Below are 57,671 nucleotides of genomic sequence, written 5' to 3'. Positions count from 1 at the left end.
GATCATTATCGCTGCGCGCCTTGCTCATCAATAGGCCCAGCGTGGATACAAAGTGCAAAGGTTTGCGTCGTCCGGCCGCGGCAAAGCGCAGCATTTCGATCGTACCGGAGACATTGCTGGCGCGCAGGTCGCTATAAGGCAAGGTAAAATCCACATGAGCCCCGGCGCTGAGCACCGCATCGACTTCCAGCGTCAACTGCCGATAAACCGCCTCATCCAATCCCATCAACGGCTGCGCAATATCGCCGACCAGAAGCCGTATGCGCTCGATTGGCAATGCGGTAGACAAACCGTAATAGCCGGCATTAGCGCGCAGCCGTTCAAACGCAGCGTCCGTATTTTCCGCGCGCACCAGGCAATAAATTTCACAGTCGGTGCGCTCAAGCAGTTCCGCCAGCAAATAAGCGCCGAGATAACCGGTGGCTCCGGTAAACAAAATATGACGAGGCGGCCAACAGTCGGCGATTTCATCGGCCGGACACCAGTTTTCCGGCAGTTTTACATCGTCCGCCAGCTTGAGAACAGCTTCTTCGACTATTGGTTGGCTTTGTTGTTGCAGGCGCGACATCAAACCGGCAGCGAGTTCTTGCGGGCTGGACGACCGGGTCAGGAAATCCGCGCTCAAGCGCAGCCCGAAGTCGCGTTCGATCCGATTCACCACTTCAACCGACATCAGCGAATCCAGGCCAAGCAACTCAAGACTCGCATCCGTCGATACCTCCGCGGCAGGCAAACTCAAAGACTGGCCTAATTGCCGACGTAAATAATCCAGCAGGAACGGATAGCGTTCGGCGTCGGGCAGGCGGCTAAAATCCTCATCAAGACGTTGCCGGACCGGTGCCTGATGATTGCCGATGCTGCGCAGTTGCTCGGCCAACAGCGGGCGTAATGCCGACGGTGCCGCCTGTCTTAGATAATTTTCCGCCCGTGACGGCAATACCGCCAAAGCCGCTGGCACATCGCGCGACTCAAGTAGCGCGGCCAAAGCTGCAATGCCCTGTTCAGGCGCTATCGTGCCCATGTCGTTGCCATCCTGGTTACGACCTGCAACCAGCCGGGCATGCATACCCGCTTCCGCCCACGGCCCCCAGGCAATACTCAAGGCAGGCAGGCCATGCATTCTGCGCCAGGCCGCGAAGCTGTCGAGCCAGGTATTGGCCGCGGCATAATTAGCTTGGCCGGGATTACCCAGCCAGCCGGAAGCCGAGGAGCAGAGCGCGAAAAAGTCCAGCGGAAGGCCGGCACTAAGCCGGTGCAGATTCCAGGCGCCGCTGACTTTCGAGGCCAACACATTTGCAAAATGCGGCCAGTCCAGATGATGCAACGGCGCATCGTCCGCAACCCCGGCCGCATGGATAATGCCGCGCAACGGCAATGACTTATGCCGGTCCAGCGCTTGTGCCAAGGCTTCAAAGTCGCTGACGTCTACCGCAACATAAGCCGATTTACAGCCCAGCGCTTCAAGTTCCGCTAAAAATGTGGCTCCTTCGTTATCCAGCGGCCTGCGTCCGGTCAGCAACACCGCTCCTGCACCTTGACTTGCCAACCAGTATGCGAAAAACCGCCCCAGACCTCCCAAGCCGCCGGTGACCAGATAAGTGGCGTCCGCTCGCACATTAAAAGCCGGATTCTGCGGCGAACTCAGCCGCAGCAGCACTTTTCCGCGATGTCGGGCCTGGGCCATATAGCGGAATGCATCCGCTGTGTCAGCCCTGGAAAACAAGCGATACGGAAGAGGATGTAAACGCCCGGCAGCCAAGTCGCCGAGTATCGCGGCGATGCCGTCGGCAATCGCGGCCGGTCGGCTGCGCTGCAATTCCACCAAATCAAAATGGTGGTAGCTTATGCCGGGATAGTTCAGGCTCAAGCGTTCTTCATCCCAAATATCCGCCTTGCCGACTTCGACAAAGCGTCCGTTGGGTGCGAGCGCATCCATGCTCGCGGTAATCATGTCTCCGGCCAACGCATTCAGGACGACATCAACGCCGCGCCCGCCGGTCGCAACACGCACCGTATCGGCAAACGCAGTGGAGCGGGAATCGCCGACATGGACAATACCCAAGCTACGCAGATATTCGCGTTTTTCTTCGGAGCCTGCGGTGGCAATGATATGCGCGCCGACGCTGTTGGCGATTTGTATTGCGGCCATGCCGACGCCGCCGGTTCCGGCATGAATCAGCACCCATTCGCCCGAGCGCAAACCGGCCAGCACCCGCAAGCCATGGTAAGCGGTAAGAAAAGCCACCGGCATGCCCGCCGCCTCGTCAAACGACAACTCAGGCGGAAGCTTGAACACCCGATCATCAGAAGTCCGTACGAAGTCGCGCAAACAGCCTTCTTCGGCAAGCAGGCAAAATACCGGATCGCCGACCGCAACAGTTCGCACATTTGCACCGACGCGCACCACTTGCCCTGCGCATTCACCGCCTAAGGCAGTCGCTTCGCCGGGATACATAGCCAAAGCCTGAAGCACGTCGCGAAAATTCAGCGCCGAGGAAACCACGCGGATTTCCACTTCATCGGCGGCAAGTTCGCCGCGCACCGCCTCTTCCCAGACCAAGGCATCCAGCACGCCCCGCGAACGGCTATCGAGTGCTTGGCAACGTTCGCCAGCCGACGCGGGCTTCCAGGGTTGCAGCCGACAGGCAAACGCCGCGCCGTTACGGATGGCTAAGCGGTTCTCCCGGAATTGCGACAGCCATCGGGCAAGTTCTTTGTAGTCGCCAACGTCGTTGTCCAGGTCCAGATCGACGATGCCGACGAATAAATTGGCATATTCGTTGGACAACACCGCATGAATACCGCTGAACAGCCCGGAGTCGAGCCCATTGATAGCATGCCGGTCCACCGGTTGGGCGCCGCGGGTTACCAGCCATACCGCTTTTAAAGATGGCGAGGAAATAGCATCCCGCAATTGACGCAGCAGATGTTCCAATGGCGATTCAAAAGCGCTGTGACGCGGCGCCGGGCTATTGGATTGCGGCGCAAAAATCAGCTTCGTGCAGCACAATACCAGCACCTCGGCATCATGCTCGGGGATTCGATCGTACCAGCTAAACGCTTTACAGCTTTGCCCTACATTCTCCAGGGCACCGGCGATAGCATTGCGCTCAGCCTCTTCTCCAACCAGGCACCATGACAGGTTGGCGGGTTCCGGCTGCGGCGGGTCCAAACGCTGCCACATCAGTCCGTAATTAACCGGCGCGGCCAAGTTGGCGCCGACCAAACGATGACGCGGCACGGCTTTGACCGAGAACCCGGAAATCTCTCCGGCCAAGCGGCCTTGCGCATCGAACAGCCGCAAATTGGCGGTCAGCAGGTCTCGCTCTTGGCTTTCCAGCAGCACCGCATGGCACCAGTGCACCGTTTCCAGGCCGCTGTAAAAATAAACTCGATCGATTGCAACGGGAATGAATAGAGATGCTCCGCTCAGCAACGCTTTGTATTCCTCCGGAATGCAGCGGGTCAAGGTCTGAAAGCAGGAATCTATCAAACCGGGGTGGCCGGATTCGTTTTCTCCGAGCGATTCCGGGTGCGGGCAGAGCCGCGACAATACTTCGCCGGAGCCTGACCAGACCGTGTCTATCCAACGATAGATCGGGCCCAGGTGGTAACCCAACTGCCAAAAACCGTCATAAAAATCGTTGCCCGTCATCTGTTCGCCGCAACGGCTTTGCACGCCGGACAAATCGAGGGTGTCGGCGCTAACAACAGGGGCTATCGAACTTAGCAGGCCTTTGGCGTGTTCGTGGTGGGCATCGTTTTCCAGGCTGACCACTTCGAACGCAAATTGACCTTCCTGGGCCGGGCGCAACATGAATTGCAAGGTGCGTGATTCGTCGTCGGCCAAGGTTAAGGCGCGCAGTAAACGCACGTTTTCCAGTACGACGGTATTGCCCGGAAACAGGCGGCGGCCGATATGAGCCGCCATCGCCACATAAGTGGCGGCGGCGACAACCACGCTTTCAAATAACCGGTGATCGCCGATATGGGGCAAGCTTCGCGCATCCAGTTCCAGCTCAAACCATTGCTCAGGCAACAGCGGGGAGCGCACATGCCGCCCTAACAACAGTTCCGCGCCTTGGCTTTTCCGTGACGAAGCCTTGCCGACGGCCGGGGCGGGTGCAGCCCAATGGCGGCTACGCTGGAAAGGATAAGTCGGCAGCAACGGCGCGGCCTGTTTATGATGGCCGCAGATCGAAGGCCAATCCGGATTGGCGCCGGAAACATAAAGGCGGGCCAGCGTATCGGCCAAAGCCTTGCCGATATTTTCGCCAACCGGCAGCGCGGCCAAGTGTTGACAGGTTTCTGCCTCTGCGGGAATCGCTTCGTATGCAAAATGCAGCAGCCATTGGCAATCCGGCTTAAGAGGCAAGCCGGAACCGGAACAGAACACTTCAAAAGCGGGTTTTGCGATAATTTCCGTTCCGGCAGCATAGTGCAATGGAATTTTCGTAGCGTTCCACGTGCAGCGTTGCCATGCTTCGGAAAATTTAGCGATGTCACCGCTTGCAAGTAGTCGTGCCAACGAACCTCCGGAAGCCGGTGAAATGGCGCCTGTGGCGCAAGCGCCGGCAAGCAGTCCGGCACCGTCGCCGCAAATCAAGACCGGATCGATACCCCAATCCATCCACAAGGCGGACAGGGAATATTGAAAAGCAAATTGCGCAAACGCAGTGCCATCGTTTTGCAGCGATTTCCAGCAATCGTATTCAGAACTGTCGTCCAATAGTGCGGCACAAGCCTTCAAATGCAGCGCGAATGCTTCGGGAATATCGCGCATATCCAGTTCGGTCGGCAACAACGCCTGACCCGAGAAATAAAAAGCCACCCGGGGCGGCTTGCCGCCAGCTTGTCCAAGATGCAGATCGTTAGGAACGGTTCCATCGGCATAAGCGCTAAGCGCTTTTGATAGCGTTGCGGAATCGTTCGCCGGAACCGCCAAACGGAAATTCCAGTCGCCGCGCGTCGAATTGGCGGCCGCGCAAATCGTCGCGCTGTCCGGGTTCTCAGCAAACAGTTCTGCATATCGGCGGGCAAGCGACTGCAATGCACCGGCGCTATGCGCGGACAGTTTCAGCAGAGGCAACGTCCAGGCTTCCTTAGCCTGATAATCGGTATCTTCGACATACTGCTGAACGATAATGTGGGCGTTGGTTCCGCTTAAACCAAAACCGCTGACACCGGCATTACGCAATTCGTTTGAGTCCCAATCCTGCAAACGCTTGACGACTTCCAACGGCGTTGCATCGCGGCGAATATGCGGGTTCCAGCGCCGGAAATGAAGACTCGCGGGCAACCGGCCTTTACCGACTGCAAGCACGGCTTTGATAAGACCCGCCATGCCCGCCGCTGCTTCCAGGTGGCCGATATTCGATTTTACGGTTCCCAGATATAAAGGATTATCCGCACTGCGATTGTCGCCGAACACTTCCTGCACAGCGTGAATCTCGATCGGATCGCCCAACGCGGTACCGGTTCCGTGGGCTTCCAGGTAGCCAATCGATGATGCAGGCAATCCTGCATTGGACAAAGCGGCGCGCAGCAATTCGGTCTGGGCCTGCTGATTCGGTACGGTCAGCCCGCTGCTGGCGCCATCGTGGTTGACTGCCGACCCGGCCAGAACCGCCAGAACCGGATTGCCGTCGCGCAACGCATCGTCCAGGCGTTTTAATACAAGAGCGCCGGAGCCTTCGCCTCGGCCGTAGCCGTCCGCGTAGGCATCGAAGCTTTTACAGCGTCCGTCCGGAGCTAAGGCCCTGGCACGCGACAGGTAAACTTGCGCCAACGGCGACAGCATCAGGCTGACGCCGACAGCGACCGCGCAATCGGCTTCGCCTTTTTCCAGTGCTTGCCGGGCCAGATGCACGGCAACCAATGACGACGAACATGCAGTATCGACTGCCATCGCAGGCCCGCGCACGCCCAGCAAATGAGCGATGCGTCCGGCGGCGAAAGCCATCGTGTTGCCGGTGCCGGTGTAGATCTCGATACTTTCGGGCGGCGCGCCGTCCAGCAATAATTGCTGGTAATCCTGGCTGCCGATACCGACAAAAACACCGGTGTTGGAATCGCGTAGTGCCGACGCGTTTTCCCCTGCACGCTCCAGAGCTTCCCAAGCTACTTCCAGTGCAAGACGCTGCTGCGGGTCGAGCAATGCGGCTTCCCTTGGCGACAGGCGGAAAAACTCATGGTCGAAGCGGTCGACTCCGGTAATAAAACCGCCTTCACGGGTATAAAACTTGCCCAATTCGTTCGGATCGGCGCTCCACCAATCGTCCAGCCGCCAGCGCTCGGTCGGCATCGGGCCGATTGCGTCGACGCCGTTGCTGAGCAGTTCCCAGAACTGTTCCGGCGAATCGGCGCCGCCGGGAAAGCGGCAGGCCATGCCTACGATAGCGATAGGGCTGGCCGTACTTGTTGCGGTTTTTACGGCTGCTTTTTGCGGCCGGTTGCCCTGGATCAGCTGCCACAGATAATCTTCCAGACACCGTAAATTAGGATGGTCGAAGGCCAAAGTGTCGGCCAGAGGCAGCCCTAGTGCCTTTGTGAGGCGATTTTTGAAATCCACGGCCATCAACGAATCCATGCCTTGCTCGTTAAAGCCCAGCTCGGCATCGAACGCAGCGGGATCGGACAATTCCATGATCTGCGCCAGCTCTAAACGCAATAAACCGTCGAGCTCGTCGCGCCGCCAGTTGCGGACAACGGCGGGCGATTCGGCAACGGGATCTATAACGGTATAAGTACCGGGCAATCGGTTCAACAACGGGCGGACGCGGCGGCTTTCCAGCAGCGAGCGAAGACGAGCCCAATCCACTTGGGCGCAGATACGGTAAACGGGGCGTTCCAATAACACTCGGTCGAGGCACGCGAATCCGGCCGTATCACTGATGGCTGTTATGCCGGACTGGACCAGCCGCTCGCGGTGCTGTTCCTCGGCCATGCCTCCGCCTGCCCAAGGTCCCCAGGCGATACTGGTCACAGGCAAGTTGTTATGTCGGCGCAACGCGGCGAACGCATCCAGGTAGTGGTTGGCCGCGGCGTAATGCGCTAGGGCCACGCTGCCCCAAGCGGCGGCGATCGATGAATAGCAAATGAAGAAATCCAGCGGCTGTCCGCTAACCGCCAGTCCTAACTGCTCTACCGCCAGCTTGGGAGCTAAAACCGGCTGCATGTTTTCGGCCGTTAATTCGCCGACAGGCAGTAAAGACACTGTTCCGGCCGTGTGAATCACGCCGCGTAACGGAGGTCGGGTAACGCCGAAACTGCCGATCAGCGACGCTAAAGCCTCGGCGTCATCCAAATTGCAGGTTACGCTTTCAATGGCTGCGCTTGTCGGCCAATCGATTTGCTCGGGCTCGGCCTGCCGGGTTGTGACCACGACATGGCCTGCGCCGCGTTCGACAAGATAGCGAACCGTCCGGCGGCCGAGACTGCCCAAGCCGCCGGTAATCAAATAAGCGCCTTGCGGATCGGCCTTATAGCGCTGCGCTGTCCAGTTGGCGGATTCTGCGACGATACGAGGCGCATAGCTCGCGCCATCGCGCCACGCGAGTTGATCTTCTTTGTTTTGCAACAGCGCTACGGTCAGCCAATTTGCTTCTTGATCGGCGTCGCCGGATGCGGGCAAGTCGTAGATGCCTCCGGCAAGTGAAGGACATTCAACTGCCAACGACCTCATCATTCCCCAAAGCAGCGCGTGGCCGGGCCGGACTGCGTCATTAAGGGCTTTGACTTGCTGTGCGCAACGGGATATCAGACTCAAACGTGTTCCGGCTACCCAGTCTTTTTCTAAATCGCGCACTAATTCCGCTAGGCGGACAAGGCTTGGCTCGCCGCCGTCGTTTTCGATCCACACGACCGATAACGGCCGGTCAACGGTTTTCGGTTTTTCGTCCGATACCTGCACTTCCTCGCCGCCAGCCCGAAGCTGTCGGGCCAATGCTTTCGCCAGTGCGAGGTCGCCGGGAATCAGCCACCAGAAACTGTCGTCGGCTTGTTGTTCCGAAGCAGAAAAGGCGCGCACGGCGCGTCCTACGGGAGCGGCGGAAGATTGATATTCCAAGGATATATCCACGGGTTCCCAATCGATGCGATAGTGCAAAGCATCACCAGCTTCCGGCAGGAGATCCGCCGTAGGACCCGCCGCGTGCGCCTCGGGAGCCAAGGCGCGTACCGTGCACCCAACGTTGGCAGGATAAGACTTGGCTGGATACCAATAAGATTGGCTGTGGTCGAAAGGATAGGAGGGCAATCCGGGCAACAGCTTGACGCCGGGATACACTTGCTCCCAAAGGATAAGAACTCCGGCGCAATGCAGCGCTCCCAACGCTTCCGCGATGCATTCGCCGTCGTCCCGGCCCGGACGCAAGGATGCGGCCAGCGTCGGCGCACGATTTCCGGCAATGCTACGCGCCAATGGCAATAAGTGGGGAGTGGCGCCGATTTCGACGAACACCAACGGCTGTTCCTTAGGCAGCTCTGCCAAGGCTCCGGCAAAGTCCACGGTATGACGCAACTGCGCTACCCAGTAATCGGGCTGATCAGGCGAGCCCATCCCGTGGCGGCATGAGGTCAACATGGCTATGGTTGGAGAATCGAGATGCAATGAATCGACGATAGCGGTGAACGGCTGCAATACCGAATCCAAGGCTTCCGAATGGTAGGCGTAGCGGGTCGACAGGCGGCTGACACGGATGTCCGCAGCTTCCAGCCTGTCCAACAGCGGCGCGACTTTATCCGCGCGGCCGGATACGGTGACCAGGTCCGGGCGGTTGATAGCCGCGAGCGATAAAGCTTGCGCGTCTTCACCGAGTTCCCGGTAGATGCGCTCCCAGTGGCAATAAACCGCGGCCATCGCGCCGTCCGCAGCCAGTTGTTGGCACAGGCGGCCCCGCTCCAGGGCCAGCTTCATGCCGTCCTCCAGCGAAAATATGCCCGCCGCACAAGCTGCGGCCAACTCGCCGAGGCTGTGGCCTATGACGTAATCGGGCCGGACGCCCCAATGCGTCCAGACGCGGAATAATGAAACTTGCAGCGCGAACAATGCCGGTTGGGTCGTGCGGGCTTGCCTGAGTTTGTCTTCATCGGCTTCCCATGCTTCAGCCAGCAGGTCGTCTCCACTGAGTTCGATGATGATTTTGCGGCAGGCTTCCCAGGTCTGGCGAAATACCGGTTGTTGCCGGTATAGCGATTGCCCCATGCCCAGATATTCCGAACCTTGGCCGGTAAACAAAAACACCACCGGCGGAGGTTGGGACGGGCTTCGGCCTGCCTGCACCTGAGGCGTGGTTTCACCGGCCGCCAACGCATCCAGCGCTATTATAAATTCTTGCCGGTTATGGCCTAAAACAGCCCCGCGCTCGGCGAACTTTGCGCGCCCGGTTGCTGCGGTATAAGCATAACGCACGAGGTCAATTTCGGCATGTGAGCGTAGATAGTCTGCGTGTCGACCGGCTAATTTTTTCAATTCAGCCGGGTTCGTTGCGGTCAACGGCAATACTACCGAATCGCGCGGCGAAACCTTTGCGTCGTCCGATAACTTCGGGTCACCGACGCCAACCACGACATGGGCATTGGTACCGCCGAAACCGAACGAGCTGACCGCGGCATAGGATTGTCCTGAGTCCGGCCATCGCGTCAACCGATCCGGAATAAAAAACCGGCTGGAATCGAGATTGATGCTCGGATTCAGGCGCTTGAAATTGCGATGCGGCGGAATGCCGCCATGATGCAGGCTGAGCACGGCTTTGATCAAACCGGCAATGCCTGCCGCCGCTTCCAGATGGCCGATATTGGTTTTGACCGAAGCCAACGCGCACGGCGGCGTGGCGGGCTGATCGTAAACCCGCTGCAAGGCTTGAAATTCTATTGGGTCGCCCAGCACCGTGCCGGTGCCGTGGGCTTCGACATAGGCGACCTGACCTGGCTCTATCCCGGCCTGGTTCAGAGCCATCCGGATCACGGCTTCTTGCGCGGGGCCGTTCGGTGCGGTCAGGCCGTTGCTGCGGCCGTCCTGGTTGACCGCCGAGCCGTGGATAACCGCCAATACGTTATCGCCGTCGCGGCGGGCATCCGACAGGCGTTTGAGTAAAACCAGGCCGCAACCTTCGCCGCGCACGTAGCCGTCGGCTGCCGCGTCGAAAGTTTTGCAAAGGCCGTCTTCGGCCAGCATGTTGGCTTCGGCGAAGACTTTGCTCCAGTGCGGAATCAGCAGCATATTGACGCCGCCCGCCAAGGCCAAGTCGCAATCGCCCGTCCGTATCGACTGACAGGCTTGATGTAGCGCGACCAGCGACGAGGAACAGGCCGAATCGACCGCATGGCTCGGGCCGCGCCAATCGAACACGTAAGACAGCCGGTTGGCCGCGATGCAAAGCGCGTTGCCCGTCGCCGAATAGGCGTTCAGGTCGTCGTAGGCTGCTAGTTGCGCCAACGAATAATCGGTGCTGCTGATACCGACGAATACGCCGGTCGAACTGCCGCGCAAGTTGTCGGCGGAAAATCCGGCATGTTCCAGCGTTTCCCAGGCGACTTCTAACAGCAAGCGCTGCTGCGGGTCCATGCGCATGGCTTCTTTCGGCGAAATGCCGAAAAACGCCGCGTCGAAACGGTCGATATTTTCCAGAAAACCGCCCCAGCGCTCGCGCGTACCGGACACCGGCCAGCGTCCTTCGGGAACTTCGCGAATCGCCGACAAGCCTTGAGACAACAATTCCCAGTAAGCGTCCGGGCCGTCGGCTCCGGGAAAGCGGCAGCCGAGGCCGACAATGGCTATCGCATCGTCTTTATCGCCCGACGTGATCGTTGTTGCCCTGCCGGTTTGCGGCGCGGCGGCGACAAATTCGGCCATGCGCGCCGGAGTCGGGTAGTCGAACGCCAGCGAATTATCCAGCTCTTTGCCCAGCCATAAGCCCAATTGCTCGGACAGTTCCACCGCTGCGAGCGAGTCCAAACCGTAAGCGGCGAAAGGTGTGTTAACGTCGATAGCGTGTGCCGAGCCGCCGGTTTTTTGTGCCAGATAATGTCGTAGCCATTTTTGAACCGTGGCTGCATCGTGCGAAACGGCAACGGTAGTCGCAACCGGTGGTTCGATTGGCGTTTCGCGCCGCGATCTTGCTATAACCGGCAGCTCGCCGGCCGCCAGTGCTTCCTGGCAGGCGCTGCGACGCACCTTGCCGCTGGTGGTCTTGGGCACGCTGCCCGGCTTGACCAGAACCAGCTCATCGGCCTGAACCTGGAACGCATCCCAGTACGCCTCGCGTATTGCAGCAAATACTTGAGCAACGTCGAGCCCGCGCATTTGCGAGCGCTCGACCTCTTGCACCAATACCAGCGCTTCGCCGTCTTCCGCTTCCCGCGCGAAAGCCCCCCCGCCATCGAGCCTTAGCGCGCTATGCGCGTTCTGGGCGGCCAGCTCAAGATCCTGCGGATAAAGGTTACGGCCGCGTAAAATGATCAGGTCTTTGAGTCGGCCGGTGACATAAATCTCACCCTGGTCCATAAACCCCAGATCGCCGGTGCGCAAATAGGGAGCGCCGCCGTGTTCGAGCTGCGCCTGAAAATACAGTGCGGTCTGTTCCGGCTGGTTCCAATAGCCTTGCGCGACATGGCTACCGGTTAGCCACAGCTCCCCGGTAACGCCGTCCGGCACCGGCCGACGCGTGTTTGGATCGACTGCCAGCACTTCGCAATCGCCCCAGCTTTTGCCGGAGGACACATGGGTCTTGCCTTCATGCTGCTTAAACACCGGAGCCGACCTGCGGCCGCTGATAAACAGCGTGGCTTCCGCCATGCCGTAGCATGGCAACCAAGCGGACGGTGAAAAGCCGTAGGGCGCAAACGTCTGTTGAAAACGGCGTAAGGTATCGGCCCTGATCGGCTCGGCTCCGTTAAACGCCACCTGCAAACAACTTAAATCCAGTTCGGAGCAGTTTTCCGGCGTCGCTTTTCTTGCGCAAAGATCGTAGGCAAAGTTAGGGCCTCCGGTAGTCGATGCCCGGAATTTTGAAATGCCACGCAGCCATTGCATCGGATCGCGGATGAACGCTTGCGGCGGAATATAGTAGCTGCAAACGCCGACATAAAGGGCGTTAAACAAGGGGCCGATAAGGCCCATATCGTGATAAAAAGGCAGCCAGCTGAAAATGCGGGTTTCTTCGTTGTGGTTAAAGCAACGATTCAGCATGGCTTCATTCGCGATCAGGTTGGCATGGCTGACAACGACGCCTTTGGGTTTGCCTGTAGATCCGGAGGTATATTGTAAAAAAGCCGGTTGCGCCGGATCGATGCGATGGCTGCGCCAGTCGACCGCTTCGCTGTCAGGCACGCTGTCGGTATCCAGCCACTCCAGCCCCGCTGCTATGCCTTCTTCCTGAAACCAGGGCACGACTTTAGCCATAAGATCGCTTGAGGAAAGCACATGCGTTGCCGCGCAGTCGCGCAAAATCGCATCGATACGGGCCATGCCGCGCCTGGACTGTGGCGGGAACACAGGAATCGGCGTTATCCCGGCATACCAGCAGGCCATGAAGGCCAGGAAAAACGACGGCCCATGCGGGTAGACCAACAGTACGCGCCGGGCATCGATCGCTTGCAAGCGCGCGGCGATAGCACGCGCCCGTCGGTCGATGTCGCCATAAGTCAGCGGGTGTTGATCGGCATCGATATGATCCATGAACACATGCGACAAACGGTCGGGTTGCAGCTGGGCGCGTTGTATAAGAACGTCGGCAAGGCTTGGCGCTTGGATAATCGGCATAGTATCGATAGAGTCAATGATGTGGCGGTCAGTGTAGGGAAGAGACCTTTTTATAGAGGAGATGGCAAAGCCAGCGTTTGCCATTGTTGGCGTTGCGCTAACTGCGCCAAGCGCCGGTCAGGGTTGACGGCGACAGGGTGGCCGACGGCGCCGAGCATGTGCCGGTCTTCCCAGTGATCTCCATAGGCATGGCACTGGGTTAAATCCAGGCTGTGCCGGTCGGCGTAATTTTTTACAATCGATGCCTTGGCTTGTCCGTAGGGGATTGGGCCGAGCACTTCACCGGAAAACAAATGGCCGGTGACTTCCAACTGGATCGCAAACCAATCGTCGGCTTCCAGCATTACGGCGACCGGGGCTACGATGAAATCCAGCGCCGCGGAAACAATGACGATTTTATCTCCGGCGCTTTGATGGCTTTTCACGCAATCAAGCATCTTCGGAAATAGCGATTGGGATAACTGCCGGTGAAAATGCGCGTTGTAGACTTCAATGCAGGGCGCAACCGCTTCACCGGCAAAAAGGGTGCGTAATACGCGTCTTTTCAGCGTGTCTATATCGTCGATCAGGCCCAGTTCATAACGAAGATACTGGTAAACGACACCGCCCAGTTGGGTGATGCCTAATTTCCCCCGGCGAAATTGATGACCGGCAAAAGCCTTTTCTCCGGAACAGGCCCAGAGCGTTTTATCCAAGTCGAAAAAAGCGGCAGAAGACATCGGTTAATTCGTTTCCGCCAGCAATTGCGTCAAGTTGTTCATCAGTTTTTGGGTAAATTGACTTCTATCCATAGCGGTTGATTCGATAATCGGCCTGCCTATCCTGATCGTGCAGCGTGCGATGCCGGGAAGGCGCTGATGGCGCGGCCAGGCCTCGTAAAATCCCTGCAACGCTATCGGAATGATGGGAACGCCCGCTTGAAGGGCTAGCCAGGCAACGCCTTCTTGCGGGCTTTGCAAACGGCCGTCGGCAGAGCGTGTGCCTTCAGGAAAAATGCCGACGACATGACCGGCGAGCAGATGTGCGCGCATTTCGCCAAGCGCTTTACGAATGGAGTGTTTTTGTTCGTAATCGACGACGATGGCCTGGCCGTGACGAATACAGCCGCGCCATAACGGATTGGCGTTCAATTTGGATTTAGCCAGAAAAAAAACCGGAATGCCGTAATGACGATTGAACAGGTGATAGACCAGCAGCCAGTCCAGGTAGCTGCTGTGATTGAACGCAAGGATGCAAGGCTCTTTGCCTAAATGATCGGCTCCGATGATCTTGCCTTGCAGGAGCCGGAAAAAATAAAAGTCCAAAAGCAGGGTTGCCAAAGGCTCCGCAAATAAACGCCAGGACCATTTTTTGATAAAAGCCCCGATTAAAAACATTGGGCAACCCGGCAAGTTAAACAGCAATTTTGTTTATGCATAATTATAAAAATTCTTAATCATAACGGTGCTTTGAATTGCCTTTTAATATGACCTCCATTGAGGAATCGACTTTCGGTGAGCATTCATCATTCGCCCGATGATGATTTCAAATTGATGCCGGGAAGTTTCGATGCCGATCTGTAGTCGCCGCGATAAGGGTTAACTTGAGGTGATTGTCATCAGATTTTAACAATTATTCAGGGTTGAAATTTGCACCAGCGTCTATGGCTAACCGATTTTATTTATAGCTCGGCTGGAGTCAGACAAGAAAAGCGCTTGTGAATATGACGTTAAAGCAAAGCTTCAGGCTGTCAGCGCAAATTCAGTAGCCATTTTTTAAAACGCCGATCGATGAGGATATTGTCTTCTTCGTTAGCGTTGTCGTTACACGCAGCGTTTCGTACATCGGAAGGGGTCATGCCGAAACAACGATGAAAGCTGCGGCTAAAATGGCTTTCGCTGTTAAAGCCAAGGTCATAAGCAACCTGGCCGATGCGCAGTTTGCGATTGGCGGGATTGCTCAATTGGTTGAATGCCCTGAGCAGCCGTTGCTCCAGAATGAAGTGATGTATGCCGTTTTCGGTGTCAAACAGGCGGTAAAGATAGGCTCGGGATATTTTGAAATGCATCGCAATGCTTGCCGCGGTTAAATCGTAATCGGTCAGGTTATTCATAATGTAGCGGCGTATGGTTTCGCGAGTGGCGACCTGGACGTTCGGGCTGCTTTCGTCGGCCGGGGTGTGGCTAAAGTAGGAGCCGGTCAAGCTTAGCAGGCCTTCCGCAATCGAACTGGATTCATCGTTAAGCATTTGCGATGAAAAGTGCAGGGTTTTAAGGTGTTCACCGAGCAGTTTTGCCAGCGTGGTTTCTCTTGGTAACGCTCTGCCATGGTGCCGTTCCGGTTTAGGCAGCTTCGCCGACAGCATATCTCGCGGTACGATCAGCGATAAACAGCTGAAATCACTGGCCAATGATTTTATCGGCTGGTTTAAATCCAGCAGGAAAATATCGCCGCTACGCGCGTTTAAATGATTGTTTTTACCCCATTGGACCGAGCTTGAGCCTTGGGTATACATTTTTATAAGAAAATGATCCAGATTGTCTTTGGCAATCAGCTTGCGTTCCCGGTTGAGATGTTGTTGCACGCTGCTCACAGAAGTCAGCAGCATCGACGATAAATGACAGGTCGTTAATGTCGCGTTGAATGGCTTATGTTGATCTTCCGGTTTTAATACCGAGTCGAATAATGATGAAATGCTTTCTTTCCAGATAGAATGGCGTTCTTCCATATTTATATCGGAGAGGTCTATCTTGGAAACAGGAATGACTTTATTATCCATAAAACAGTCTTTATGTAAGGTTAGCCTATAAATCACAAGTAGTCCGGTAGAGCACTTGCAATGGTGGGGTAATAATGAAGAGGCTTGTTAAGCGGTAATAAGGTTTTTCCTGATTTATCGAACATAAGCAATTTTAAAGACAATTGCTGAAGGGATGATCGAGATCTGTGGCTCAAATAGGAACCGGTTGGTATCGTTAGGTTCAAATATAGCATAAATGTAGTCATATGCTTATACCATGTAAGCCGTTTTGACAATCGTTGGAAATCAGATTCCTGGCAAGACACTTTTGCGAGCGCCGCTTCATGGAGATAGCCTGCGCATTCTTTATTGCCATTGCTTGAATAATGGGTAGCAGGCAATCAATACCTCGTAGACGCTGATGCAAATTTTACGAATAGACGTGATGTAAAATACGGCAGCAAAAAATAAGCCCGAATGATGCACGGCGCTGGATATTGTGATTTATCGTGAAAATGTCGCCGATAACCGACATATCGTTTTCAGAAAATCAGATCGCCGCGGCTGGCTGAACGAATGATACGCAAGCATCGGTCGAGCCGATTATTTAAAACAACAAGGAATATCCCGTGCCTCAGTCTGCGATAAATGCCAATAAACCATCGTCGGGCAACCGTGATATTGTCGACAGATTGCTTTATCCGCTGCTGTCAAAGTGGGTCGCCTATATACCTCAATTTATACATCCGAATGTACTGACTTTGGGCGCAATCATTTCAGCATGGGGCGCGGCTGGGATATTTGCGTTTTGTCCTGCTCCTTCCGCCTATTTATATTGCGCTGTTTTACTCTTGTCCTGGATCGTACTGGATTCGTGCGACGGCATACACGCCAGAAATACCGGGCAATGCAGCGACTTCGGAGCCTTCCTCGACCATGTCGGCGATGCCTTTGGCATATTTATGCTGCATCTGGCATTCGTGTACAGGCTGGATATTCATGAGCCGATTCTTGTCGGCGCCTTGCTGTTGCGTCAAGCCATGAATGGCTGGGTTTATTTGATTCAAGTTCATACCGGAAAACTTTATATACCGAGCGCCGGTTGGAGTTTCGAAATTTATACGCTGTCGGCATTGATGATTGCCAAGTTTTTCTTCCCCGATACGATTTTTAGCCTGGGCCCCTTACCGGAACTCGATATTATCGGGAATGCGTTACTGTTTTATTATATTGCCGTGCCGGTCAGTTTGGCCGAAATTGGTATCGTGGTTTATTTTTCCCGCATCAGGAAAGCAATATAACTCAGCAAGCCAAACCGGTTTGGACAGGAATAATTGTCCAATTAACAAAAGGTTAATATTATGTGTTGGAGCGGTGAGGCTTCTTTTGTTCTTTCAGCCGCAGGTTTGGGATCAACCGTTTATTTAATCAAGAATAAAGAAGAAAAGGTCTTGTGGATCCCTTTGTTATATTTCACCGCGATGGAGTTATTGCAGGGCTTTAATTATATGTGGATAGGGGAATGCGGCGTACCGCAGAACCAGCTGTTCGCACTGCTGGGCTATGTGCACATCATGTTTCAGCCGTTCTTTTGCAATGCGGTGGCGATGTATTTCATCCCTAAAGAAGTTAAAGAAAAAATAGCCGCTTACGTGTATGCAGTCTGTTTCCTGGTTCCGTTTGTGTGGATATACAAATTGTACCCATTCGATTGGGCGGGAGCCTGTCCGGTTGGAAAAGAACCGTTGTGCGGCGTCAGTCTTTGCGGGCTGAGAGGAGAGTGGCATATTGCCTGGGAGTTCCCTCTGAACGGCATTTTGTCGGACAGGTTTCCGGATATGACGGGAAACGTCGCGACCCGTTTCGGTCTTCCTATCATTTTTGGGGGGATACACTCGGTTGCCTATTCGTTGGCTGTATTTTTCATGCCGATTCTTTACGGGTCATGGCGGGCGGCGGTTTTGGCCTATTTAAGCGGCCCTGTTTTTGCCAGCCTGTTGACCGGCAACATTAACGAAATACCTGCTGTTTGGTGCCTGTTTTCTATCGGTATCTGTTTTTCGGCGATCAAATCCCCGCTCAGAAAACATCTGCACGCTAAAGACTGGTTTTTTTATCCTAAAAATGAGCCGCTATAAAACGAATAACCTTGCAGGCTTAACTTAATTTGTTGAGCGGTAGGACTTTAACAGAGTCGTTTTAAACGAAGTTTTTAAATGAGCATGTCGATAATGGATATCAAGCAACAGCATCAGCCGGATAGTCACCCTCCGGTCCAGGATTTTTCAACCCGCACACAGCAACCGCCAACACTGGGCTATTGGGTGGGTAATCGGGATGACGTGAACTTCAAGCCGGTGGATTCGGGGACCATACTGGAAACGATGCGCCGCCCTGTCAGCCTGATCTATGAGCCTCGGCTCCGGGCTGTCGGTATCGTTCAGGGCGGAACGGTCACCGATTTGAACGATGAAGCGGCTTTGCCGCTGCTGTCCACGCTCGGCCCTTTGTATCCTGAATGGCTTGGCGACCGGACATTCCTGCAAACGCATGGCTTGCGCTTCGCCTATCTGGGCGGATCGATGGCGCGAGGAATCGCCACGACCGATATGGCGATAACGCTGGCCGAAATCGGCGCGATGGGAATGTTCGGGGCGGCCGGGCTGGCGTTGCGAGAAGTGGATGCGGCGATTGGACGGATGAGCGCGGCGCTTGATTCGCGCGGGCTGCCTTGGGGCTGTAACCTGATCCATTCGCCTAATGAACCGGCACTGGAAGACAAGCTGGTCGAGCTTTACTTACGCCGCGATGTGCGTTGGGTTGAAGCTTCGGCTTTCATGCGCCTGACCAAAGCCGTGGTGCGTTACGCCTGTACCGGACTGCGCCGCGGCGATAGCGGTGAAGTCGTCCGCAGCCGTCATCTGTTCGCAAAAGTTTCGCGCCAAGAAGTCGCCCGGCATTTTCTTTCGCCGGCGCCTGATGATTTGCTGACGCAGCTGGTCGCCGAAGGCTGTCTCAACGAGCAGGAAGCACAACTGGCCCGCGAAGTGCCGCTGGCTGAGCAACTGATCGTCGAATCCGACTCAGGCGGGCATACCGATAATCGGCCGCTCAATGCCTTATTCCCGGTCATTGCCGGGCTGCGCGACCGGCTCAGCCGCCAGTTCGGTTACCGTCGGCCCATCCATCTCGGCGCTGCGGGCGGTCTGGGTACGCCGGAAGCATTAGCGGCGGCCTATGCGCTCGGTGCCGCCTTCGTGCTGATCGGCTCGGTGCATCAGTCCGCGTTGGAATCCGGCATCAGCGCGGACAGCCGGGAACTGCTGGCTCAAGCCGGGCCTGCCGACATTGCGATGACCGCCTCGGCGGATATGTTCGAGATGGGCGTCAAAGTGCAGGTGCTCTCGCGCGGCACCCTGATGGCGGTGCGCGGGAACCAATTGTATGAGCTTTATAAACGCTACAACGCCCTTGAAGACATCCCTGCCGACACCCGCGCGGCGCTGGAAAAAAACACTTTCCGGATGTCGTTGAATGACGTCTGGAAAGACACCCAGTCTTTTTTCTCCGGCATCGATATCGCCCAGCTTGAGCGTGCCGAGCGCGATCCAAAGCACAAACTGGCGCTGATCTTTCGCTGGTATATTGGCAATTCAAGCCGCTGGCCGCTTATCGGCGAGCTGGCCAGGCAGGCCGATTATCAGCTCTGGTGCGGCCCGGCCATGGGTGCTTTCAACGGCTGGGTCTCCGGAAGTTTTCTGGAGCCTGCGGAGAACCGCAGCGTCCAACAAATCGCGCTCAACCTGCTTGAAGGCGCGGCAGCAGTTACTCGAGCACATCAATACCGGACTTACGGACTTGCAGTGCCGGCAACGGCATTTCAATACCGGCCAACCAAGTTACGCGTCTAAGAAACACTTTCAGGAAATAAAATATGAGCTTCAAGACTAATCGCGATACCGATATCGCCGTGGTCGGCGCCAGTGCGTTGTATCCCGGCTCGATTGGCGGGGCTTCGTTTTGGAACAATATTCTCGCCGGGCGCGATTTCATGTCCGATATTCCGGCGGATCACTGGCTGATTGACGATTATTACGATCCCGATCCGAAAGCGCCCGGAAAAATTTATGCAAAACGCGGCGCTTTCCTGCCGAAAATCGATTTCGACCCGATCGAGTACGGCTTGCCGCCCAAACAGCTGACCACCACCGATACCGCGCAACTGCTTGGCCTGCTGGTCGCGCAAAAAGTGTTGGACGATGCGGCCAGCGTGCAGTTCAACAAAGTCGATAAGCGTAACATCAGCGTGATTCTTGGCGTTGCCTCGGCGACTGAAATGGTCGGACAAATGGCGGCGCGCATCCAACGGCCGCACTGGGTTAAAGCATTGCGCGACGCAGGTCTGCCCGAAAGCCAGGTTCAGGAGATTTGCGGACGTATCGAAGACACCTATCCCGAATGGGACGAAAGCACTTTTCCCGGCTTGCTCGGCAACGTGGTTGCAGGGCGCATTGCCAACCGTCTCAACCTTGGCGGCACCAACTGCGTGATTGACGCGGCCTGCGCCAGCAGTCTCGGCGCCGTGGCGATGGCCGTGCAGGAATTGCAACTGGGCCATGCGGACCTGGTGATCACCGGCGGCGCCGATGCGTTGAACGACACCTTCATGTTCATGTGTTTTTCCAAAACCCCGGCGTTGTCGCCGACCGGCGATTGCCGTCCTTTTGCCGAAGCGGCCGACGGCACCATGTTGGGCGAGGGCATCGGCATGGTCGCATTGCGCCGTCTTGCCGATGCCGAGCGCGACAGCGATAAAATTTACGCAGTGCTGCGCGGTATCGGTTCGTCTTCGGACGGGCGCGCCAAAAGCATCTATGCTCCGCGCGCGGAAGGCCAGGAAATTGCGATTCGCAGGGCTTATGAGCGTGCAGGATACAGCCCGGAGGAGGTCGGCCTGATTGAAGCGCACGGTACCGCGACTCCGGCCGGCGATATCGCCGAGTTCAGTGGCTTGTGCCGGGCTTTTTCCGACATAGAACGCTCCGACCGTCAATGGTGCGCGCTCGGTTCGGTCAAGTCGCAGATCGGCCATACTAAAGCGGCGGCAGGCGCGGCAGCCTTGTTCAAAGTGGTCATGGCGCTTCATCACAAGGTTCTTCCGCCGACGATCAAAGTCGACAAGCCGAACGCGAAGCTGCAAATCGAAACCAGCCCTTTTTACTTGAATACTCTAACGCGTCCCTGGATTCATGCACCGGGCAAAACGCGCAAAGCCTCGGTCAGTTCGTTCGGATTCGGCGGCAGCAACTTCCATGTCACGCTGGAGGAATATACAGGTCAGCAATCCACAGCACGGCGCTACTCGAACCTGCCGTTACATCTGCTGCTGATCGGTGCCGAAAATGCCGCCGCCTTGATTGCCAAGGCGAAGGACATCCGCGCGCAGCTGGCCGGAGAAGCCTATTTACCGGCGCTCGCGCGCGAAACCCAACTGGCGTTTTCCGCCCAGGCCGCTTACAGATTGGCGCTGGTATCGCCGGACGCGCCAACGGCAATGGCCGATCTTGATATGGCGGCCGGCCTCATCGCCAAGGCCGGAGAGCAGGCATTTTCCTTGCCCAACCGTATGCATTACGGCATCGGCGGCAAAATCGGCAAGATCGCTTTTTTGTTCCCCGGCCAAGGCAGTCAGTACATCAACATGGGCGCGGCGCTGGCGATTGAGTTTGACGCCGCGCGCCGGGTTTGGGACGAAGCCGCCGCGCTGGAATTGGATGCCGAGCAACGCTTGCACGAAGTGGTATTTCCGATTCCTGTTTTTAATGCCGAGGACCGGGACCGGCAAACGGCGCTGCTGACCCGCACCGATTGGGCGCAACCGGCAATCGGCGCGACCAGCCTATCCATGTTGAAGCTGCTGGATCGGCTGGGCGTAAAGCCTGAAGCTACGGCCGGGCACAGTTACGGGGAAATATCCGCGCTTTATGCGGCCGGTGTGATTTCGACTCCGGAAAACCTGCTGAACATTTCGCGCAAGCGCGGCGAGCTGATGAATGCGGCCGCTTCGTCGACGCCCGGGGCGATGATGGCCGTGCGTGCCGGTGCGCAAAAATTGGAACTGATGATAGCCGAACATAATGTAGCGGACATTACCGTCGCTAATATCAACAGCCCGAACCAAGTCGTCGTCGCCGGGCCTATTACGGCGATTGACGATTTCCAAAGCTTGTTGCAAACCGCTCAGATTCAATGTCATCGCCTGCCGGTCGCAACCGCTTTTCATACTGAACTGGTTGCCGGTTGCGCCGCTCCTTTCGGGCAGTTTCTGGCCGGATTGCAGTTGAACGCACCGCTGATGCCGGTCTACGGCAATACCGACGCTGCGCCTTACGCAAAAGACCCGGATCGTATACGGGGAACGCTAGCCCGGCACTTGGACAAACCGGTGCGTTTTGCCGAAACCGTTACCCGCATGTGCGCCGACGGTTACCGGATATTTGTCGAAGTAGGCCCCGGTTCGGTGCTGACCGGCATGGTAAGAGATTGCCTGGCAGGCGAAAATCATATCGCCGTGGCTTTGGATGGAAAGAAACTCGACGGCCGCGCCGGGTTGGTTAACGTGCTCGGCGTTCTATCCGCCAACGGCATTGCGGTTGATTACGGCGCATTCTGGGACGAGTTCGCTCCGTTTGAGCCGGTTACAAATTCAGGCAAGTTATCGGCGGCCAGCGTCAAACTGAACGGCAGTAATTACGGCAAACCCTATCCGCCGGAACAGGGCGCCTCGGCCCGGCCTAAGCCTAATCCGGAACGGCCTGAGGCTGCGCCGGCTGCTAAATCCGTCCCGCAGACGGAGCCGGCACCAACCCAGGCCGTCGTTGATCAGAATTGGCCGGCCGCTTTTCAGGCCATGCAACAGCAGACACTGGAAGCCCAGAAAGCGTTTACCCAGGCCCTGAGCGAATCGCATCAGGCATTCTTGCGTGCGTCCGAGGCGGCTTTCATTGGTTTAGGGCAGTCAGACTGCCTGTCTGTGCAAGCCCTGCCTGTTCATGCCGCGCAGCAAGCTGTAGTGCCTATGGCAACGCCTGCTGCTGCTCCGCCGGCAGTTGATGCGGCACCTGAGGAAGTGGCTGTAATAGCTCCGCACATCGATCATCAAGCCCTGCTGCTCGAAGTCGTTGCCGATAAAACCGGCTATCCGGTGGCAATGCTGACTTTGGATATGGAACTTGAAGCCGGACTGGGCATCGATTCGATCAAGCGGGTGGAAATTCTTTCGGTCCTGCAAGAAAAAATTCCGCAACTGGCGCAAATCAATATCGCACAACTTGCGGCATTGAATACGCTTGGCGAAATTGTCGATTTCGCGGCCAAAGCGGCACCTGCGGCTGTGCCGACGGCGGCCATAGCTCCGCACATCGATCATCAAGCCCTGCTGCTCGAAGTCGTTGCCGATAAAACCGGCTATCCGGTGGCAATGCTGACTTTGGATATGGAACTTGAAGCCGGACTGGGCATCGATTCGATCAAGCGGGTGGAAATTCTTTCGGTCCTGCAAGAAAAAATTCCGCAACTGGCGCAAATCAATATCGCACAACTTGCGGCATTGAATACGCTTGGCGAAATTGTCGATTTCGCGGCCAAAGCGGCACCTGCGGCTGTGCCGACGGCGGCCATAGCTCCGCACATCGATCATCAAGCCCTGCTGCTCGAAGTCGTTGCCGATAAAACCGGCTATCCGGTGGCAATGCTGACTTTGGATATGGAACTTGAAGCCGGACTGGGCATCGATTCGATCAAGCGGGTGGAAATTCTTTCGGTCCTGCAAGAAAAAATTCCGCAACTGGCGCAAATCAATATCGCACAACTTGCGGCATTGAATACGCTTGGCGAAATTGTCGATTTCGCGGCTAAAGCGGCGCCTTCTACAGCGGCTGTGGCGGCTTTGGCGCCAATGCAGGTTCCAAATTCACTTCGGCGGCTTGCCGTCACTATCGAGCAGGCCCCGGCATCCGGTTTGGTCATGCCGGGCTTGCTTGAGGCCGATCCGCTTTATCTGGTTGCAAGCGACCCCGGCATTGCTTCGGTGCTGGCCGGTAAGCTCAAAGATGCCGGTGTGTCAGCGAATGTGGTGACTGCGCCGCCGGCCGATGCCCGGTCCGTGCTTATGCTATCTGCGCTCGATCCTGTTGAGGCCGGGGCGCAAGTTCAAGCGGGACTGAACGAAGCGGTTTTCAGGCACTTGCAGGCCTGCGCCGAAACTATGTCCACGCAAGGCCGTCTGCTGGTTACGGTGCAATCCACCGGCGGCGATTTCGGCATCGGCGGCTCGACAGGCGAACGCGCGTGGTCGGCAGGCATTGTCGCGGCGGCTAAAACCGCGGTTTTGGAATGGCCTCAAGTATCGGTCAAGGCAATCGACATTGAAACCGGCGGCCTCGATAACGAAGCCATTGCGAATGCGTTGTTTATCGAGTTATTCACCGGCGGCGCGCAGCTTGAGGTCGGACTTAAAGCCGACGGCAGCCGCTTGTCGATAGTCGCCGTAGAACAATGCGATAGCGAACCGGTCGCGGTAAATCTTTCGGAGCACGGCGTTATCGTGGTGACCGGCGGTGCGCGAGGGGTAACGGCGCATTGTTTGATTGAATTGCTGTCGAGAGTACGGACTAAAATCGCTATTTTAGGGCGTACGACGCTCCGTGATGAGCCGGGCGGACTGGAACATCTGACAACGGATGCGCAACTGAAGCAGGCCTTGCTGCAGCGCTATTCTGATGCCGGGCAGACCGTATCGCCGCAACAGCTCGGTGCCGAGGTGCGCGAACTGATGGCGCAACGCGAACTTAAGAGTAACCTCGATAAGTTAGCCGCCCTGGGTTCCGAAGTGCGTTATTACGCCGCCGATGTCGGTGATGGCAAAGCCGTTGCCGACGCGATTACGACGATCCGCGACAGCTTCGGCCCGATTTGCGGCTTAATCCATGCCGCCGGTGTAGTGGCCGATAAAGAAATTAAATCGAAAACCTTTGAGCAGTTCCAGCGAGTACTGCGTACTAAAGTCGACGGTTTCCGCTATTTGCTCGATGCAACCCGGCAGGATGCATTAACCCATATCGCCTGTTTCTCATCCGTTGCGGCACGGCGCGGCAATGCCGGCCAGATCGACTATGCGATGGCTAACGAAGTGCTCAACCGGGTTTGCCGGGCAGAGCAGGCGCAACGCGGCAATACCTGCCTGGTCAAAGCAATCGGCTGGGGACCATGGGCCGGCGGCATGGTCGATCCCGGCCTGGAAAAACATTTTGCCGCGATGGGCGTGGCTTTAATTCCGCTGGATGAAGGCGCCCGGTTGTTTGCCGATGAATTTACCGGACGCAACGGTGATGCGGTCGAGATCGTTTTCGGCGGCGGCCTGGATAATTTCGGCGCTTTGCCGGGCACTCGTTCGCAAACGCAAATATTCGAAGTGAGATTTCACCGCGGCACCTATCCCTATCTTTCCAGTCACATTATCCGGGATGTGCCGGTGGTGCCGATGGTCACCGTCAATGACCTCGCCCAGCATGCTGCGCAAGCGCTGCTTCCGGGCGCAGTGATTGCCGGTACCGCAAATCTCAGGGTGATTAAAGGTATCCGGTTGATGCGCTTCGACAGCACTGGCGACGTGTATCGGATCGAGTGCCGGGCGAATCAAACTGAACAGAGGGTTGGAGTACGGGTGCTCGATCCGGACGGCATCCTGCACTACACAGTGGATGTTCTGCTGGATGAGCCAACGGCGAAACAAGACTTCAGCGCCGATGCCGCATTGGCTTTGCTGCCGTGGCAGCCTAACAGCGGTGTAATTTATGACGGCCGTTTGTTCCACGGCCCCGACTTGCAGGTGATCGAAAACCTGCAAGGCCTGTGCGAGGCCGGTTGCGCCGGACTATTGCAAACACGCAGCTCACGGCGGATCGGTTTTAACGTCGATATCGACGTATTGGATGGCGGGCTCCAGCTAGCCGTACTTTGGGTGCATGAGCATTTAGGCTGCGAGTCGCTGCCGACCGGAATGGATGCGTTTTACCTGCACCGGCCCTGGCCGGAAAGCGGAGCGGTCTTTTGCGAAGCAAGATGTGATGTCCGCAGCGAGCTGGTGACGAAGTGGACGCTATTGTATCGTACTGCCGAAGGCGAACTGCTTAGCTCTATTCATGGCCTTAGCATTCACCTGCTGCCGGGCGCCGGTAGCACGCCCTCTGCGAAAACAAGTATCGAAAACGTTTGAGCGGGCAGGGATAACAGCGGATGAGCCAACAATTCGAACCGATTGCGATCATAGGCCGCGGCTGTATTTTGCCTGGCTGCAGTTCGCCCGAAGCGCTCTGGGAAACCGTCGCGGAAGGGCGCAGCCAAATTACAGAAGCGCCGACCGGCGATTGGCGTGTTTCTATGGAACGGGTGCTCGATAGTGCATCGGCTCATTACAATGCCGATCACGCCTGGACTGACAGAGGCGGCTATATACGCGGCTTCGCCGAGCAATTCGATCCCGCGGTGGCTTCTATCGATGCAGCCCTGATTGCCCGGCTCGATCCTGTTTTCCAGTGGAGCATTTATGCCGCTCAGCAAGCGATGGCCGAGGTGCGGCCCGGCAAGACCGGTAATACCGAACGCGCAGGGCTGATTCTCGGCAACTTGTCCTATCCGACCCGTCTGCATACCCGGCTGGCCGAGCAAAGCTGGCTATACCGACTTGTCGGCAAACGGCCGCCTGCCGGTACCGATGTCCATGCCTGGAATCGTTTCATGTCCGGGTTGCCGGCCATGCTGGCGGCCAAGGCCTGCCATTTTGCCGGAGGATCGATGGCACTGGATGCCGCCTGCGCTTCCGGTCTTTATGCGATTAAAATCGCTTGCGACCGGCTACAGGACCGCCGCGCCGATTTGATGCTGGCCGGTGCGGTTAATGCGGCCGACCAGTTGTTCCTGCATGTCGGTTTCAGCGCGTTGAATGCCTTAAGCCGTAGTGGCCGAAGCCGTCCGTTCCATCAGGATGCCGACGGTTTACTGCCGGCCGAAGGCGCGGCTTTTGTCGCGCTCAAGCGCCTCGACGATGCGTTGTCGGCGGGCGACCGTATATTCGGCGTCATTCGCGGCGTCGGCCTTTCGAACGATGGCCGTAGCGGCGGTTTTCTGTCGCCGTCTCAGGCAGGGCAGGTGCGCAGCATGCAGGCGGCATTGGCCCAGGCGGGTTTGGCGCCGGATGCTGTGCAATATGTCGAGTGTCACGCGACCGGCACGGCGGTCGGCGATGCGACCGAAATTGCGAGCTTGAACCGCGTCTACGGCAATCGGGATTTGGCGCTGGGTTCGCTGAAAGCCAATCTCGGACATCTGATTACCGCATCCGGCATTGCCGGCTTGCTGAAAACGCTGACGGCGATGGAACATGGGATTATCCCGTTGACCCCCGGCAGTCGGCCTTTGAACGGCGCTTTGGCCGATACCGGATTTAATGTCCCCGAGCGGAACGCAAGCTGGAATGAGCGGGACGGACAGAGAACCGCCGCCATCAGCAGCTTCGGATTCGGCGGCAATAATGCCCACCTGATAATAGAGCAACAGCCTGCAATACAGCCGAGTCAATTCGTACCTGCGCCCAAGATTGTGCCGGAAGTGGCAATCGTCGGGCTGGGTATCCGCACGCAACTTGATCCGAATGCGACCGCTTTTGCCGAGCGCCTACTGGGCGACGGCAACGCCTCAGCCGATTTTGACGCGAACTGCCTCAAGCTATCGGCCAGGCAACTGGTGTTTCCGCCCAACGAGCTCAAGCAGGCACTCGGACAGCAACTGATATTGCTGGACGTGGTGCAACAGGTAACGGCACATCTTGCGCCGCTTGATCCTGAGCGCACCGGCGTCTTTGTCGGCATGCATACCGATTCCGAAATTTGCCGTTACGGTTTGCGCAAGCGCTGGCCTGAGTTAATGCAGCAAGCCGGTATTACTGCCGATAGCGACTGGTTAACGGCTGCCGAAAAAGCGTTGTCGCCGCCGCTCGATTCAGCCGGGGTTATCGGCAAAATGCCGAACATATCCGCCAACCGTATCAGCAACGCAATGGATATACGCGGCCCCGGTTTCGCCGTTTCCCGCGAAGAGCTTTCCGGCGATGCGGCGCTGGATCTCGCCTGCACCGCGATCCGCCGCGGCGAAATAAATACCGCTTTGGTCGCCGCAGTGGACTTGTGCCGTGAGGAAGTTCACGAACAGGCGGTATTGGCGGTATTGGACGATGCCGGTAAACAGGTTGCCGATGCCGCGGTTATGCTGATACTCAAGTCGCGAACCCAGGCCGAGCACGACGGCGACAAAATCCTTGCGCTGGTCGCAAGCGGCGGCGACGGCTCCGCGGTTTTGCACAATACGCCTTCGGAAAGTCCGCTTTATGCCAAGCTCGGACATGCGCATGCGGCATCCGGGTTGTTGCATATCGCGCTTGGGATACAGATGCTGCGTGCGCGGGCGCAAATCTCGCCCGATGGTAGCGTACAGCCTTTGTTACGTAGCGAGGCGCCGTGGCAGGTCGCTGTCCACAACAGTTCTTTTGGCGGCGAAACGGCCCAGTGGACATTGCGTGAGGCGTCCACGGATTCGGCCGATGTCCTGCGGTTACGCCGGATGCCGGCGTTTAGCCGCTATGCGGCCAATGATCCCGGCGCATTGAGCGAGCGTCTCCGCGCTAACCGAACCGGCGGCGACGGCCCTTGCCGTCTGACTTTGGTCAGCGAACCGGAACAGCTGGACGCACTGCGTGAAAAAGCCTTGCAGACTTTAATGGCGGGCCGGTACGGCGATTCATGGGATCTCGACGGCATCAGTTATCGGTGTAAACCGCTGGCGGGGGAACTTGCTTACGTCTTCACCGGCGCGGCCTCCGCCTATCCGGCAATGGGGCGGGATCTGTTGTTGGGCATGCCGCAGCTTGCCGACGGCTTGGCCGATCGGCTACGGAATCCGGCGGCGGCCGCAGCCTGGGCTTATATAAGTAATGACAGGCGTTCCAAGTTACCGTTCTACCAGCTTGCCGGTTCGTCGTTCTTGTGCCAGCTGCATGCGCAGTTCAGCCGAGGCGTGCTTGGGCTAAAACCGGCTGCGTCTATCGGCCTGTCATCCGGCGAGACTAACGCGATGTTTGCTTTTGGCGTCTGGCAGGATATGGACGGGCTGTTTGCCGACATAAATGATAGCGGACTTTATACCGATGCACTGGCAGAACGCTTTGACGCGGTGCGCCAGCATTGGGGTTTAGCCGTCGATGCGCCGCTGGATTGGGAAAATTACCGGGTGCGTTTTAACGCTGCCGAGGTTGCCGCCGCTGTAGCCAAGACATCCAGGGTTTACCTGACCATTGTCAACAGCCCGCAGGATTGCGTGATCGGTGGCGAACGCAGCGCTTGTCAGGCATTGCTGACGGCTTTGGGTAATCCTCCGGCCGTTGCATTGGGTCACGACCTGGCTATCCATTGTGAAGCGGTATTGCCGTTTGAACCGACGTGGCGCGCGCTGCACACTCGTCCGACCCAATCTAAAGGCCGACTGCGTTTTTACTCGAATTATTTCGGCGGCATCATCGAACCGGCCCGGCAATCGGTGGCCGATGCGCTGACCGGACAGGCCTTGCAAACCATCGATTTTCCGAAGATTGTCAATCAAGCTTGGCAAGACGGCGTCCGTATTTTTGTCGAGCACGGCCCCCGCAACAGTTTGAGCGTTGCGATTGGAGAAATACTCGGCGATAAGGAGCATCTGGCGGTCGCGCTCGACAGAAGCGGCTTACCGGCGTTGGTGCAGGCTTATCGCGCTGCGGCGCAGCTGTGGTGCGCCGGTGTCGATGTCAATCCGGAACAGCTGATTGACCAAGGCCGGTCGGCGCTTCGAAGTAGCGTATCGGACCCGGCAAGCCCGGAAATTACTTTTCACTTGCGTCCGCCTAAAATCGTTATACCGCCGCTACGGCAGCCTGTATTAGCCGAGAACGGCAATAATGTTTACATGCCGCCTGCGCTCAGTGCCGGCGAGTCCGACGGCCGGTTGATTCCGGCCGCGCCGCCGCTGGCTTTCTTGGTTCCGGCGCCGACGCGTATTGCTTCGGCCATTGAAAAACCGGATGCCAAGCAGATTAACGCAACGGGTTTAAAACAGCCGGTATCGTCAACTCAGGTAGTTATGGAAACAGTCGACCCCAACACTATGACTGCAACTTATACAGCCATGCACCAACGGTTGGCCGATGCGCATATCGCGTATTTGCAGGCCCAGGCGCAAGCGATGCAGGATTACACCGGGTTCATGCAGCGCATTTATTCCGCCGCGTTCGGCCATGGGCCGGCAGCTAAGCCATGGTTACAACAACCGGCGCAAGAATACGCGCTGGAACCGGTCCAGGCTGAGTTTGCAACGCCAGCCGTTTCCGGAAAACACTTTCCCGGTCCGGCATTCAGCCGGCAACAGCTTGAAATACTGGCCGGGGGTAAAATCTCGTCGGTGTTCGGCGAGCGGTTCGCAACGCAGGACAGGTACGACGTTCAGGTGCGCATGCCTGAGCCGCCGCTGCTACTGTGCGACCGGGTATTGGGTATCGAAGGCGAAGCGCACAGCATGGGCCTGGGCACGATCTGGACCGAAACCGATGTCCGCGCCGACAGTTGGTATCTGCATCACGGCCGGATGCCCGCGGGGATTTTTATCGAGTCAGGACAGGCCGATTTACTGTTGATTTCCTGGCTTGGCATAGATAATTTCAATAAGGGCGAGCGCGCTTACCGCTTGCTCGGCTGCGATTTGGTTTTTCATGGCCAACTGCCCGAACCCGGCGATACGCTCGAATATGAGATCAAGGTTAATGGCCATGCCCGGCAAGGCGATATCCGTTTGTTTTTCTTCCACTACGACTGCCGAATCAATGGCGAACTGCGTATCTCAGTGCGCAACGGTCAAGCCGGTTTTTTCAGCAAACAGGAGCTGCGGAATTCCGCCGGTGTGATTTGGATGCCGGAAGAGGCGAACTATACCTCCGAGCCCAGGCTTGCCGCACCGCCGCAGCCGACGGGTAAATCCAGTTTCGGTCCGGCCGAGGTCGAAGCCTACCTGAACGGCGATCTGGTCGGCTGTTTCGGCGACGCGTTCTATTGGGCCGACACTCATACCCGCACGCCAACGACGCCGAAAGGCGAGCATAATTTTCTCGGCGCGGTCACCCGGCTCGATTTCAACGGCGGCCCCGCCGGACGCGGTTATTTGCGGGTCGATAAGCCGGTGCGGCCGGACGAATGGTTTTTCAACGGCCATTTCAAGAACGATCCGTGCATGCCCGGTACGCTGATGGCCGAGGCCTGTCTTCAAGCCATGGCTTTTTACATGGCCGCGATGGGATGGACTTTGCCGCGCGACGGTTGGCGCTTTCAGCCGGTGTCCGAACAATCTTACACTTTTGCCTGCCGCGGCCAAGTTACGCCGGAATCGAAACAAATCGTTTATGAGCTGTTTATCGACGAAGTCTGCGAGGGCGAGATGCCGATGCTTTTCGCTCATGTCTTATGCAGCGTGGACGGACTTAAAGCGTTTTTGTGCGAGCGCCTCGCGTTGCAACTGGTGCCCGACTGGCCGCTCAGCAGCATGCCGGAGTATCTGGCCGACAAGGCGGATGCCCGGCCGTTGGCTAGAATCGGCGACTTCCCGCTCGATTACCGATCCTTGATTCATTGCGCCTGGGGCAAACCTTCGCGCGCTTTCGGGCAGGGCTTTGCCCATTACGACGGACCGAGGCGCTCGCCGCGCTTGCCGGGACCGCCGTATCACTTCATGACTAGGATCACCGACTTGCAGGGCGAGATGGCGCGGATGCAAGCGGGCGCGCGGGTGACTGCGGTGTTCGACCTGGAGCCGGAGGCCTGGTACTTCAACGAAAACGCCGTCGCAACCATGCCCAATTGCGTGTTGATGGAAGTGGCGCTGCAACCGTGCGGCTGGCTGGCGTCCTATACCTTGCAACGCCAAGCCTCCGAACGCGAGCTTTTGTTCCGCAATCTTGACGGCGATTCCGTTCAGTACCGCGAGGTCGGCAAGGCCGACCGCACGATTACTTCGGTTGTGGAATTGCTTTCGGTTTCGCAGGTCGGGGACATGATTATCGAGAAGTTCTCGGTGCACTGTACCGTCGATGGAGAGGACTTGCTGAGAGTCGAAACTGTGTTCGGTTTTTTCCCGCCTGCCGCGATGGTCAATCAAAGGGGCTTCGATACCCGCGCCGAGGATCGTGCCCGGCTGGAACTGCACAGCGATACGAGGCTCGAGTTTAAGGATTATCCTGAGATTTTGTTCGGCACCAACGGCAATGCCCGGCTGCCCACGTCGAAACTGTTGATGCTTGACCGCATTACCGGGCACTGGCCGCAAGGCGGCGCGGCAGGGCTGGGCGCAATCCGCGCGGAAAAGGATGTCAACCCGAAGGATTGGTTTTTCAAGGCCCACTTTTTTCAGGATCCTGTGCAACCGGGTTCGTTGGGCGTCGAAGCGATGCTGCAAGCTATCCAATCATTGATGCTGCTTCAGGGAATGGACGCAGGCATCGACAGGCCCCGTTTTGAACCGATTGAAATTGGCGGGCGCACGCTGTGGCATTACCGCGGCCAAGTCACCCCTGAGAAAGAGAAAATTACCGTTGAATTCGAGATCAGCGAGAGCGGCAGTGATCAGCGCGGCGTATTTGTGATCGGCCAGGCCCGGCTGTGGGTGGATAATTTGCAAATTTACCAGGCCCCGCAGATTGGCATGCGTATTATCCGCGATGCCTCACCTACGGCAGCTTCGCAGACGGTTTTTTTATGGCGGCTCGATTTGAACGACCCGAAAGATGCCTGGATCGAAGACCATTGTCCTACTTATACCTTGCCTGCTTTGCCATTGACTTATGAGCTGGAGCTGATGGTTGCGGCAGCGGCGCCTTTGTTTGCGGGCATGACGTTGCAGGCTATTGAATGTGCCAATGCCAAGCAATGGGTGGTATTTGCGTCATCCGTTGTCAACGGCCGAACGCTGGTGGATTTGATCGATTCAACGCAAGCCGACGTCACGCTGCAACAGCAGACAGAACAGGGAGACTTTGTGACCGCGGCAACGGCCCGCTTATGTTTCGGCAGCATTGATGCGGCGGCCGGACTCGCGCCTCTCGAACCGCTACGCGACGCCCGTCCGGTCGATGAAAATCCGTACATGGACGCTTCCTTGTTCCATGGCCCCAGCTTGCAGTTAATGCATGGGCTATGCCGGGGCAGCAACGGTGCTTATGCGACGCTGAGAGTCAGCGCCGGTGCCGGGCTGCTTAATCCTATCCTGCTCGATGCCGCGCTGCATTGCATACCGCACAACAACTACCGGCTGTGGTGCGAAACAATCGAGCCGGGCTTGGCCGCTTATCCGGTCAGGATCGAGCGTCTTCGTCTATTCGGTCCTCTAGACGAAACCGGCGAGGTAGAGGTGCAAGCGCGTTTTGTCGCGTTGGAATCCGGCCGCTTCCCGCGCACGCATCTGCGCATATTGCGAGGCGGCATCGTGCTTGCGGCGTTCGATTTGGTTGAAATCCTGTTGCCGAAAGGACGCCTGGGCTTGGCTGAGCCCACTGCGTTACGAGCGTTTTTACGCGACCGCCGCTTCGAGGCCGGGATTGCGTTGGCCGAGGTCGGGCTCACGCAAACTCAACTAAAACGGCAAGATGTGACGACTAGCGACTGGTTGCCGGGCACTTTGGCATGCGTTTATGGTGTGGCTGAGGCGAAAGCTGACTTGGCCCGGCAAATCGCGGTAAGAGACCATATCGGCGCACAGCTGCACTTGCATCCCAGCGCGGTGGCCATGAGTCCGGATGGTCGAGGCTGTCTGAATCTACCGTTCAATCGTTTCGAGCTTGATATCCAGGATGAAGGCGATACAGTCAGCGTACATAGTGAACCGCCCGATCGTTTTGCCTGGGAAAGCATCCGTCATGACTGGTTGGAACGCATGGGTGGAGATTCCAGCTTTGTCCTCGACGTAGGGCTTGCCTTGATCCGTCGCTTTGTCAGGCGAGTCGTGCTCAGCGATCCGGAAGGTTATAGCGCGCTACGCGGCAAGCCGGTACTTTATCTGGGCAATCATCAAACCGGCGTCGAATCGTTTTTGTTCTTGTCGATGGTAACCTCGCTGGCGCAAATCCCGGCCGGGGCTATTGCGAAGCAGGAACACCGCGAGAGCTGGATCGGCATGATTCACCGGCTTGCCGAGCAGACGATGGGCGCGCGCAACCCGCTACGCATGTTCTTCTTCGACCGCGCCCAACAAAGCGACATGCTCAGGCTGTTGCACGAATTCGGCTCCGGGCTGGACCTGAATCCCGGTTCACTGTTGGTTCATGTTGACGGCACCCGGTCTCAACAGGCCGGCATGCCGGTGCGGGCGGTCAGTTCGGTGTTGATCGATCTTGCGCTCAAGTACGAGTTGCCGATTATTCCGGTGCGCTTTGCCGGGGGGTTGCCGCTTGAGCCCGAAGCCGGGCGCCTGGAATTTCCGTATCGGCTGGGGCAACAGGACTATTACCTCGGCCAGGCTGTGCATCCGCAGATTTTGCGTGTTTTGCCTTATGCGCAACGCGCGCAATGGGTCGTCGAGAGCATCAATTCTCTCGGCCCTACCGGTGTCGCCGATTTACCGTTGCCGGGCGATACGGCCTTTGCGCAAAAGGTGGGCGTTTACCGTGCAAGCGGTTACGACGAAATCCGTTCTGTACTCCATGCCGCATTGACTGAGTTGCCCGCATGCAGCGAGATGACCGCACGGCTAATTGCCGATTCGCAGTGGGACGCGTCTGATTACGCCACGAGTCTTTCGCTCGAATTGCTGGGTTACGGCAAGCATGGGCCGGCTAAAAGATAACGCGTGCAATGGCGTGGGCGGAAGCTCCTGGGCAGTTGTGCTTGCCGAAATTGCGCCCACCCTTCGACAGGCTCAGGGCGAACGGGATTTCGGAAGCTTTGCTGGGGCGGGCGAGAACGATGAAACAACTATCCGGCGTCGGCTATATTCCGCGCCGTTAACAAAAGAATAGGAATAAATTATGAGTGAAGAATATCTCGATAAGCAAGACAACGGTTCGTTAGTTAATTTCGAGCGCTGGATGGGGCGAACAGGCTTGTCGCTGGTGCCTCCGACAATGAGCGCGAACCAAGTCACGCTGATCAGCGGCGGTTGCGGAATGTTGGCCGGGCTGGCTTTCTATTTAGCCTCTTTCAGTCAGGTCTGGTTTGTTTTCGCCGGGATACTGACACTGATGCACTGGGCTGCGGACAATATCGACGGCCATGTCGCGCGCAGCAGGAATCAGTGCTCGCAGGCCGGGCGCTTTCTTGACATCTTCCTCGATGCGGTGACCTTTGCCGCCTTGGGCGTCGGCTTGGCCTTTGCCGATTATACGATTTTCCCGATTGTCGCGGTGGCGACTGTCCTTTGTCTGTTGCAGTATGTTCTGACGGTGTTGTGGATTGCCATGACCCGTATTTGGCCGTTTCCGGCCTTTGGCCCGGCCGAAGCGTCGCTGACGTTAATCATACTCTCGGTGTTGATGCTGTTTTTGCCGCGGGAGCTGTTCGTGCTGTGGGGAAGAGGCTTTAGTCTTATCGATGTGGCTTTCGCCCTGACCATACCCAGCAGTCTGGTGACCTTGTTTATGTCGGCGCTTGCACTGTTTAAACATTTACAGCGGGAAACCGTGGAGAGCACAGCCAATGAAGCATCAGTAACAGCAACGCAGAGCACAGGCCCGCGCTAATCAAAGTGCCGCTCGCGACTTGGCCGGCTTTGGCACCGCCCATTTCGTGCCCGTCAAGAACGGCAGCGACGAGCATGGGCACCAGCGCGGAAACCAAATCTCGAAGCACGGTTAATCCTGCGTAAGCGCGGGCATCAACGCGATTCGAATTTGACTCTGCGAGCCTGTCCAGCGCGAAAGGAATCCGCGCCCAGCTCAGCACGGTAGCAGCCCCCAATCCCAGGCCCAGGCAGATTGCAGCGGCCATTGGAGCCAAGGCTTGCCACCAGAGCGATGCGCCGGCACACCAAAGCAGAACGGCTGCAATCAGCACCTGTTCGGAATGCCAACGGCGCACCGCCAAGCTGGTAAATATTGCCGCGGCAATGATGCTGACCTGTAGAAGCAGCAAAATCAGGGCGTCACTGATTCCGGCGGCGGCACAGAGAAAGATGGTTAGCATCAGCGTGGACTGAACCATGAACCATACCAAGAGATTACCCCCCACTGCCCACCACAGCACCCCTGAACGGGTAAGCGCCCGCCAGGGAATCGGCTCGCCTTTGGCGGCGCTTACCGGGGCGTTGCCCAAAACGCGTTGCAGCCCAAGTCCGCATAAAGCTCCTCCTAGCGCAGACAGTAGCGCCACCATCGCGCCTAAAGCCAATAGGCGCTGCTCGATCGGCCATAGCCCTTCGGTTGCGTTGTGAAGTCCCAATACCAGTAAGGTCAACAGCATCGATCCGCCAAAACGGTAACTATTCAGTTCAACCCGTTCTTTCTCGACCGAGCTGATCAGCGCGGTCAGCGAAAGATAGGCAAGATAAACCACGGCGAAGAGCAGGTGGAACAGCCAGGACAGCAGCAAGTACCAGAGCGGTTGCCAAACCCCGAGCGGGGGAACCGACCATAGCAGTGCGAAGCTGGTAGCGAGGCCGAAGCTCAGCCGCGCAATTAACCGGCACCGCTTGGCCGCACTGAGGACATGGCGGTCCAGCCAGTGCCCGGCCCATAAACTGGCGAAGGCACTGAACACATAGCCGCTGCCGTGAATCAGCCCGGCTTGGAGCGTTGGAATTCCGGCTATTTCAATTAGGAAATACAGCCAGTAAAAAGCTAAGCATAAAGAGGTAATTGAAGGGCCGACATCGCCGCCGGCATAAAGGATTCCGATGCGAAAGGAAAACACGCTGCTATGAGAGGGAACTGGCACGGTTGGTTGGCTCGTTTTTTGTAGTTGAGGAAAAGCGGCTTGCCTATCTTCGACCGGGTTGGCAATTGAATGCAATATTAGCTCTATTTTATTCACAGGTAACGCCAATGGCGAATGCTACAATTAAATTTTCTCAGGTCATGTCACAAACGAAGCTGCCACTGTCCAGTATGCAAACAACTTCTTCCAAGAGCAATGCCGTCGCGATCTTCGATGTCGACGGCACCTTGTGCGCCACCCGAAGCTCGTCCAGTCTGATCTGGCTGCTCGCGCGTCAGCACTCGGCGTGGCGGCACCGCCTTTGGCTAGCCAGCCTGGTTTGGCGCGCGCCTGCGGTATGGCTAGCCGACAAATTCAGCCGCGATTTGGCCGACCGGATGGTCTACGGTCAATTTGCCGGTCTTTCTTTGCAGACAGTGCAGGGCGATGCGCAGCGTTGCTGCGAGACGCTTTTGCTGCCGTCGTGTTTCCGCGAAGCCTTGGCCGAACTGGCTGCGCACCGGCAAGCCGGGCGGCGCATCATTTTACTGAGCGGCGGTATCGACGTGATTTTGGCCCCGCTTGCGGCAGCCTTGGGCGCGGAGTTGCTGGCCCAGCGCCTGGTCGCGGAGGATGATCGCCTAACCGGAGCCTACCGCCGTTATGCCGCGCTCAACGATGAGCCGTTTGCCAGCCAGGGGGACAGTAAACTGGCTGCCTTGCAGCGTTATGCGGACGCCAACGGCATTGACCTGAGCGCTTCTTTTGCCTACGGCGATAGCATCAACGATACCCAGATGTTGGGCGCAGTGGGTCACCCGATAGCGGTTAACCCGGACCGGCCCTTGAAGCGGATCGCGTTATCGCGAGGCTGGGAGATTCGCCATTGGGGAAAGGTATTATAGATAGTCTTGCGGGCAATGAGTTTTTGACTGCATTAATATTCTTATTCTTAAGGTGTCGCTAGCACGACGGTTATTTGAATCGGGTTCTCGCACCCGAGGGCGAGTTACTTTCTTTTGCCTCGCCTCGGCAACTGCTCCTGCGTTGCTCTACCTCCTGAATCCATGCAGTCGAAAAAAAAGTAACCAAAGACCAATCCGCCAGGAGCGGATTGGGACGCCAAAGGCGCATGCAGTGCGAGCGCCAGGAAGGCGCGAGTCAGAAGGCGACCCGGTTGCCGCTTGAATCACTCGGCACATCCTTGTGCCTCGCCCTTCGGGTGCGATGCATGCAAATCGGCTATCCTGCAGATTCGTCCTGTGCTCCTCGCTTTCAATGGGGGTTGCCAGAAGGGCCATCCTTGGCCCTCTGACAATGCGCTGCATCCATGCAGCGCCCCTGCGGGCTATTCCCGTCGAAAGCTCCGGTGCTCGGCGCGGCAAACGGGAGAAATACGGTCCGTGCGTAACATCAGTTATTTATATCATCGATTTTTTTCAATCACCGTGGATTCCTGCCGCTCCAACCCAGCCTGTTATTTATAAGTTTATGTTGTCGTTGGCCGTATTTTTAGGCGGAGTTAATTTTATGAGCTGGGCCGCACTGCAAAAACAGACGCTAAATAGTCCTGCGGATAACCGATCCAAGTAAATAGCGAATCGATAACCGGTAGACGCTAGTGAAAGTTTTGGACATAAACGCAGTGTAAAATGTCGCAACGAAAAACCGGCCACTCGAACCGTAGAACGACATGAATCGCAGGCAGTAACAGAGAACCGCCGGCAAGTGCCTGTCGTTCCCATGTTTTAATCCGATCCGTCTGCGTAATTTATATTGCGCTGTTTTAAGATTGTATTGGCTCGTACTGGATTCGCGCGAGGAACCGTATTTTAATTTTTACCCCGGATTCGTTAGCTACAAATCATGTATTTTTAGGTTATACGTTCAGTATATTTATTTTTGAATAGGCAATTATCTCGATGAATGAAAAACACGCGTTGGTAAAGAAAACCACGCAATTAAAACAAATGCTGACCACTCCGGGGCTTAATTTCATCTGCGAGGCGCATAACGGCATCAGTGCGCGCATTGTCGAAGAAGTCGGCTTCAAGGGCATTTGGGCGAGCGGCTTGACCATTTCCGGGTCTTTGGGCGTCAGGGACAATAACGAAGCGAGCTGGACCCAGGTATTGGAATTGGTTGAGTTCATGAGCGATGCGACCAACGTGCCGATATTGCTGGACGGCGACACCGGCTACGGAAATTTCAATAATTTGCGGCGCCTGGTTTCTAAACTGGAATCCCGGCAGGTGGCCGGTGTTTGCATCGAAGACAAGCTGTTTCCGAAGACCAATTCCTTCATTGAAGGCGAAAAACAGAGCCTTGCCGACCTGGACGAATTTTGCGGCAAAATCAAGGCCGGCAAAGACACGCAAAAGGACGATGATTTTGTCATTGTCGCCCGTACCGAAGCGTTTATCGTCGGCGCAGGCCTGAAAGAAGCATTGCGCCGCGCGGAAGCCTATCGGCTGGCCGGGGCCGACGCAATTTTGGTGCATAGCAAAAAACACATGCCGGTGGACATCGAAGCATTCATGCAGGAATGGGCCGGCCGTCACCCGATTGTGGTCGTGCCGACGACTTATTATTCGACGCCGACCCATCGCTTCGAAGAGTTGGGCATTTCACTGGTCATTTGGGCCAACCAGATTTTGCGCTCCGCGGTTACCGCGATGCACAAATCGGCGGAGGATATATTCAATTCGAGTTCTATCAAGGCTCAAGAAGACAAAATCGCGCCGGTTTCCGAAATCTTCAGGCTTCAAGGCGCCAAGGAATTACAGCTGGCCGAAGAGAAATACCTGCCCGGCGAACGCACCGACTGCAAGGCGATTATTCTCGCCGCCAGCCGGGGCGAAGCGTTGGGCGAGTTGACCGAGGATCGTCCGAAAGCGATGTTGCCGATCAACGGCAAGCCGATTATCGATGCCTACGTGGATGAGCTGCGCGCATTGCATATCGGCGATATCTCCGTGGTGCGCGGTTACAAAAAAGAATGCCTGAACTCTTTCGCTTACCGGCATTACGATAACGACCGTTATCAAGATACCGGCGAGTTATATTCGCTGTATCAGGCCCGTGACGAGCTACGGGGCAACGTCATCGTTTCCTACGGCGATTGCCTGTTCCGTAGCCACATACTCAGGGATTTGCTGGAAAGTTCAGCGATGACAACTATCATTGTCGATGCGGAGCTGGGAGATAAATCGAAAAATAAAGATATGGCATATTGTAGCCGCCCCTATTCCAACGATTTCTTTAATCACAACATTGAGCTGGAACGCCTTGAACGAGCGGATTCATCGGGGTCGGCAAACGGCGAGTGGATTGGCTTACTGATGCTGGGCGAACAGTCCAGCCCGATCGCAAGGCAATTATTGGAAGAGATGGCGCAGCAGGACGACTTCGAGAAATTAGGCGTGCCCGACTTGATTAACCGGCTTAAGGAACACCACCCCATTCGGGTCATTTACACCAAAGACGGATGGATCAATATCAACGACATGAACGACTTCATTGCGGCGGGACTCTGGCAATGATCGATACGCTCGAATTCCAGGGCGTACTAAAGTCTCATGGCTATCGCCTATTTTCCGGCGTGCCCTGTTCGCTGCTGCAACCGCTGATCAACCTGGCCGGCAATTCGCTGAACTATATCGCGGCGACTAATGAGGGAGAAGCCGTCGCGATCGCGGCGGGCGCTCAATTAGGCGGCATGAAGTCGGCGGTGCTGCTGCAAAATTCTGGGCTTGCCAATGCATTGGCGCCGCTGACTTCGCTGACCAATATTTGCGAGCTTCCGATTACCGGCTTTGTCGGTTTCCGCGGCGAACCCGGAGTCGCCGACGAAGTTCAGCATGAATTCATGGGCCGTATCAGCGCCCAATTGCTGGAAATCAGCGGGGTTCACGTTTGCCATCTGGCGACCGATTTGCAGCGTGCGTCCGAACAACTGGCCGAAGGGCAAGAATATTTGGCGCGCGGCATATCGGTGTTTTACCTGGTTTCCAAGGATAGCTTCAGTCCGCTTGAACTAAAAGCCAAAGCGCCGATCCGCTTTAATCCGGGCACGCTAACGCGGCCGCAACCCGAAGCGGTAGCACCTCCCAGCCGTTATCAAGCCTTGCAGGTCGTGTCCCGGCACAAGCAGGACGATACCGCGGTGCTGGCGACCACCGGCATGTGCGGGCGGGAATTGTTCACCATCGAAGATTCGCCGAACAACTTGTACATGGTGGGTTCCATGGGCTGCGTTTCGTCGATTGGCCTCGGCATCGCGATAGCCAAGCCCAATAAGAAAGTCATCGTATTGGACGGCGACGGCGCGTTGCTGATGCGCATGGGCAACCTGGCGACCAACGCCTATTGCAGGCCGGACAATCTATTGCATGTGTTGCTGGATAACGAGAGCCACGACTCCACCGGCGGGCAGGCGACCGCTTCCAGCAATATGGATTGGCCGGCTATCGCGTCGGCGGCGGGCTACCCTGCGGTCGTTCAGGCAAACGGCTTGGCAGGCTTCGAACAAGCCATCGTGGAGTGGATGCGCAATCCCAAGCTTACCTTTTTGTATCTATCCGTTGCCAAAGGCTCGATTTCTCCGTTGGGCAGGCCCAGCATAACGCCTGCACAAGTGGCTCTCAGGTTGAAGGCGTTTCTCCAATGACCATCGATACCGCTGTGATTATGGCGGCCGGGCTAGGCAGCCGAATCCCTGAATTTTCCCGGCATGGCCCTAAAGGCTTTATCCGTGTCGGAGGGCAGCGGATCATCGAACGCTCCATCGATATTCTTGAGCGTCATGGAGTGCGCCGTATCATCATCGGTACCGGCTACCGGGCGATGAACTACGCCACTATGGTAAAACGCCATCCCGAGGTCCGTATCGAATGCGTGCTGAATGTCGATTATGCAAATTCAGGCAGTCTGGAAACCTTGCTGCGCTGCACCGAAGCCCTGGATTGCGATTTTCTGTCGCTGGAATCCGATTTGCTGTACGACAGCCGGATGATAGAGCAGGTGCTTTCTTCGCCTTATGCGAATGTTATTTTAGCGTCCGGCGAAACCCAGTCGGGCGACGAGGTTTACATTGAAACCAACGAGCGTAGCGAACTGGTCAATCTGTCCAAAGATCCGGCAATGCTTTCCCGTATCGATGCCGAACTGGTGGGCATCTGCAAACTCGCCGCCGAAACGCCCTATGCGCTGAGACAATGGCTGGTGAAAGCCGGTCTTGCCCGCCCTGCCCAATTGCATTATGAAGAAGGCTTGGTCGGCATCGCCGATACGGTTTTATTGCATGTCGAAAAAACCGGCCTGCCCTGGACCGAGATCGATACCCTGGAACATCTGGAGCGCGCCAATAAGCTGATTTGGCCGCGCATACAATCTATCGAAAAGGTCTGACATGACTATCCGCCGCAATATTTTGTTGACGCCCGGCCCCGCCACTACCAGCGAACGGGTCAAGCAAGCCCAGGTCGTTCCCGATATTTGCCCACGCGAGGTGGAGTTCGGCTTGCTGCTGGACAGCATCCGCCGAAGGCTGGTGCAAGTGATTCATGGAGAAGATACCCATGCCGCGGTATTGTTCGGAGGTTCGGGAACCGCAGCAGTGGAAGCCTGCATCAGTTCGGTGGTGCCCTATGGCGGAAAAATCCTGGTCTTGATCAACGGCGCATACGGCAAGCGTATTCTGGATATATGCCGCATCCATTTGCGGCCCGAACAAATCGCCGTTTACGAGACTGCTTATGATAGGTTGCCGGACCCGGCGGAAGTGGAGCACATCCTGTTTGAGGATACGTCTATCACGCACTTGGCGTTGGTCCACCACGAAACGACCACAGGCATTTTGAATCCGCTTGACGAGATTGCTTCGATCTGTTGGCGCAATGAGGTTAAGTTGATCGTCGACGCGATGTCGTCTTTTGCCGGGATTCCGATCGACCTGCGCCAAACTCCCTGCGATTTTATGATAGCGTCGTCTAACAAATGCATTCAAGGAATGGCCGGTGCGGCTTTCGTTATTTGCCGCAAAAGCCTGCTGAGCCCACCTGAAGACTATCGGCCACGCAGTTTGTATTTAGACTTGTACGGCCAGCATGCCGGTTTCGAGTCGAACCTGCAAATGCGTTTTACCCCTCCGGTGCAGGTGCTGTATGCCCTGGATGCGGCGCTGGATGAGTTCTTTGAGGAAACACGGCTGGGCCGCTACTGGCGTTATTGCCGCAGTTGGGAGGTTTTGCTGGAAGGCATGGCCGAGTTGGGCTTCGCCGCGGCAGTGCCGGATCTTCCCCAGTCCAAGCTGTTAACCACTTTTTTGGAACCCGATCATCCCCGCTATCGCTTCGAGGCCATGCATGATGCGTTATTGGCCGAAGGCTACACCCTTTATCCGGGTAAAGTCGGAGAATTAGCCAGCTTTCGTTTGGCAAATATCGGACAAATCGACACGCATGACATCCGGGCGTTTCTTAATGCTCTGGAGCGCTACCTGGCCGCGAACGATATAGTTTTGCCGCCCCGCTTTAAAACTCTCAACGACTAGAAGGTTCAGAAAATGGATATTGGTAAACTTTACGATCAAAGCATTGCCGGCACTTATGACCGGGATGACTTGGGACTATTGTCAGGCGCGAGAAATACGGCATTTCAGCAAATTGAAACCTATGTCTCTAAGCCTCTTATTAATGATGTATTGGATCTGGCCGTAGGCACCGGCGAGTCGCTGATGCAAATCAAAGAACTGTTTCCGGCAGCCAATAGGCATGGTATCGATCTATCCTGCGAAATGCTGGAAATAGCAAAAACCAAGCTGTCTTTCAATGCGATCCATGACGATGTCGTGAATACCGGTAAACATTTTGCATCGGGCGGAGTCGATTTAATATTGATGCACTTTCTGACGACATTTATAGATGGCAACGAAGTGGTGCGGGATACTTCGAAACTGTTGCGGTCCGGCGGTTATTACTCGATTGTCAGCAGCACCTATGAAGCATTCCCTCGGATCTATGAGCTTGCCCGGATGATGCTTTCCGATGATTTCATCAAACAGGCCAATCCATCGCCGATGAATACCGACACTATCGCCTCGTATTTTAGCAATGCCGGTCTGGATATTGTTGCAGTCGACACGTTCACGAAACCGGTGAAGTTTTCCAACTTTACCGAGTTTTATCAGTTCGGCATGAACTCCGGCTTCTTTACCCACATTCTGGCGCAGTGTAACAGTGAGCAGATTGCCGAATTCAGTCGTCTGGAACATGTTTTTCCGCTGGAAGATCACTACAAAGCGTCAGTCGTGCTTGCCCGGAATCCGTAAAAAAACTCATCCTTGAAGTGCAACTTACGTTACAAAACAAACGGTACCTCAATGGCTTGTCTGTTTGTCTGCGGTAAAAAACCGATTATTTTTTGGAATGAGACAGGAATAACCAAGGCGGCAACCCTTATCCGAACGGTCGGGTTTCGGGGTTTGCAATTGACCGCAGGGCGCGCTGTGCATTGATGCTTATGATGATGCCCGAAGAACACCCTGCCTGGAAAGACCGAAGATATGACCGCTCAAAGCGTATATGAGTAAACCTGGAACATTGTCGACACGCTATTTTCTTTGTCATTTTTTGGCGGGGGCCGGCAACGCGTTTTTTGATGTACTGCTTAAAAACGGCATTATTGTTTACGCCGCTTTTAAAGCGGACATGAGCGCCGGTCATGTCGGCCTGATCGCAACGCTTTCGTGGAGCTTGTTTATGCTGCCGTTTTTTATTTTTTCGGCTCACGGCGGGTATCTTGGCGATCGCTATGACAAACGCAAAGTCGCTATGGTTTTGCGGATTATCGATATTTTTCTCGCGGCTTTTGCCGCGTTCGGTTTTTTTAGCGGCAATATCGGTTTGTTGCTGGTTTTGGTTTTTGCAAAAGGTATGACCTCGACGCTGTTCGGTCCTTTGAAATACGCGATGCTGTCTGAATTCCTGCCGCTTTCGGCCTTGGCGGCAGGGGCATCGTTAATGGAGGCCGGGACTATGATCGGCATACTCGGAGGAACCTATATCGGTGCTATTTTTGGTGCCGATGCCGACGCATCCCGAATCGGAGCCATAGCGTTAATCGCTACGGCCGTGTCATTACTGGCGACGTGGGCCGGTCCTAAAAGTACGCAAAGCAATCCCGACTTATTATTGCCGGGCTTTAACCCGTTGAAACCGACTTTGGAAATACTCCGCCTGGCTTGCGAAGACCGCCGTTGCATGGCCGCCATCGTGGCGTTGTCATGGTATTGGTCGCTGGGCGCGGTTTACTTATCCAACGTAACGGTGCTGGTGCGCACGACTTTGTTGGGCGACCAGAAGTTGGTGGCTTCGGTGCTGTTAATTTTTACTTTGGGTGTCAGCTGCGGATTGGCGGCCGGTTCTTACTGGCTACGCGGCAAAGCTAATGCCGGTACCGCGAATGTCATGGCTTTGGCTATAAGCTTGGCCGGCATGGATTTATATTGGTCTATCCCTGACTCGTTGCTTAGAATGCAGTTCGATTTTTTTACCATTGCTTTGGCTTCAGGTATTTATGCGGCGTATTTTTCATCGGTACTGTATTTGACTGTCAATCAACACACCAAAGCACGCGTATTTGCCGCCTACAATATTATGAGTTCCCTGTTTGCGGTATCGGCTTTATTTTCAAGTATGTTGATTATTGGTCTTGGCATCTCTTTGCCCTTATGTCTGGCTGTATTCGCGTTCTTCACCATACCCTTGACCTTGCTGGTAAGTCGGACGATTCGACGACAAGCAGCGCAATATTGTTCGGCAACATGATTTTTGACTGACTGGAATGTCCGAAAAATTAGGGCGGGATTATTTTAAAAACTTACGACTTAGCCGACATACTCTAGCTAAATACACTCTATTCAAGGCAAGCAAGCATGGCAATCTATCGCAGTGAAACATTAAAAAACCAGTTAAAAGTCTTTTTGACGAGTCAGGATATTTCTATTGAAAAGTTCAGCCAACAAACTGGGATTAATAGTGAAATCGCCGCAAAAATTTATAACGATGAACACATCATTCCCAGCCCGGCAATATTGCTTGCTATCGTTACAAGCTATCCGATTTCCCAGAAGAATCTAGTCGTTCTTGATCCGGAAGAAACCCCGCTCTATGGCAAGAATCAAAAACCCATGCAGGTAACAATTTGCGGCTGCGGAAATCTGGGTCATGTTTTTGCCGGGTTATTGTCGGCACGCCCGGATTTAAAAGTTAATTTGCTGGTTTCGAGCGCAGAGAGGGCGCAATTACTTGAACAAGCTATGGCGGCCAACAATGGAATATGGGTCAGGCGGCGAGAAGGCGATGTTTTAGCGCGGCCCGATCGGGTAACGAGCGATCCGGCAATGGCTATTCCGGGTTCTCGCTTAATCCTTCTATGCGTACCATCCCACATTGAAGACGATGTGCTGGAAAAAATTATCCCGTTTATTGATGCAGATACTTACATCGGGGCAATTCCGGGGCCCGGAGGTTTTAATTGGAAAGCAACGGATTGGCTGGCTCGCTTTAATACCAAGGCAACCGTATTCAGCCTGGCTACCATTCCGTGGATGTGCAAAACTATAAAACCCGGCGAGGAAGTCAACATTTTAGGGACTAAAGACTTTAACGGGCAAGTAACCGTTCCGGCCTCGCGTGCGCAAGATGTTTCCGAATTGATGAGCAAGCTATTATTGATGCCGGTGCTGGATTTGGAGAACTTTCTCAATATAACGTTATATCCGGCTAATCAATTGCTGCATAGTGCAATCTCCTATGATTTATTTGCTAACTGGGACGGGACTCCTTTTGCGGAACCGCCGCTTTTTTACCAAGAAATGACAGATGAAGCCGCCAAGCTGTTGCAAGCGATGGATAATGAATTACAGCGGGTGTGCCGGACTTTGGAACAAAAAGTCCCGAATCTTAATCTTTGCGCGGTTCTGCCTTTAAGTTTTTCGATTCAATCGGCTTATGCCGATGACATTACCGATAAATCAACTCTTCGTTCCATTATTGCAACTAATCGCGCCTATGCCGGAATCCGGACTCCGATGACCGAAGTTGAAGGCGGTTATATTCCTGATTTTAACTGCCGTTTCTATTTGGAAGATGTGCCTCATGGCCTGGTGGTTATCAAAGGTGTGGCCGAATTAGCGGGAGTAGAGACCCCAACCCTTGATAAGGTTTTGATTTGGGCGCAAACACAAATGAATTGTGAATATTGGGTTGACGGTGCGTTAAAAGGTAAAGATATCGGTCAATCCGGGGCTCCACAGCGTTACGGCTTGAATAGCTTAGACAAGCTGATGATGACTGTATAAGCTTTGGGTTTTTTGCGGGGATTTAATGCACGCTTGATAAATTCTAATAACAGCTAAACTTTCTCTGCCTGCTGTTGCCCAGAGATACGCCTTTTAAATTTAATGACTGAAGCCAAGAGCAACATAGTGACAAAAACGCAAATCAAAAAGTTGGTGTATTTTATTGCTACAGTTTTAACCGGCATCTCTCCTTTAAAAGCCCAAAATTTATCGGAAACCTTAACCTTGGCTTTGCAAAACAATCCCGCTTTGCATCAGGCTCAAGCCAAGTTATCCGCGGTAGCTGAAACTAAAGATCAAAGTATCGCCCGGTTACTGCCCAGCGTTTATGCGACATCAGCCAGCAGTAGAGAGTACTTGCATAACATCAAAGCCAAAACGCGCAGTGATTATCGGGGAACTGACGTTAATCAGGAATATTGGAACCACACCTTTAATGTCAATTTAACCCAGCCTTTGTTTCGATGGGAATACTGGATAGAGTTGAGCCAGTCCGATAATGAAATTGCCAAGTCGGAAGCGATTTATCAAGGGGAGTTGCAAAACCTGATGGCTAAAACAGCCGAATATTATTTCAATGTGCTGGCCGCAAAAGATGCATTGGATGTTGTTCAGGCCGAAAAACAAGCCATAACGCAGCAACTTGAACAGGCCAAACAACGCTTTGAGGCCGGGTTTGTCGCGATGACCGATGTTTATGACGCTCAGGCAGCTTTTGATCAGGCCGTTACCAGTGAAATAGAAGCCGGCAACCAGCTGGATAATCAAAAAGACTTGTTAAGGGAAATCATCGGTAACAATGAAGTGCGGCTCAATGCCTTGGGCGAACAACTTCCTCTGCTTAAACCGGTGCCCGCCGATATGTCGGCTTGGAATCAATTAGCGCAGGGCAACAATCTGAGCATTGTTTCAGCGATTAATCAGGCCGAAGTGGCGCGTAAATCGATAGAATTGAAAAGGAGCGGACATTTACCGAGCCTGGATTTAGTGGCCGCTTACGGCGTATCCGATAATTCCAGCAGTTTCGGTTTGCGGGGCGACGGCCGAAGTGTCGGCCTACAGCTGAATGTGCCTTTGTTCGAGGGCGGTATGGTTAATTCCAAAACCCGTCAGGCGGTTTTTGAATACGAAGCCGCGAAAGAAAATTTAAACGCCAGCCGACTCACGGTAGAGCGTCAAGTCAACTATGCTTATCGCGGCTTAATGACCAGCATCAGCCGTGTCGAATCCTTAAGCTCCGCTATCATCTCGGCCCAAAAAGCATTGGAAGCCAATGAAGTAGGCTTTGATGCAGGTACGCGAACAATGGTGGATGTGCTGATCACACAAAAAAATCTATTCAGGGCTAAACGCGATTTTTCCCGTGCGCGTTATGATTATTTAATTTACAGCATCAAGTTAAAACAGGCGTCCAGCGACTTGACTCAAAACGATCTTGAACAAATCAACCGTTTATTGATGGCTAAATCCTTCGACTAAAGCCAAGCTCATGAATGTAATGCATAATAAATAAGCCGGGCAAGAAGCACTTTGATTGCAGGCCGCCAAATTTCAGTCTATGACAAATAACAAAAAACTAATTTTCGCCAGCGTAATTGCTTTGATTGCCGTCGGTGCAACATCGGCGCTGATGGCCCCAAAAAGCCAAAGCGCACAACCGGAAACTGTAGCGGTAAAACCTTCATTAATTGTAAGCACCGCCAAACCCGCGGTTGCCGCATGGACGACCAAACTAGTCGCCGGCGGCGATATTGCCCCTTGGCAGGAAGCGATAGTCGGTGCGGAAATTGACGGCTTGAGATTAAGCGCCGTTAACGTCAACGTCGGAGACTGGGTACAAAAAGGCCAGGTTCTTGCAGAATTTTCTAAAGACACGATGCATCAAGCGCTGGCCGAGCAAGGCGCGATGGTCGTTGAAGCCGAGGCGGTGCTGGCGGAAGCCTCGGCTAATGCAAACCGCGCCCGCTTAGTGCAAAAATCGGGCGCGCTGCCTGCGCAGCAAATAAACCAGTTATTAATTGCCGAGCGAACAGCCGAAGCAAAACTGTCGGCTGCGAAGGCGAGGCGCGCTTCCAGCCAATTACAACTGGGATACACGCGGGTGCTTGCGCCCGATGACGGCGTTATTTCCGCGCGTACCGCAACGCTGGGCGCGGTGGTATCCAGCGGCGATGAATTGTTTCGCCTGATCCGGAAAAACCGGCTTGAATGGCGGGCGGAAGTGACCGCCGCCGATCTTGCCGACATCAAGATAGCGGGCGAAGTCATCCTTACGCTGCCGGACCATGAACAAATCAAAGGCGCTGTCCGCATGATCGCGCCTACGATAGACCGCAAAACCCGCAATGCCCTGGTTTACGTTGATTTAACCGCAACGCCGCAGGTCAAGGCAGGCATGTTTGCCAGCGGTGAGTTTCTTTTAGGGACGACGGATGCGTTGACATTACCTCATTTGGCGGTTGTCGTTCGTGACGGTTTTAACTATGTCTTTGAAGTGGATAAAAACAATCGGGTACGGCAGGTTAAAGTGCAGGTGGGGCGCCGGCAGAACGACCGTATAGAAATCTTGGACGGTTTACCGAGTGATACCGATATTGTGATTAGCGGCGCCGGTTTTTTGAATGACGGCGATTTAGTGAGCGTCCAAGCCGAGCCTGTCAATAGTGCCAGTTCAGGCAAATTATGAATGTTTCCGCCTGGTCGATTAAAAACCCTGTCGCAGCCATCGTCTTTTTCATGATGCTGTGTTTTTTCGGCATCAACAGTTTTCGAACGCTGGGTGTACAGGAGTATCCGGATATTCAATTACCGCAAGTTGTCGTGACTGCCAATTATGACGGTGCAACGCCCTCGCAACTGGAAACCGAGGTTGTAAAAAAAATTGAGAATGCAGTCGCCAGCCTGCAAGGCTTAAAGCACATTTACAGCACGGTGAGGGAAGGAACGGCAACGATTACTGTCGAGTTTCAATTGGAAAAAGACGGCTCGGACGCGACTAATGAAGTACGTGATGCGGTTAACCAGATTCGGGCCGATTTACCGGTCGCGATGCGCGATCCCGTTATCACCAAAGTGGTCGATGTCGGCTGGCCTATTCTTACCTATGCGGTTTCATCCAGCCAGATGGATGAAAAAGATTTGTCGTGGTTTGTGGATGACATTTTAAGCAAGCGCATGCTGAGCCTGGAAGGCGTAGGCAAGATAATTCGCCTGGGCGGAGTGACGCGGGAAATAAGTGTCGAGCTTGATCCCGATAGAATGACCCAGCTGGGGATTACTGCGCCCGATGTCTCTCATCTGCTAAACCAAGTTCAACGGGATGCACCCAGCGGGCGCGGCAATGTCGGTGGCGCCGAGCAATCGGTACGCACCTTGGCCAGCGCCAAGACGCTGGAGGATTTAAAAGCGCTGCATTTGCCGATGGGTGGGGACAAGTCCGTCCGGCTTGACTGGATCGCCGACATAGAAGATAGCGTAGAGGAGCGGCGCAGCCTGGCTTTGCTCAATGGTAAGCCGGTCATTGCCTTTGAAGTGAGCCGCACGGAAGGGGCGAACGCCGTGGCAATTGCCAAAACCGTTCAACAAGAAATTCAACAGCTGGCCAAGCAATACCCGAATTTAAAATTCGAGCAAATCATAGACAATACTCTGGTCGCGCAAGAAACTTTTGTCGGCATTATGCGCCAGCTTTATGAAGGCGCTGTGCTGGCGATACTGGTGGTAGGGCTGTTTTTGCGCGACTGGCGCGCCACTTTGATCGCAGCGGTGGCATTGCCGCTATCGATTATTCCGAGCTATTGGGGCATGCAGTATTTCGGCTTCACTTTTAACATGCTCACCCAGTTGGCGTTAGCGCTGGTGGTCGGGGTATTGGTGGATGACGCCATTGTTGAAATTGAAAATATCTCCCGTCACTTAAAACTGGGCAAAACGCCTCTTCAGGCGGCAAATGACGCGGTCGAAGAAATCGGCCTGGCTGTTACCGCAACGACCTTTGCGCTAATCGCCGTGTTTTTACCGACGGCATTTATGACCGGCGTATTGGGCCGATACTTCAAGCAATTCGGCTGGACTGCGGTGCTGGCCATTTTTGCTTCGCTGATGGTGGCGCGGCTGCTGACGCCTATGATGGCGGCGTATTTGCTCAAACCCGATGTGGAAGAGCAGGAAAAACACGATTCAAGTTTGATGCTTGTCTATTTAAGCGCAGTCGCTTGGTGCTTGCGGCATCGAGGCATAACCGTTGTAACGGCGCTTGCTTTTTTTATAGGCTCACTGGCTCTTATCCCGTTGCTGCCAAAAGGCTTTATGCCGCCTACAGACTATGCGCAAACGCAGGTGAATATCGAATTGCCTCCAGGCAGTACGCTTGACGATACGCTGGTTGCTTCAGAACGCGCCAGACAAATGTTGATCGGCGAAAAAGACGTAACCAACGTGTTCAGTCTGGTAGGCAGTAACGAATCGCCCGGCGGAATCAATGTGTCCGGGCAAAGCGGTGAAGTACGTAAAGCAAAGCTGACCGTATTGCTTAATCGCAGGCAGCAACGCGATCGTACTCAACAAGCCATTGAGATTGAACTGCGTGAAAAGCTCAGTCGGCAAATCGGTGTCCGCATTACTGTCGGGCTTCAGGATGTAGGCAATAAATTGCAACTGGTGTTGAAAAGTGAAGACTCCGTCGTTTTACAGACTACCGCCAAAAAATTGGAACGGGATCTGCGCGATTTGAAAAATGTGGGCAATGTGATTTCCAGTACGAGCTTGGTACAACCCGAAGTTAACGTGGCGATTGATTTTGCCAAAGCCGCCGACATGGGCGTGACGGCCGCTATCATTGGTGAAACTGTTCGTATTGCTACCGCAGGCGATTTTACCCAGTCGCTCGCCAAGTTTAATTTAGCTGAACGGCAGTTGCCTATACGGGTAAAACTGCCCCAATCATTGCGCTCGGACCTTCAGGCACTGGGACGTTTACCCGTGCCCGGCAAAAACGGCGCTATCATGCTTGCCCAAGTCGCCGACATAACCATGAACAGTGAACCGGCCGTCATTAAGCGCTTCGACCGCTTGCAACAAGTAACGCTGGATGTTGAGTTGGGACGGCGCGAATTGGGCGATGTCTATGCCGAAGCGATGCTGTTGCCTACGCTTAAAACGTTGCCGAGCAGTGTCAGCCTGGTTGATTTTGGTGATGCGCAAATGATGGCGGACATGTTCGACAGCTTTAGTTCCGCGATGATCATTGGTGTGTTATGCATTTTTGCGGTGTTGGTGCTGTTATTTAAAGACTTTATGCAGCCTTTAACCATCTTGACAGCGATTCCGCTGGCGACAGGCGGTGCTTTTGTATTGCTGTTGTTGACGGGTAAAAGTTTTTCGATGCCCGCACTGATCGGTTTGCTGATGTTGATAGGCATCGTCACTAAAAACTCTATTCTGCTGGTGGAGTATGCGATTGTTGCAAGGCGGGACATGCATTTGCCGCGGGTTGAAGCATTACTTGATGCCTGTCATAAACGTGCAAGACCTATCATCATGACTTCGCTGGCCATGGGATTTGGCATGCTGCCTGTCGCTTTGGGCTGGGGCGCTGATCCCGCATTTAGTGCACCATTGGCGATTGCGGTAATGGGGGGCGTCATCAGTTCTACGCTGTTGAGTTTGTTAGTCGTTCCAGCCGTATTTACTTTTGTTGATGATCTTAAGGAATTGATCCGGCAGTTATTGGTCTGGAAAAGGGATAAGTCCAAAGCCGCGTAATTGGCAATATCTACTATGGTTTTGTCCTGCGCACCTGGACTGCGGCGCAGAACAGCAGTATCAATCCGGCGGTCAATACGCCTATGATGGCCCACATCAGCCATAGGTAATAGATACCGGATCGGCCCGACGCCAGCGCCAGCATAAGCCCGAAAGCGAACAGCGAACTGATGTTCGCCATGTTATTAAACCAGCTCAGAAGAGCGGTCTTGCCCTGTCTGGCGGCACGGGAGGAATAGTCGCGCACTTCCCAGAGAAAGACGCCGTAGCAGGCGCCAATCACAGCGGCGGCGGCAAGGCAAAGAGAGTTGTCGACCTGGATTCCGGCCAGGATAAAACCCGCCGCGAAGATCAGCGCTACAGTAGGCAGCGCCAGCGCCGCAGTTCGCAGGTCTCGGCCGCCGGTTTGGTGTGATGATCGTTTTGCCACGGCCATCGTTGCGTTGGCTGCGAGTGCGGAGAGGAACACCGTAACGATAGCCGCTCCGCCGCGCGTTTCCGCGCCGGGAATGTGGAACAGATCTTTTAAAAGATAAATCATATTGGCCGCAAACAGGTACAACGCGGCGTAGACGGCAATAGCGTATGCGAACACCAGCCAATCCGCCCGGTCCGGCATAGAGAGTTGTTTGGAAACCTGCTGTTTAGCTTCCGATGTCGGCTGTAACCGGAACAGCTGCAAGCATCCCACCATGGCTGCGATACCCAGCACGGCGATCACGGTTTTTTCAATCGGATCATTGCCCGCAAATACAGTGAAGAATGCGGGAGCGGAGAGCATGCCCAATAAACGAGCGGCAGTTCCCGCCCCGTCGTTGAAGCCGCGCAGTTGGCCGGCTCTGTCCACGGCCGCATGGTCGATTTGGTTCAGCAGGAAGTTATCGGCGAACTGCACCAGCACAAGGCAGAGGATGAAATGCGCTACGGTGTGGGCCGAGAGCAAGGCTTCAGCAATTACGGTAGTAATCAGGATAGCAATGGCAACCACAATTCGGCGCGGACGAATGCGGCGTGAAACCAGGATTCCGGTAATGGCCGCGATAGTCGAGGACAGTAACGTAATCGAAAGCAGCAGCGTCTTTTGCTCCGGATAATTGCGTTGAAAAAACACCTGAGGTAGCGCATTGGCGTTTCCCGACATCAGGAACGACAGGAAAAATAACACCAATACACTCAGCGCAAGCGTGGATTTAGAGATCTGCGTGGAATTGCTCATTGGATATCCGGTAGCCAACGGTCGAATATCCTGCCGATGGTCTGCTTTGCAATCACGCTCTCGGCGACGGCGCGATCATTCAAGAGTTCGGCTTCTGCGATGCCCTGTTCAAACCAAGCTGTCAGCAGCTCCGCCAAGTGTGAATCACGAACCTGAATGCCGAGTTCGAGACAAAATCGCGGCGAGAAAAAATCGAGGTTGCTGCTGCCGAAGCCAATCCATTCGCCGTCCGCTACGAAGTATTTGCAATGCAGCGTGCGGCCTTTTCCCCGGCGCAGGTAAAGCGAGACGCAAATATCGATCAAGTCAGGAAAACCGGCGTAGAGCCGGTAATTCATGAAATCAAGATCGTTGCTCTCCGCTGAGTTGGTGAACAGGCGTACGCGCACACCGCGGCTGCAAGCTGCAGCCAGTTCATGATGGATCATGGGATGGTTGAAATAGTAGGCGTTTTCAATGTCCAGCGTTTTGCGGCAGGCCCGGATGCAGTCGAGCAGATAGATGAAGTTTGCATTGGACGCTATGCCCGCAGGTGCGGTGGGTTGAAAAATGTTTCCTTGGGTATTATCGTCATGCATGTTCGGGACACTCGTGAAAGTTTCTTCATAAACAAGTTGAGCGCGTGCGGCAGAAGGACCGGTCAGCAATAGGTCGATGTCGCGCCATTCGCTTCCGGCATAATGGTTTGCATAATTGCGGCCGCCGGTTATAAGCGTCGTCCCGTCCACGATCAGCAGTTTGCGATGGCAGGCGTCATAGCGGCGGTTGGGGTCTTTGAACAGCCGGTAATCGACGCCCGCGTCGCGAAGACAGCGAATCACATCGAGCACTTCCGGATTCCCGAAAACTTTCTGCGCGGTGATGCAGCGGTCGGCGATGATGCGCACGCGAACGCCGCGCCGTGCGCAGTCGGCTAAAGCCCGTGCCGTTCGCCAGCCCACTTCGTCCGCCTGAATATAGAAGGTCGAAATATCGATAGATTGCTTTGCGGCCTGGTAAAGCGAGTGGCGTTTCTCAAAAGCTGCCGCATTGTCGGTGAGCAGTTCCAATCGATCGGCCGGATCGAAAGAGCCGTAGAGCGAAGGGATTTTGTCCGCGGATAATCGGGATTGCCATTGTTCGTAAACTGAAGACCATGAAGGCCCTCCGCTCTTTTGCTGCCAGCGCGTCGCTAGAATCGCATAGCTGATGCCGTGAGCGTTGCCCGCCATATCTGCGTCCGACATTGACGCGACAGGCGCGATCCGCATGGCGCGGCCTGCCGCAAGGAGCAAACGCAGTGCGTGCGCAAGCAGGTAAAGAGTGTCCATTGATGTTTTTGGATTTGTTATCGATTTGCGGAATTAAGGCTACACGCCGGTTTCAGCTGTAAATGATGTCGTATTTTTCCATAAACAGCGTTTAGTTTGCGGTCATGTAAGGCAGGCATTTTTAAGAACTATAAGAGAGGAATTGTTACCGGGCATTTTAGACGCTTTTTATTGGAGACCATGGAAATTTTCCAAGTAGTCTTATGAACCGTTAGGCCGTCATATTTCCAAACAGATGAAAATATTTAGCGATAACTTCACCAGCCATGGGAAAAATTGTACAAATGAGGAATTATAATTTTGTACTAAAGTAACCTAGCTTTTATGTTAGTAATGTATAGTAGGAAAACAAATTAAACTGGGTTGTTATGCTTGCCAAGCCCTACTTTATGTCTCTGCCCTTGCATAAGTAGCATGACTAAAGTTTTATAAAGATTGGGCAACTTTAGATCTTATATGATCGGTTATTGTAATGACGCACAAGGCCGAATTGACGAAAACAATTAACGTGTTAGGGGGCTGGTTTTGCCGGGTAACAGCGCCAGCAACGAAAAGGGCTGTGGATTTTGGTTGGAGTAGCCGATTACGTCATGTAGTCCATAAAAACAGTGGTTGTTCGGACCAGCAGCCAACTTACTTGAGTGTTATGAAAAAGCGGACACGATGACGAGCAGGAAAAACATATTGTCGAGCCCGGCTCAAATAACTATCGATGATAATAAATGGAGCAAACATTATGATAAGGTTATTGATTGTTGACGATCATGAGTTGATGCGTGAGGGACTGAAGCAGCTTTTCGACGATGAAGAAGATCTCATGGTCTGCGCGGAGGCCGGTAGCGGCGAAGAAGCGCTTGCGATTTTGCAGGACGAGAAGTTCGACCTGATTTTGCTGGATATCTCTATTCCCGGCATCCATGGGGTGGAGCTGATAAAGAAAATCAAGGAACAATTAAATAGCCCGCCTATTCTGGTGCTGAGTATGTATAACGAGTCGCAAATTGCCAAACGCAAACTCAAGGCCGGAGCTTCGGGCTATATCACCAAAGACAGTTCGCCCAAGGATTTGTTGGAGGCAATACGCAAGGTGGCGGCCGGTGGACGATTTATTACCGCCGAAATTGCCGAAAAGATCGCTTTCGAGGTGAGTTCCGCTACGCCATTGGTACCGCATGAATTACTGTCTGCCCGAGAACTTGTCATTTTACGCATGCTGGCCCAAGGCAGGAAAGTCAACGAAATTGCCCATGATTTGGATATCAGCAGCAAGACTGTTAGCACCCATAAAGTGCGTTTGATGCAAAAAATGCATATAGACAGCGATGTCAAACTTATCCAATATACTATCGCCCATGGCATGACCATATAAAAATTCAGGACTATTATTCTTACAATACATTGAGTTAAGAAAAGTGCCGGCTTCCTGTAAGCGGTGGAGTAGTCATGCAGGGCAAATAGCGCTGATATATGACATCTGCTTATGGTTAAAGCCTGAAAATGCGTCGGATTTTTGCCAAACACTGATGGCTGGATTGCGGTTCTTTAAAAGTGTCAGTTATTACACCTCGCCGTAGTCCATTCCTTATAAACATTACTGCATTCAAGTGTAGGGCAGTTCTCACTGGAATTCGGTATTTGCTGATTGTGGCGACTAGAGATATCGTTTAAATTCGACACACGTATATTTAGCAAGGTAATTTAGGTCGGCTTTGATCAGCGTACAGATGATCAAAGCAAGTTTAATGTTAATAAATTATTAAAATATGCATGCTCAACTTTAGTTTGTAATTGACTATCCAATGCTGATTTTATTGGAGTTAATACCATTCAAAACACGAACAACTTAAAATTCATACCTATAAAAGTCGAGCATAGCCTTAAAAATATAATCCTCATTATATAATTGCACAGTAACTCAGTGAATGAGGTAGAGAGTTTTTCAAAAAGCTTGGACAAGAAAGATGAGTCCTTTTCTTATATTTTTACAGAAAACTCGAATGCTAAATGAAAAATTATTCATTTCTTACATTTATTCAATCTGTGTATTCGCGACTCATTGAGCCTTTTGATTGAATTAATTGAACGATCCATCCATCTATTTATAAAATTTTATATATCAATTACGTATTGCAAAACTCTGATCAATTATGGAGCTTGATCCAGAGCGTTAATATTCCCGAAGTAAACAGTTTTGGACTGTAAGAAGAACTATCGAGAAAAGTGACTGATACTTTGTTAGTGGTTACATTGCAAATGCAGACAAGGTAAAGCATTTAGGGCCGAAGTCATGGCTTTTTGAGAAATCTTTTAAAAATCATACATTGTTAGTACACGTTGAAGAAGCGATAAAAAGGCTGTGTGACGTTTAAATGTAGAGGAAATTACAGTATGGAAGAGCTGAGGAAGTTTCATCAAAATGATTTTTGGCTGGCTTTTCCAGTAGTGGCATGCGGCATACTTGGAATGCTAGATATGGCCGTGGTCAGTCGTTTTGCGATCAATGGTTCGGTC

General features: G+C 54.6%; 25 protein-coding genes (1 of these 25 running past the window's edge). 18 read left to right on the top strand and 7 right to left on the bottom strand.

Going from position 1 to position 57,671, the window contains the following annotated elements; all coding sequences use genetic code 11:
- From V7051_RS01100 to V7051_RS01085, 4 genes are all read right to left on the bottom strand, one after another.
- Nucleotides 1–12,763, bottom strand: the 5' portion of a protein-coding gene (locus V7051_RS01100; protein WP_333873041.1) for a thioester reductase domain-containing protein. The gene continues 644 nt to the left of window position 1, outside the view; 12,763 of the gene's 13,407 nt are visible here — the first part of the coding sequence; it begins with the start codon at nucleotides 12,761–12,763; its stop codon lies off the left edge, out of view.
- Between the two features lie 50 nt (nucleotides 12,764–12,813).
- Nucleotides 12,814–13,482, bottom strand: a complete 669-nt coding sequence (locus tag V7051_RS01095) for an HAD family hydrolase (protein WP_333873040.1) — start codon at nucleotides 13,480–13,482, stop codon at nucleotides 12,814–12,816.
- 3 nt (nucleotides 13,483–13,485) lie between these two features.
- Nucleotides 13,486–14,139 (bottom strand): lysophospholipid acyltransferase family protein, encoded by a 654-nt coding sequence (locus tag V7051_RS01090; protein WP_333873039.1) that lies wholly within the window; start codon nucleotides 14,137–14,139, stop codon nucleotides 13,486–13,488.
- Nucleotides 14,140–14,492: 353 nt separating this feature from the next.
- Nucleotides 14,493–15,521: a helix-turn-helix domain-containing protein gene (locus V7051_RS01085; protein WP_333873038.1), complete on the bottom strand. Its 1,029-nt coding sequence runs from the start codon at nucleotides 15,519–15,521 to the stop codon at nucleotides 14,493–14,495.
- Between the two features lie 590 nt (nucleotides 15,522–16,111).
- Between V7051_RS01085 and V7051_RS01080 the strand changes: the two genes are divergently transcribed.
- The 6 genes from V7051_RS01080 to V7051_RS01055 all read left to right on the top strand — a co-directional run bounded on the left by V7051_RS01080 (nucleotide 16,112) and on the right by V7051_RS01055 (nucleotide 35,337).
- Nucleotides 16,112–16,783, top strand: a complete 672-nt coding sequence (locus V7051_RS01080; protein WP_333873037.1) for a CDP-alcohol phosphatidyltransferase family protein — start codon at nucleotides 16,112–16,114, stop codon at nucleotides 16,781–16,783.
- 60 nt (nucleotides 16,784–16,843) lie between these two features.
- Nucleotides 16,844–17,620 (top strand): DUF5765 domain-containing protein, encoded by a 777-nt coding sequence (locus V7051_RS01075; RefSeq protein WP_333873036.1) that lies wholly within the window; start codon nucleotides 16,844–16,846, stop codon nucleotides 17,618–17,620.
- A 78-nt stretch (nucleotides 17,621–17,698) separates the two neighbouring features.
- Nucleotides 17,699–19,393 (top strand): PfaD family polyunsaturated fatty acid/polyketide biosynthesis protein, encoded by a 1,695-nt coding sequence (locus tag V7051_RS01070; RefSeq protein WP_333873035.1) that lies wholly within the window; start codon nucleotides 17,699–17,701, stop codon nucleotides 19,391–19,393.
- 23 nt (nucleotides 19,394–19,416) lie between these two features.
- The gene (locus tag V7051_RS01065; protein WP_334181105.1) at nucleotides 19,417–25,758 is read left to right on the top strand and encodes an SDR family oxidoreductase; all 6,342 of its coding nucleotides are present in this window, start codon (nucleotides 19,417–19,419) and stop codon (nucleotides 25,756–25,758) included.
- A gap of 20 nt (nucleotides 25,759–25,778) precedes the next feature.
- Nucleotides 25,779–34,445 (top strand): beta-ketoacyl synthase N-terminal-like domain-containing protein, encoded by an 8,667-nt coding sequence (locus V7051_RS01060; RefSeq protein ID WP_333873033.1) that lies wholly within the window; start codon nucleotides 25,779–25,781, stop codon nucleotides 34,443–34,445.
- Nucleotides 34,446–34,626: 181 nt separating this feature from the next.
- Nucleotides 34,627–35,337, top strand: coding sequence for a CDP-alcohol phosphatidyltransferase family protein (locus tag V7051_RS01055; protein ID WP_333873032.1), 711 nt, complete (start codon nucleotides 34,627–34,629; stop codon nucleotides 35,335–35,337).
- Here the strand turns inward: V7051_RS01055 and V7051_RS01050 are convergent.
- Complete coding sequence (locus V7051_RS01050) at nucleotides 35,255–36,625, bottom strand: MFS transporter (protein WP_333873031.1); 1,371 nt, start codon at nucleotides 36,623–36,625, stop codon at nucleotides 35,255–35,257. The genes V7051_RS01055 and V7051_RS01050 overlap by 83 nt on opposite strands.
- 11 nt (nucleotides 36,626–36,636) lie before the next feature.
- Between V7051_RS01050 and V7051_RS01045 the strand changes: the two genes are divergently transcribed.
- From V7051_RS01045 to V7051_RS00995, 11 genes are all read left to right on the top strand, one after another.
- On the top strand, nucleotides 36,637–37,413 hold the full coding sequence (locus V7051_RS01045) for an HAD family hydrolase (RefSeq protein WP_333873030.1): 777 nt from the start codon (nucleotides 36,637–36,639) through the stop codon (nucleotides 37,411–37,413).
- Nucleotides 37,414–38,430: 1,017 nt separating this feature from the next.
- Nucleotides 38,431–40,050: a phosphoenolpyruvate mutase gene (gene aepX, locus V7051_RS01040; RefSeq protein WP_333873029.1), complete on the top strand. Its 1,620-nt coding sequence runs from the start codon at nucleotides 38,431–38,433 to the stop codon at nucleotides 40,048–40,050.
- Nucleotides 40,047–41,177 carry a phosphonopyruvate decarboxylase gene (gene aepY, locus V7051_RS01035; protein ID WP_333873028.1) on the top strand — a complete coding sequence of 377 codons (1,131 nt, stop codon included), beginning with the start codon at nucleotides 40,047–40,049 and terminating at the stop codon, nucleotides 41,175–41,177. Before aepX ends, aepY begins: the two co-directional genes overlap by 4 nt.
- Nucleotides 41,174–41,917, top strand: coding sequence for a phosphocholine cytidylyltransferase family protein (locus V7051_RS01030; protein ID WP_333873027.1), 744 nt, complete (start codon nucleotides 41,174–41,176; stop codon nucleotides 41,915–41,917). Before aepY ends, V7051_RS01030 begins: the two co-directional genes overlap by 4 nt.
- Before the next feature lies 1 nt (nucleotide 41,918).
- Nucleotides 41,919–43,061: a 2-aminoethylphosphonate aminotransferase gene (locus V7051_RS01025; RefSeq protein ID WP_333873026.1), complete on the top strand. Its 1,143-nt coding sequence runs from the start codon at nucleotides 41,919–41,921 to the stop codon at nucleotides 43,059–43,061.
- A gap of 12 nt (nucleotides 43,062–43,073) precedes the next feature.
- A complete protein-coding gene (locus V7051_RS01020) occupies nucleotides 43,074–43,838 on the top strand; it encodes a class I SAM-dependent methyltransferase (protein ID WP_333873025.1) in 765 nt (254 codons plus the stop codon).
- A 253-nt stretch (nucleotides 43,839–44,091) separates the two neighbouring features.
- Nucleotides 44,092–45,336: an MFS transporter gene (locus V7051_RS01015; protein WP_333873024.1), complete on the top strand. Its 1,245-nt coding sequence runs from the start codon at nucleotides 44,092–44,094 to the stop codon at nucleotides 45,334–45,336.
- Nucleotides 45,337–45,443: 107 nt separating this feature from the next.
- Entirely contained in the window at nucleotides 45,444–46,871 is a 1,428-nt protein-coding gene (locus V7051_RS01010) for an NAD/NADP octopine/nopaline dehydrogenase family protein (RefSeq protein ID WP_333873023.1), read from the top strand.
- Nucleotides 46,872–46,997: 126 nt separating this feature from the next.
- The gene (locus V7051_RS01005) at nucleotides 46,998–48,350 is read left to right on the top strand and encodes a TolC family outer membrane protein (protein WP_333873022.1); all 1,353 of its coding nucleotides are present in this window, start codon (nucleotides 46,998–47,000) and stop codon (nucleotides 48,348–48,350) included.
- 79 nt (nucleotides 48,351–48,429) lie between these two features.
- On the top strand, nucleotides 48,430–49,557 hold the full coding sequence (locus tag V7051_RS01000; protein WP_333873021.1) for an efflux RND transporter periplasmic adaptor subunit: 1,128 nt from the start codon (nucleotides 48,430–48,432) through the stop codon (nucleotides 49,555–49,557).
- A complete protein-coding gene (locus V7051_RS00995) occupies nucleotides 49,554–52,634 on the top strand; it encodes an efflux RND transporter permease subunit (RefSeq protein ID WP_333873020.1) in 3,081 nt (1,026 codons plus the stop codon). The genes V7051_RS01000 and V7051_RS00995 overlap by 4 nt, the downstream gene beginning before the upstream one ends.
- A 13-nt stretch (nucleotides 52,635–52,647) precedes the next feature.
- On the opposite strand, the gene V7051_RS00990 is transcribed toward V7051_RS00995, so the two are convergent.
- Both V7051_RS00990 and V7051_RS00985 read right to left on the bottom strand, forming a co-directional pair.
- Nucleotides 52,648–53,850 (bottom strand): hypothetical protein, encoded by a 1,203-nt coding sequence (locus V7051_RS00990; RefSeq protein WP_333873019.1) that lies wholly within the window; start codon nucleotides 53,848–53,850, stop codon nucleotides 52,648–52,650.
- A complete protein-coding gene (locus V7051_RS00985) occupies nucleotides 53,847–55,160 on the bottom strand; it encodes a phospholipase D-like domain-containing protein (RefSeq protein ID WP_333873018.1) in 1,314 nt (437 codons plus the stop codon). The genes V7051_RS00990 and V7051_RS00985 overlap by 4 nt, the downstream gene beginning before the upstream one ends.
- 736 nt (nucleotides 55,161–55,896) lie before the next feature.
- Here V7051_RS00985 and V7051_RS00980 point away from each other — a divergent pair.
- On the top strand, nucleotides 55,897–56,529 hold the full coding sequence (locus tag V7051_RS00980) for a response regulator transcription factor (protein WP_333873017.1): 633 nt from the start codon (nucleotides 55,897–55,899) through the stop codon (nucleotides 56,527–56,529).
- Nucleotides 56,530–57,671: the final 1,142 nt, after the last annotated feature.

The sequence above is a fragment of the Methylobacter sp. genome (assembly GCF_036845245.1).
Lineage (GTDB): Bacteria > Pseudomonadota > Gammaproteobacteria > Methylococcales > Methylomonadaceae > Methylobacter_A.
This window is presented reverse-complemented; position numbering and strand designations above follow the sequence as displayed.

Bases quoted from the DNA above. Each gene is read 5' to 3' on its own strand.
- V7051_RS01095 (WP_333873040.1), bottom strand. From the start codon at position 13,482: ATGTCTTCTGCCGCTTTTTTCGACTTGGATAAAACGCTCTGGGCCTGT.
- V7051_RS01090 (WP_333873039.1), bottom strand. From the start codon at position 14,139: ATGTTTTTAATCGGGGCTTTTATCAAAAAATGGTCCTGGCGTTTATTT.
- V7051_RS01085 (WP_333873038.1), bottom strand. From the start codon at position 15,521: ATGGATAATAAAGTCATTCCTGTTTCCAAGATAGACCTCTCCGATATA.
- V7051_RS01075 (WP_333873036.1), top strand. From the start codon at position 16,844: ATGTGTTGGAGCGGTGAGGCTTCTTTTGTTCTTTCAGCCGCAGGTTTG.
- V7051_RS01070 (WP_333873035.1), top strand. From the start codon at position 17,699: ATGAGCATGTCGATAATGGATATCAAGCAACAGCATCAGCCGGATAGT.
- V7051_RS01065 (WP_334181105.1), top strand. From the start codon at position 19,417: ATGAGCTTCAAGACTAATCGCGATACCGATATCGCCGTGGTCGGCGCC.
- V7051_RS01060 (WP_333873033.1), top strand. From the start codon at position 25,779: ATGAGCCAACAATTCGAACCGATTGCGATCATAGGCCGCGGCTGTATT.
- V7051_RS01055 (WP_333873032.1), top strand. From the start codon at position 34,627: ATGAGTGAAGAATATCTCGATAAGCAAGACAACGGTTCGTTAGTTAAT.
- V7051_RS01045 (WP_333873030.1), top strand. From the start codon at position 36,637: ATGGCGAATGCTACAATTAAATTTTCTCAGGTCATGTCACAAACGAAG.
- aepX (WP_333873029.1), top strand. From the start codon at position 38,431: ATGAATGAAAAACACGCGTTGGTAAAGAAAACCACGCAATTAAAACAA.
- aepY (WP_333873028.1), top strand. From the start codon at position 40,047: ATGATCGATACGCTCGAATTCCAGGGCGTACTAAAGTCTCATGGCTAT.
- V7051_RS01030 (WP_333873027.1), top strand. From the start codon at position 41,174: ATGACCATCGATACCGCTGTGATTATGGCGGCCGGGCTAGGCAGCCGA.
- V7051_RS01025 (WP_333873026.1), top strand. From the start codon at position 41,919: ATGACTATCCGCCGCAATATTTTGTTGACGCCCGGCCCCGCCACTACC.
- V7051_RS01020 (WP_333873025.1), top strand. From the start codon at position 43,074: ATGGATATTGGTAAACTTTACGATCAAAGCATTGCCGGCACTTATGAC.
- V7051_RS01015 (WP_333873024.1), top strand. From the start codon at position 44,092: ATGAGTAAACCTGGAACATTGTCGACACGCTATTTTCTTTGTCATTTT.
- V7051_RS01010 (WP_333873023.1), top strand. From the start codon at position 45,444: ATGGCAATCTATCGCAGTGAAACATTAAAAAACCAGTTAAAAGTCTTT.
- V7051_RS01000 (WP_333873021.1), top strand. From the start codon at position 48,430: ATGACAAATAACAAAAAACTAATTTTCGCCAGCGTAATTGCTTTGATT.
- V7051_RS00995 (WP_333873020.1), top strand. From the start codon at position 49,554: ATGAATGTTTCCGCCTGGTCGATTAAAAACCCTGTCGCAGCCATCGTC.
- V7051_RS00990 (WP_333873019.1), bottom strand. From the start codon at position 53,850: ATGAGCAATTCCACGCAGATCTCTAAATCCACGCTTGCGCTGAGTGTA.
- V7051_RS00985 (WP_333873018.1), bottom strand. From the start codon at position 55,160: ATGGACACTCTTTACCTGCTTGCGCACGCACTGCGTTTGCTCCTTGCG.
- V7051_RS00980 (WP_333873017.1), top strand. From the start codon at position 55,897: ATGATAAGGTTATTGATTGTTGACGATCATGAGTTGATGCGTGAGGGA.